Annotated in this window: 33 protein-coding genes, 1 tRNA gene and 1 pseudogene; 15 read left to right on the forward strand and 20 right to left on the reverse strand. The window is 41.2% G+C overall.

Annotated features, from left to right (window positions below; all coding sequences use genetic code 11):
• Positions 1 to 58: 58 nt before the first annotated feature.
• Positions 59 to 131, reverse strand: a tRNA-Glu gene (locus tag AC5590_RS21710).
• 332 nt (positions 132 to 463) lie between these two features.
• Here AC5590_RS21710 and AC5590_RS21715 point away from each other — a divergent pair.
• Entirely contained in the window at positions 464 to 2,386 is a 1,923-nt protein-coding gene (locus AC5590_RS21715; protein WP_169265499.1) for a cation:proton antiporter, read from the forward strand.
• Positions 2,387 to 2,392: 6 nt separating this feature from the next.
• On the opposite strand, the gene AC5590_RS21720 is transcribed toward AC5590_RS21715, so the two are convergent.
• Positions 2,393 to 3,049 (reverse strand): cytochrome b N-terminal domain-containing protein, encoded by a 657-nt coding sequence (locus AC5590_RS21720; RefSeq protein ID WP_169265500.1) that lies wholly within the window; start codon positions 3,047 to 3,049, stop codon positions 2,393 to 2,395.
• Positions 3,050 to 3,145: 96 nt separating this feature from the next.
• Complete coding sequence (locus AC5590_RS21725) at positions 3,146 to 3,841, reverse strand: esterase/lipase family protein (RefSeq protein ID WP_169265501.1); 696 nt, start codon at positions 3,839 to 3,841, stop codon at positions 3,146 to 3,148.
• Positions 3,842 to 4,160: 319 nt separating this feature from the next.
• On the opposite strand from AC5590_RS21725, the gene AC5590_RS21730 reads away from it, so the two are divergent.
• Positions 4,161 to 6,011 carry a hypothetical protein gene (locus AC5590_RS21730; RefSeq protein ID WP_169265502.1) on the forward strand — a complete coding sequence of 617 codons (1,851 nt, stop codon included), beginning with the start codon at positions 4,161 to 4,163 and terminating at the stop codon, positions 6,009 to 6,011.
• 93 nt (positions 6,012 to 6,104) lie between these two features.
• On the opposite strand, the gene petJ is transcribed toward AC5590_RS21730, so the two are convergent.
• From petJ to AC5590_RS21750, 4 genes are all read right to left on the reverse strand, one after another.
• On the reverse strand, positions 6,105 to 6,488 hold the full coding sequence (petJ, locus tag AC5590_RS21735) for a cytochrome c6 PetJ (RefSeq protein ID WP_211178472.1): 384 nt from the start codon (positions 6,486 to 6,488) through the stop codon (positions 6,105 to 6,107).
• Between the two features lie 362 nt (positions 6,489 to 6,850).
• On the reverse strand, positions 6,851 to 7,270 hold the full coding sequence (gene petE, locus AC5590_RS21740; protein WP_169265503.1) for a plastocyanin: 420 nt from the start codon (positions 7,268 to 7,270) through the stop codon (positions 6,851 to 6,853).
• Between the two features lie 629 nt (positions 7,271 to 7,899).
• On the reverse strand, positions 7,900 to 8,391 hold the full coding sequence (psbV, locus tag AC5590_RS21745; protein WP_169265504.1) for a photosystem II cytochrome c-550: 492 nt from the start codon (positions 8,389 to 8,391) through the stop codon (positions 7,900 to 7,902).
• A 460-nt stretch (positions 8,392 to 8,851) separates the two neighbouring features.
• Complete coding sequence (locus tag AC5590_RS21750) at positions 8,852 to 9,079, reverse strand: hypothetical protein (protein ID WP_169265505.1); 228 nt, start codon at positions 9,077 to 9,079, stop codon at positions 8,852 to 8,854.
• A gap of 437 nt (positions 9,080 to 9,516) precedes the next feature.
• On the opposite strand from AC5590_RS21750, the gene AC5590_RS21755 reads away from it, so the two are divergent.
• Positions 9,517 to 11,151 carry an iron uptake porin gene (locus AC5590_RS21755; protein ID WP_169265506.1) on the forward strand — a complete coding sequence of 545 codons (1,635 nt, stop codon included), beginning with the start codon at positions 9,517 to 9,519 and terminating at the stop codon, positions 11,149 to 11,151.
• A 327-nt stretch (positions 11,152 to 11,478) separates the two neighbouring features.
• Here AC5590_RS21755 and AC5590_RS21760 read toward each other — a convergent pair whose 3' ends face one another.
• The 3 genes from AC5590_RS21760 to AC5590_RS21770 all read right to left on the reverse strand — a co-directional run bounded on the left by AC5590_RS21760 (position 11,479) and on the right by AC5590_RS21770 (position 16,433).
• Complete coding sequence (locus AC5590_RS21760) at positions 11,479 to 13,215, reverse strand: NFACT RNA binding domain-containing protein (protein WP_169265507.1); 1,737 nt, start codon at positions 13,213 to 13,215, stop codon at positions 11,479 to 11,481.
• A gap of 137 nt (positions 13,216 to 13,352) precedes the next feature.
• A complete protein-coding gene (locus tag AC5590_RS21765) occupies positions 13,353 to 15,971 on the reverse strand; it encodes a two-partner secretion domain-containing protein (RefSeq protein ID WP_169265508.1) in 2,619 nt (872 codons plus the stop codon).
• A 282-nt stretch (positions 15,972 to 16,253) separates the two neighbouring features.
• On the reverse strand, positions 16,254 to 16,433 hold the full coding sequence (locus AC5590_RS21770; RefSeq protein WP_169265509.1) for a hypothetical protein: 180 nt from the start codon (positions 16,431 to 16,433) through the stop codon (positions 16,254 to 16,256).
• Between the two features lie 48 nt (positions 16,434 to 16,481).
• On the opposite strand from AC5590_RS21770, the gene AC5590_RS21775 reads away from it, so the two are divergent.
• Positions 16,482 to 17,594 (forward strand): RNA-guided endonuclease InsQ/TnpB family protein, encoded by a 1,113-nt coding sequence (locus tag AC5590_RS21775; RefSeq protein WP_169265510.1) that lies wholly within the window; start codon positions 16,482 to 16,484, stop codon positions 17,592 to 17,594.
• 60 nt (positions 17,595 to 17,654) lie between these two features.
• Here AC5590_RS21775 and AC5590_RS21780 read toward each other — a convergent pair whose 3' ends face one another.
• Together AC5590_RS21780 and AC5590_RS21785 are read right to left on the reverse strand one after the other, a co-directional pair.
• Positions 17,655 to 18,416: a choice-of-anchor W domain-containing protein gene (locus AC5590_RS21780; RefSeq protein WP_169265511.1), complete on the reverse strand. Its 762-nt coding sequence runs from the start codon at positions 18,414 to 18,416 to the stop codon at positions 17,655 to 17,657.
• 699 nt (positions 18,417 to 19,115) lie between these two features.
• Positions 19,116 to 20,423, reverse strand: coding sequence for a glycosyltransferase family 4 protein (locus tag AC5590_RS21785; protein WP_169265512.1), 1,308 nt, complete (start codon positions 20,421 to 20,423; stop codon positions 19,116 to 19,118).
• A 657-nt stretch (positions 20,424 to 21,080) separates the two neighbouring features.
• Here AC5590_RS21785 and AC5590_RS21790 point away from each other — a divergent pair.
• The gene (locus AC5590_RS21790) at positions 21,081 to 21,473 is read left to right on the forward strand and encodes a hypothetical protein (RefSeq protein ID WP_169265513.1); all 393 of its coding nucleotides are present in this window, start codon (positions 21,081 to 21,083) and stop codon (positions 21,471 to 21,473) included.
• A gap of 70 nt (positions 21,474 to 21,543) precedes the next feature.
• Here AC5590_RS21790 and AC5590_RS21795 read toward each other — a convergent pair whose 3' ends face one another.
• Entirely contained in the window at positions 21,544 to 22,047 is a 504-nt protein-coding gene (locus tag AC5590_RS21795; protein WP_169265514.1) for an RNA recognition motif domain-containing protein, read from the reverse strand.
• A gap of 1,753 nt (positions 22,048 to 23,800) precedes the next feature.
• On the opposite strand from AC5590_RS21795, the gene ureA reads away from it, so the two are divergent.
• Positions 23,801 to 24,106: an urease subunit gamma gene (ureA, locus tag AC5590_RS21800; RefSeq protein WP_169157792.1), complete on the forward strand. Its 306-nt coding sequence runs from the start codon at positions 23,801 to 23,803 to the stop codon at positions 24,104 to 24,106.
• 343 nt (positions 24,107 to 24,449) lie between these two features.
• Entirely contained in the window at positions 24,450 to 24,791 is a 342-nt protein-coding gene (locus tag AC5590_RS21805) for an urease subunit beta (RefSeq protein WP_169265529.1), read from the forward strand.
• A gap of 50 nt (positions 24,792 to 24,841) precedes the next feature.
• Here AC5590_RS21805 and AC5590_RS21810 read toward each other — a convergent pair whose 3' ends face one another.
• Positions 24,842 to 25,855: a WD40/YVTN/BNR-like repeat-containing protein gene (locus tag AC5590_RS21810; RefSeq protein WP_169265515.1), complete on the reverse strand. Its 1,014-nt coding sequence runs from the start codon at positions 25,853 to 25,855 to the stop codon at positions 24,842 to 24,844.
• Between the two features lie 266 nt (positions 25,856 to 26,121).
• Here AC5590_RS21810 and ureG point away from each other — a divergent pair, with 266 nt between their 5' ends.
• Genes ureG through AC5590_RS21830 form a run of 4 tightly spaced genes read left to right on the forward strand, consistent with a single transcriptional unit; the run spans position 26,122 to position 28,856 of the window.
• On the forward strand, positions 26,122 to 26,799 hold the full coding sequence (gene ureG, locus AC5590_RS21815; protein WP_169265516.1) for an urease accessory protein UreG: 678 nt from the start codon (positions 26,122 to 26,124) through the stop codon (positions 26,797 to 26,799).
• Complete coding sequence (locus AC5590_RS21820; RefSeq protein WP_169265517.1) at positions 26,786 to 27,634, forward strand: urease accessory protein UreD; 849 nt, start codon at positions 26,786 to 26,788, stop codon at positions 27,632 to 27,634. Before ureG ends, AC5590_RS21820 begins: the two co-directional genes overlap by 14 nt.
• Positions 27,631 to 28,155 (forward strand): urease accessory protein UreE, encoded by a 525-nt coding sequence (locus AC5590_RS21825; protein ID WP_169265518.1) that lies wholly within the window; start codon positions 27,631 to 27,633, stop codon positions 28,153 to 28,155. The genes AC5590_RS21820 and AC5590_RS21825 overlap by 4 nt, the downstream gene beginning before the upstream one ends.
• Entirely contained in the window at positions 28,152 to 28,856 is a 705-nt protein-coding gene (locus AC5590_RS21830; RefSeq protein ID WP_169265519.1) for an urease accessory protein UreF, read from the forward strand. Before AC5590_RS21825 ends, AC5590_RS21830 begins: the two co-directional genes overlap by 4 nt.
• A gap of 373 nt (positions 28,857 to 29,229) precedes the next feature.
• Here AC5590_RS21830 and AC5590_RS21835 read toward each other — a convergent pair whose 3' ends face one another.
• The 5 genes and pseudogenes from AC5590_RS21835 to AC5590_RS21855 all read right to left on the reverse strand — a co-directional run.
• A complete protein-coding gene (locus AC5590_RS21835; protein ID WP_169265520.1) occupies positions 29,230 to 31,275 on the reverse strand; it encodes a hypothetical protein in 2,046 nt (681 codons plus the stop codon).
• Between the two features lie 24 nt (positions 31,276 to 31,299).
• Entirely contained in the window at positions 31,300 to 34,926 is a 3,627-nt protein-coding gene (locus tag AC5590_RS21840; RefSeq protein ID WP_169265521.1) for a helicase-related protein, read from the reverse strand.
• 16 nt (positions 34,927 to 34,942) lie between these two features.
• Positions 34,943 to 37,498 (reverse strand): DISARM anti-phage system protein DrmE domain-containing protein, encoded by a 2,556-nt coding sequence (locus AC5590_RS21845; protein WP_211178473.1) that lies wholly within the window; start codon positions 37,496 to 37,498, stop codon positions 34,943 to 34,945.
• Positions 37,499 to 37,726: 228 nt separating this feature from the next.
• Positions 37,727 to 38,932 carry a DNA cytosine methyltransferase gene (locus AC5590_RS21850; protein WP_169265522.1) on the reverse strand — a complete coding sequence of 402 codons (1,206 nt, stop codon included), beginning with the start codon at positions 38,930 to 38,932 and terminating at the stop codon, positions 37,727 to 37,729.
• A gap of 341 nt (positions 38,933 to 39,273) precedes the next feature.
• Positions 39,274 to 39,569, reverse strand: a pseudogene (locus tag AC5590_RS21855) (peptide chain release factor 3); the annotation flags it as partial.
• 167 nt (positions 39,570 to 39,736) lie between these two features.
• On the opposite strand from AC5590_RS21855, the gene ureC reads away from it, so the two are divergent.
• The 3 genes from ureC (at position 39,737) to AC5590_RS21870 (ending at position 44,642) form a co-directional block, all read left to right on the forward strand.
• Positions 39,737 to 41,470 carry an urease subunit alpha gene (gene ureC, locus AC5590_RS21860; RefSeq protein WP_211178474.1) on the forward strand — a complete coding sequence of 578 codons (1,734 nt, stop codon included), beginning with the start codon at positions 39,737 to 39,739 and terminating at the stop codon, positions 41,468 to 41,470.
• 274 nt (positions 41,471 to 41,744) lie between these two features.
• Positions 41,745 to 41,918, forward strand: coding sequence for a hypothetical protein (locus AC5590_RS21865; RefSeq protein WP_169265524.1), 174 nt, complete (start codon positions 41,745 to 41,747; stop codon positions 41,916 to 41,918).
• A gap of 1,104 nt (positions 41,919 to 43,022) precedes the next feature.
• A complete protein-coding gene (locus AC5590_RS21870) occupies positions 43,023 to 44,642 on the forward strand; it encodes a GMC oxidoreductase (RefSeq protein ID WP_169265525.1) in 1,620 nt (539 codons plus the stop codon).
• 168 nt (positions 44,643 to 44,810) lie between these two features.
• On the opposite strand, the gene prfC is transcribed toward AC5590_RS21870, so the two are convergent.
• Positions 44,811 to 46,442 (reverse strand): peptide chain release factor 3, encoded by a 1,632-nt coding sequence (gene prfC / locus AC5590_RS21875; RefSeq protein WP_169265526.1) that lies wholly within the window; start codon positions 46,440 to 46,442, stop codon positions 44,811 to 44,813.
• 209 nt (positions 46,443 to 46,651) lie between these two features.
• On the opposite strand from prfC, the gene AC5590_RS21880 reads away from it, so the two are divergent.
• Positions 46,652 to 46,993, forward strand: a complete 342-nt coding sequence (locus tag AC5590_RS21880) for a DUF4870 domain-containing protein (RefSeq protein WP_169265527.1) — start codon at positions 46,652 to 46,654, stop codon at positions 46,991 to 46,993.
• Positions 46,994 to 47,171: the final 178 nt, after the last annotated feature.

Here is a 47,171-nt window from a genome sequence, read left to right on the forward strand (position 1 = left end):
AAATAAAGAGAGAGGTAGAAAATACTCGAGTATTTTCTACCTCTCTCTTTATTTACAATACCCCCAGGGGAATTCGAATCCCCGTCGCCTCCGTGAAAGGGAGGTGTCCTAGGCCTCTAGACGATGGGGGCGCTAGTTCAACACTTTCAATACTATAACTATTTTTTTTACTGATGTCAACAGCTTTTTGAAAAAAACTTTCTAGGAAAATGAGAAATAGGGACACTCTAACTGTTTTTCAGCAAAAATACTTAAGAAGAAGAAGAATGGATAACTCAGAGTATAGTCACAGGCAATCATCACTCCTGGTTCACAACAACATAAAAAATGTATACTTAGTAACTAAACATCAAACGATAAATCGATTTGGTGAGAAACTCTCGGTGTGATGTTGCACGCAGTAGAATTAAGATTTACTATTCTTTACAAAAGATTTTGAAATATCTCGGTCAAAATCTACAGCATGGAAGCATCTTTTGAAATCACCCTGCAAATCGTGATTGCCGTGTTTGCAGGTATTAGCGCTCAAGTACTGGCTGCATCCCTTCGGGTACCCAGTATCGTCTTTTTGCTGATGTTTGGCATCCTGCTTGGCTCTGATGGCTTTGGGCTGTTAGATCCTCATATGCTAGGCACTGGGCTAGAAGTTATCGTCGCTTTGGCAACAGCAATTATTCTGTTTGAAGGCGGACTAAGCCTTGATCTCGAAGAGTTAAGCAAAGTTTCCACTAGCCTGCAACTGCTTGTCACCTTGGGAACGATGATCACGCTGCTTGGGGGTAGTATGGCAGTGCACTGGCTGGGTGAATTCCCTTGGCCAATTGCTTTTCTCTACGCTTCCTTAGTTGTGGTTACAGGACCAACTGTTGTTAGTCCTTTGCTCAAACAAATTAATGTGGATCGGCAGGTTGCAACGCTTTTGGAAGGGGAAGGCGTTCTTATTGACCCAGTAGGAGCTATCCTCGCCGTTGTGGTGCTCAACACCATATTAAACGACCATACCGACTTTATGACGGCAATGAGCAGTCTCACGCTGCGCTTAGGTGTTGGTGGCGTGATTGGTGCAGCCGGTGGCTGGCTAATGTCCTTAATTTCCAAACGTGCCAATTTTCTGTCGTTTGAACTCAAAAACCTGGTTGTTCTGGCGGGATTATGGGGCTTATTTGCTTTATCGCAAATGATTCGCAGCGAGTCGGGATTAATGACAGTTGTCGTTGCAGGAGTTGTTTTTGGAGCTTCTTCAGTGCCAGAAGAACGATTGTTGCGGCGTTTCAAAGGTCAGCTGACTATTCTCAGCGTTTCGGTGTTGTTCATTTTGCTTGCTGCTGACTTATCAATTGCGAGTGTCTTTGCTTTGGGTTGGGGTGGTGTGTTCACGGTGCTAGTTTTGATGTTTATCGTTCGCCCGATAAATATCCTCTTTTGTACTTGGAACAGTGAATTTAACTGGCGACAGAAATTGTTTTTAAGTTGGGTTGCCCCACGCGGAATAGTTTCTGCCTCCGTTGCTTCTTTGTTTGCAATTTTACTGACGGAGCGCGGAATTAACGGTGGTGAAGCTATCAAAGCTTTGGTGTTTCTCACAATTATCATGACTGTGTTCTGTCAAGGGTTAACGGCTGCTTGGTTTGCCAAATGTCTGGAAATCACCTCAAAAGACGCGATAGGGGCGGTGATTGTCGGTTGTAACCCCTTGAGTTTATTAATTGCTCGGTTGTTCCAAGAATGGGGAGAACCAGTGGTGATGATTGACACTGACGCACAACGCAGTGAACAAGCCCAAGCACAAAATCTAAGAGTTATCTCCAGCAGTGCCTTGGATACTGGTGTATTGGAAGAAGCAGGACTTGGCTCAATGGGAACTTTCTTAGCAATGACTAGTAATGGTGAGGTTAATTTTGTCTTAGCACAACGTGCTGCAGAAGAGTTTAATCCGCCACGTGTCTTGGCTGTTTTCCCTCGCGATCCACAAGCAACAATCTCTACGAATGAGAATACGGTTAGTCAGGCTTTGATCCCAGATTTACCAATTAAAACCTGGAATGATTATGTGAATGACGGACAGGTGAAGTTGGGGACAACGACGCTTAATGAATCTAGTTTTGACTTTCAACAAGAGCATTTGATGGCATTAATTAGAGCTGGCGAGTTGATACCGCTATTGGTAGAACGAGAAGAACATCTTCAAGTTATGCCTGCAGCGCAAGAGTGGGAAGTTGGCGATCGCATTATCTACCTCTTACACGATCCCAGACCACAATTATTAAAACGCTTGTCGGGTGCTAGCCAATCTACTCGCCTCGCCCTTGAAAAATTACCGAAGGTTGAAGAAATACCGTTGGCAAAACTCTCTCAACTTTCTCGTAGCGATGCTCGCACACCTTAAAATTTATTATCCCTGAGCATTGGCTGGTTGCTGCTGTACTTTATCTGTCTGTGGGAGCGTTCCTTCTGAATACATTTTTTTCAATTGCAATTCTAGCCACAGCACACTCAATAAATGCACAACAGATAGAACTATGGCAGTAACCGAGATCAGATAACTATGTATTGTGTAAAGGTGCTGGACAGTGACGGTACTAATTGCTCCACCACCAGTCAAAATATCTCGCAGTATTGAACCAACCAAAGGAATAGCTTCTATGGTTCCCAGTTCGATGTTAAAACGCCAAAATCCTTCTTGGTCCCAAGAGAGGATCATCGCTGTCCAACCCAATCCAATCGCACTTAGGGTAAAGAAAATTCCACTGATCCAAGCAGTCAGCCAACTCTTGCGAAATTGTCTGCTGACAAACATGATCACAACTTGGATCAGAGCAATAACAACAACCGCGTTACCAGTTATCTGGTGCGCTTTGTGGAACAACCACCCGTATGGAACTTCTGTGTCAATAATTTTCAATGACTGGTAAGCTCGACCTGCTGCTGGTTCATAGTAAAAGGACAACAAAATTCCGGTGGTAGCACCAACCAGGGTTAAAGTGATGATGACTACCGATAATATTGTTGTGATTCGCCGCAGAACCACATCTGACTGTGTGTTGTGCATGGCTAAGCACTTCCTTAATTATCTTTACTTATATTACGAGTGTAACTAAGAATTATTAAGAATAGTTAGTTTTTGAAAAGAATTATTATTAATATTTTATACTAAGTATTGAACCCAATTTTTCAATGGTTCTGGTGAACCGTACCACAATCCAGAGCTTTTAGGAGAATGCCTGACTCCTTCTATAACAATGTTTTGGGCACCTTGAAGATGAGCCGCTTCAATGGGTATAATTCCGTCACCCCACGTGTTACCTTTGCCGCAAGTTAACTGATAGCTACTGTAAGCTAACCAACTACCCCTACGCCTTTGCCCAAAGATAGTTTTTCCAGCTACACAAACGTAGCGAATATTTTTGTAAAATGCTCCAGGATAGTTTTGATTAACAAAATCCAAATTCCAGCGTGTCCAGCGTTCTTGGCTGATATGAGGTGTACCCAATGTAATCAGAGTTGCAACTAGAGGGTGAGCTTGCCATACAGATGAAGTGACCTCACCACGTCCTGAGTAAGGTTTTTCTCCCAAGTAAATCCGAGAAAGCCAACCTCCAGCTGAGTGACCAATCAAGTTAATTTGAGAGGTATTGCATCGCTGTAACATCTGGTTGACCGTCGCATGGAGTTGCTGCAAAATAGGTGTCACAGATCTTCCGCCAAGAGTGGGTATCCAGTCACGCCGTCGCAGTGCTACAGTCACAGCAGGAAAACCCAATTCCTGCAAAGATTGTTCTAGTGAGCGGTAAGCGACTCCGCTTTCTAGATATCCCGGCAAAATAACTGTCGGTAAAGGCATTTTTGATATTGGATAAAGATTAGAGATGAAAAAGCATCATTTTGGAAGCAGAATGTTAGCGAGTGCAACTTTTGAATAAAATATCCGTCATTTTTGAAAAAATAACAAGTTAAAAAATTGGTGTTGTTCGGTGTTTTCAATTTCAAATAGAAAGCTATTATTTGAAGAGGGGCGCTTCCGTTCTACTACTATACTATATGTTACATGTTACCTCTAAAGATAAGACTGCTAAATAACTGCAACTAAGTCGAGTGAACGATAATAGCAAAGTAATAGATTGCTAGATAACTGCAACTGAGTCGAGTGAACGATAAAAGCTATGTCCTACGTCTCCGTCCTGAAAAATATACCCGAATTCTTAAGCCAGCCGACTGGGATAGCAGTCCTAGCATCTCTTGGCATTCACAGTGCTATCGCCTTTCTCCTGCCGATAGTGCCAATGAATTCTTCTAAACCTAAGCAAGAACCATCATTAAAAAGCAGTGTTGGACTTGTTGAATTAAGTCAATCCGAAAAAAACCGTCTACCACAACCAGGCGTACCACAACTCTCTTTACAACCGCCAGCACCCGCATTACTACCACAAGTTCCTTCGCCAAAGTTTGCCAATCAATCAATCCCATCATTACCGCCTCTACCACCATCAAGGTCTTCTACTCCTCTGATATTACCCCCCCTGCCTAGCAAAACGAATAATATAGCTATTGCTTCGTTACCGAAAAGTCAGTCTTTGCCAATTCTTTCCAAGAAAGATTTGCAACCTGATCCATCGTTAAGTGCGAAAGTCAAACCATTGCCTCGTTATGTAGAACCTGACCCATCGTTAAGTGCGAAAGTCAAACCATTGCCTCGTTATCCAGAAGAAAAGGTACAATTAGGAGAAGCTAAGCCACTGGCATCTTCTAGAACTCCTTACAATGTACCTCCAATACAGGCAGCTAACATAGCTCAGGAACAGGAACTCCTTAACACCTCTGCTCCTGTTTCCCCTGACCAGATGCCTCCCTCTGGTGATGTAAGCACTGTTACACAAACTACTCAGTCGGGGAGCGAAGTTTTACAGGGTGGGAATAATCAGCCGCTGGTAACCCCTGTTGTACAATCTCCACAAGTTGGAAATAACAACATCGCTTTAGCAGGGCAAAACCTCCCGCAATTGCAGCAAGGTTCAAATTTGCAAGCTCCTGAGTTACCCCCACTAGCAATTGCCAGGTCGTTGTCAACACCGTCAACACCTAAAACCTTTCCACAACGTTTGGCAGAAGCTAAACAGCAATATCCTAACTTAGAAACCAAACAGCCCATAGCTGAAACAGTTAATGGCAAAACAGCACAACAGGGCAACGTTGAAGGTGATTTGGTAGTCAATCGTGAAGGTCAAGTGGAGTCAATAGATTTCCGAAATAATACTGTTTCACCTGAGTTGAAAACATCTGCTAGGCAATATCTCAGAGAATATTTCCAAAAAAATCCTGTACAGGCAAATGGCAAGCCCAAGCTTTACCCATTTAACATTTCGTTCAAACCTAACAGCAATATTTCTAAAATTCCTGCATCAGAACTGTCAACCTCATCTCGAGTCAATCAAACACAACCAGCAACTAGCGCAGCACAACGCAGCTTAATTCAACGTTTGCGCTCAGTACCAGTCACCTTACTACCATCCAAAGAACCACAAAAAATCGAGATGACTCAGGGTTTGCGTCCCGACAGGGTTAATTTACAACCATCTAAACAACCGCAAAAAGTTAACCTGCCTCAGGGCTCTAGTTCATCATCAACGAACCAACAACTATCCCAAAACCAAACTCAGTCTGCACCGCAAGCAAATCTTGAACAACAAACTTCACGACGGCGACGGGTGGTTGTGATGCAGAATACGCCTGCACCACAAACTAATCAAGAAAAACAAACATCACAGCAACAGGTTGTTGTCAGACAGTCTGCATCTTCTTTACAAACTGATAAACAACAACAAACATCACAGCCATCACAGCAACGGGTTGTTATCAGACAAAGTACGTCGTCACCACAAGCTAATCTTAAACAAACTTCTGAGCAAGAAGTCACTAGCAATCAAGCTTCTGCTTCTGGTCAAAATAGTCAAAAATTACTACAACAGTTGCGTCAAATTAGAGATACAAGACAAGGCGGCAATCAGGAAAAATAAAAATAGTAATCACTCAACTAAAGTTCCTTATCTTGCTTCCTATTAATAAAAAACCCTCTAGTGTTCGAGAGGGTTTTTTTTTGTATTGTATTTTTAGCTATCTTGCCAGTTTTGTTCTGCTTTTTCGACAATGTAAGCAGCTACGTCTATAATGTCCTGTTCACTTAACTTACTCTTGAATGCGGGCATAGCATTCTTGCCATTTTGCACCTGGTAGATAATCGCTTGGATTGAGTCTGCATCATAATCCTCCAGGTACTTTGATAAAGCTTCCTTTTTCAAAGTTTTTTCGCTAATCAGGATGTTACCACCACCTATATGACAAGAAGAGCAGTTAGCTTTAAAGATTTTGGCACCGTAGGTTATTTCGGCTGCAAGTGCTGAATCAATAAATGTAAATTGGAACAAGGCGATCCTCCAACAGGGAGCGGCCCAAAGGCTGATCGCCAATAAAGCTATAAATAAAACTATTCTCAAGAGATTCTCCTTGCAACTAGCCTCCAGCGACTCAAAAACAGTCTCCAGTCACTATTGTAAGGCTGCCAGAAGTCTTAAAGGAACTACTCTTTGATACAGTTGCTAACTTCCAAGTGCCACTACGCCGTAATCTTGTAAATTGTTTGTGACTAACGAGGTAAGTTGTTTCTTTAGATACAAATTTTCTCAAAATTAGTGGTGACGAGTTTATCTCTCTTTGTTGCCATCAACTTTTGGACGAGGATAAAACTTGTCACCACTGATAACCCTTCATGTAAACATATCAACATTAGGGTCTGTGATCTAAAAGCGTAATTCGCTCTTTTTGCTGACGATGAAGTTTTTCTGTCAACAGCTTAAATCTAGCCTTCGACAGTGACTTTGCCAACCATACCTGCGCCACGGTGAGGTTCGCAGTAGAAAGTGTAGTCACCCGGAGCTGCGTCTGTTGGGATAGTTGTTGTTGTTTTTTGACCAGGACTCATGAGCAACTTCTTATGAGACAAATCTTTAGCAACTTCCTTACTCTTGGCAGGATTTTTGGCTGGATCAAACACAACATTATGAGGAGGAACTTTGTTGTTGAGCCATTCAATTGTGTCGCCTGGTTTAACCGTCAATTGCTTTGGCTGAAATACCAACATTCCTTTATCACTACCCAGTTTAACAGTATATGTTTCCGCTGAAGCACTGGGAGCAAAAACAACTAAGCTACTAACAACGAAAAAAGTTGTTAACAATGCTAGACCAAAGCGCCGTAAGCTTGACGCGATCATTTTCATAGCTTTCTCCTAACAGCAGGTTTTATCTTCCTTATCCATTTTAGATAAATTTAAGCCTAAATATGACAATCTGTCGTAGATGCAAAGTTTTTTTTAATATTGGCGAATCATACTATTCTCATCAGCAATGACAACTTGACTAAAAACACAAAGATGTATATCATTCATCAGTCTTAAGTACTAAGTTCCAAAAACTCTTTTTCTCCTCAATTCCAGTTCACTGACTCCAACTATTTTCCTAAGTGTTATAACTGTTAATAAACTTCATTAAAAATAGCTTGTAGTCGTTAGTCGGTAGTACAGCGCTCGTCGTCCCAAGTGGATCAAGTGGCGTGAGCCACGCTTGCTCTAACGCCTAATTCGTACGCTTGTACTGACGCAGAATTCAAAATATGTCCTGTGGACACGCTCTTGCAACTGAATCCAAAAAGCTTAGGTCATAAGCTTTTCAATGATTCTGTAGACGCGTAGCGATGAAAATGTGTGTGCTTTTTTTCTAGATGTACGAGTGACTAATTATTAGTCCCTAATTATAGAGTTTCTAAGGATTCAACAGCAGAGCCAGAGCCGGCACGAGGAAAACCTCGGTACAGCCCTGGCTCACTAATAACTAAATCAAGCTAGTCGTTTTAGTAATAAATTTTACCGCCTCCCCATCGTATAGGGTCAACCTTCGGTTGCACGAGAATATAACCAGCGATCGCCTCTAGGTCATCATCGGTCAGATTTCTCATTTCTGTGAAAATATCTGCGCTCTTGGTGCTGGGGTGTAATTCAGAAATTTCCTCTTCCCCGTCAAAGGTGGTAGGATTTTTCAGGTAGTCCACCAAACCTTCAACGTTGTTACGGTTTGGTGTAGCTAGGGCGAGTGTTTCAGGATCGAGTCCTATGTTTTGGTTTGTCTTGGTAATACCTCCAGGATGACACTGGGAGCAAGTGTTGTTAAATAAGCGTTTGCCTTCTTTGAGTTGTTTAAGGCTAACGACAGTAGTCTCGCCACCCTCATTTAATGTCACGGTGCGGGTCGTTTTATCTAGTTGCACTGCGGAGGCGCTACCGACAACGAATTGAAAGGTCAGCAAAATAGTAGCCGCAAAAATGCCAAACAATTTTCTAAACATTTTTCCCCTTAACGATTTTGATGCTCAACACAGCTAAAATGACAATGCTCAACCTCATTCGTGCTCATGGCTAATTGCTGAGTGTTAATATTCTTCGCTATTAGGCACGAGCTATAAGCAACTCAAGTCACTTCGGTTTCATAACTTGTGTTGCTAGTACCTTCTAAGTGTGGTTCAGACAGAATTTGGGAAATAATTGCCTTTGCATCCTAAGCTAGCCAAAGGGGTCTTAGGGTTTTTGTAGGCAATTAAAAGTTCGTCACACATAGACAACACCTTTTCCACAAGAACACTGTAGTCAGTGGCTATCTCGGCAATTGACAGATCCGCAAAAGCCATAACACTTCAGGTAGAGATAGAGCTGCTGTAATACCAATATCACAAAAGGCGACAGGGAAACTCATCAGTGGTAGGCTGACTCAGAAAGCTTGCCATGTCATCCTAGGTGTAAAAGTGTCAATTAGTGATGATGTTGATAGTGACCGAAGGCAGGACTGTAGATTGCTAAAAGGTTTTGGGGTGAAAGTGCGACTTGGTGCAACACCAGTGCAAACAGAGTTTGCATTGCCCCAAGCGATGCTCCCAAAGGGAACCGCTCAAAGGGCGATAAGCGCGCTTGCTTGACGCTACGCATATCACAATGGCGACTCACCATATGGATGTCATGGCAAACCTGTAACACTGTCAATTTTTGTATTCTATTGTACTAAAATTTTACATTTTCTTCTGCATCTGGTGTCAGTCCAGATCACTGTTTTGTCCTTACTGAAAACTGTCTGTTTTGCTGTGTTTAAGTTTTGTTTGCTCAAATATATAATAACGATTATCATTATTATTGTATACTTGTAATTACATGTTCTTCTTAAAAAGAAATTTTCTTAAGAGTAATACTGTATGTACTTAGGCTGAACAAAAGTATAGATTGATTCCGAATGACTTCTAATGGCTTGCTGTGCAGGAGTTTTACTTTCACATATATTATATGCAGATTTAATGATAAATTTTTAAATTTGTTGTTAAACAATTTGCTGATTACTGATAAATTAATGAAACTACTTTCTATAAAAAATGAATTTTAAGAAAGCAGAATGTGGCTAGTAATTGAGAATTGGTGTGAGGAAAAAAATGACAAACTTGTGGAAATCTTTGCTGGCTGGTCCAGCAGTTTTGGGGGCAATGTTAGCGATGAGTACCACTGCTGTTGCGGGGGAAACACCAGCTAATTTAGAAATCAAACAAGCTGAGAATACCACCCAAAACAAGACAACGGCACAAGTCACTTCGGTGTCTCAGCTATCAGATGTACAACCCACTGATTGGGCTTTTCAAGCACTGCAATCTTTAGTGGAGCGCTATGGCTGTATTGCTGGATACCCGAATGGAACTTATCGCGGAAATCGGGCGATGACGCGATATGAATTCGCAGCTGGGTTGAATGCTTGTCTCAACCGAGTCAACGAACTCATAGCCACCGCCACAGCAGATTTGGTAAATAAACAAGATTTAGCGACATTACAAAGACTACAAGAAGAATTTGCAGCAGAACTGGCGACACTGCGAGGTCGTGTGGATACTCTGGAAGCAAAAGCTGCTGAATTAGAGGCAAATCAATTTTCTACTACGACGAAGTTACAGGGACAAGTGGTTGCTGCAATCACTGATGTCTTGGGAGGCGATAGAGTTAACGATGTAGATGTCAAAAACAATCACACAACCTTAGGGGCGCGCGCGCGTGTGGAGTTTGTCACCAGCTTCACAGGCGAAGATACACTCTTTACTCGGATACAGACTAATAATATTCTCAACCCTAATATTGGAACACCAGAGGGCAGCCTGTTCTTTGCCGATGAAGACGGCACAACTGATGCTCTTATTGATGCACTGTGGTACAAATTCCCTCTTACCAAAAGTACACAGGTTATTGCAATTGCCAATGCGGGTGCAGCAGATGATCTCACCAATACAGTCAACATTTTTGATGGGGACGGCGCATTTGGTGCTTTGTCGAGCTTTGGCACACGAAACCCAATTTATTACCAAATGGATGGTGCGGGACTGGGAGTTACTCAGCAGTTTGGTGAGGCGTTATCACTCAGTTTGGGGTATTTAGGAAGTTCACCCAATGATCCATCTTCTGATAATGGATTGTTCAAAGGTCCATATGGTGCTCTTGCACAGCTCACTTTTAAACCCAGTGAGCGCTTTACTATTGGCTTAACCTACATCAACGCTTATAATCAGGAATTGGGCACTGGTAGCCAGCGGGCAAATCCTATATCTTTCTTTAAGTCAGAGTTAGCTGCTCCCCCTGATGTGCCTGGAGAACCTGAGCCAGTGAATGTGCCATTTTCCAGCGATTCCTACGGTATACAAGCATCCCTTGGTCTGAGTGAGAAATTTGTCTTGGGTGGTTGGGTTGGATACACCAACGCTCGTAACTTATCTACCGAAGGAGGAAGAATTGACCGTGGTGAGCTTGATATTTGGAACTGGGCTGTAACTTTAGGATTTCCCGATCTTGGTAAAAAAGGAAACTTAGCAGGTATCATCTTTGGTATGGAGCCGAAAGTCACAGGCTCTAGTATTAATGAAATTTCCAAAGACAGAGATACTTCATATCACCTAGAAGCGTTCTACCAATACAAGGTGACTGACAATATCACTATTACTCCAGGAGTCATTTGGCTGACAGCGCCAGATCATAACAGTAACAACGATGGTGTTGTGATTGGTGCACTTAGAACCACCTTCAGTTTTTGAAAAGCGCAAATTAAGCAGTACAAAAAGACCAGCCTACCACAGCTGGTCTATTTAAACATCTTAATTTGTGTTGTCTTCTCAAAACAGTTAACCCCAAGTCGCGCGTTCCCAAAACGCAACGGGATACTTTTCTTAACAATATTGTAACAGTCAGTACAAATTTTTTATGACATTTATCAAAAAAAGATATTTAGGAAGAAAATAAGTTTCCATCTTTAATAAAAATTCTAAATATGGTATGTAGGGGGAAAATTGTTTAAATTTTGAATTAAAAATCAAAATTTAAATAATTTTTTTTGTATTTTGAACAACAAATATAATCGCAACTCACGACTTAGGATTGAGCACTAACGACTGCGGTTGTCCCCAAATGATACGCTCCTGCTTGTAGATAGCAATTCCCGGTTTCGCTCCTTTGGGTTTATAAACATATTTTGGCTGAGTGTAAACAACTGGAACCTGTTCACTTTGACGACCACGACTGTAGTATGCTGTTAAGTTAGCAACATATTGCAAATCAGCTTCTTCTGGGACACGACCTGCTTCCAGACGTAGTAACACGTGGCTACCTGGAATCTCTTGAGCATGGAACCATAAATCGTAATCGTTTGCCACACGAAAGCTTAATTGGTCATTCTGGCGGTTATTCCGACCAATTAAAACTTCAAAACCACTGGGAGTGCGATAATGATAAAAGTTAATGCTAGCAGCTTCCGTTGGACTGCGACGGCGATATTCTGAGTCTTCAAAATACCGCTGTTGAATAAGTTCCTCACGGATTTCTTCAAGAGCTTGTAAATCTTCTGCTGTGTTGTAATTTTCTATCTGCGAAATACCTGCTTCCACTTGCTCCAAATACTCAATTTCAGCATTGACTTCTGCCAATAATGGTTCTACGGCAATACGAGCGCGTTTAAGTTTTTGATGCTGCTTGTAGAGATTTTGGGCATTTTGGACGGCATTTTTATCTGGCTGTAAAGCGATTTTTACTGGTTCGCTAGTTTCAAAATCCGGGATAACAATTTCTGTCATTCCCACTTGCCATTCATGGAGATGCGCCATCAACAAATCAGCATTTTGTCGATATTCATCTGCTTTTTCTGACTGCTGCAAGCGTTGCTTAAAAGTAGCAGCTTTCACTCGTAATTTCTCCAAAAGATTATTCAGTTTTTGACTCAATTGATGGCGCAGTTGGGAAAATATTTGTTGATTGAGCTGATCTGTGTAGTAACGGTTGAGTAACTCTTGAATATCTTTGGCACTTTTGTGGACACCCCAACCAACCACGGTGTAACCTTCTTGTGTCCAACCAGGTTCAAACTTCTCGCTTTCGACCTTTTGCAGCCATTCTTGCCAATGATCAAACAGCCGTTGCCAGTCATCAAGTTTGAGGGTCTGTGTCGAACTCTCTGGGTTGATTTCTGATACCATCAGCATTGATTGTATCAGTGAAGGAGAAACACCGCGATGGGTTTTGAGCAACTGACGCTTGATAGCTCCTGGTACTAAGCTAACTCGTTCTTGCCAACGTTCTTGAGATTCACTTAAGCTGGGTGTAGCAGCGGTGAGACTGGGTGGTGTTTCATAAGGCTGTCCTGTCAGAATTGGACGGACACTAGATTGTTGTTGTTTGACTTGATGGGCAACCGTGATAATGCTGTTATTGGCATCGGTGAGAATAACATTGCTGTACTTGCCCATGATTTCGACGTACAGGTGATACAGGGCGCTTTCCCCTGGACGACGGGCAAATTGCAAATCAACTACACGTTCCCAAGGAGCGATCGCCTCAAGCCCCACCAACGCCAAACCGCCCAACTGGTGCAGTAGTTGTTGGCTAAAAGTAAAAGTATCTGGTGTTCTTGGTGGTGGTTCACCGATGTGAAGGCGTGCTGCTTGCGGATGCCAAGAAATTTCCAGCCAACCCCGCTGCTTCAGGGTGCGGAGTGCTACGGCAATTGTGTAGCTGTTGCGTTGATAAACCTGCTCTACGCGCGATGGTAGCCAGTGAGCGCGGATGTCGCTACAAACAGCGGTAAGAGTTGTAAAGTCAAATGTTTGCACAACGGTTAGTCGCTGTTATTTAGGTATCGATTGTCAGTATAGCAATCTTAAATCATTCGTGAACAACAAGATACTTCTTAACAGGCAACAGTGAACAGTGAACAGTGAACAATTGATAACTGATAATTGTTAAAGTTTTATCTCGTTGCAGCACAACTACTAGTTGGTGCTGGTGAGGAGCGTTGTGGACCAGTTTTGGTAGGATCATAAGCTACCAGCACCACTTGACCTTTTTCGTTATATATCCAACCTTGAGCAGGTATTATCTTTTTGACAGTTGGCTGTTGAGATGGTTTCTTTTGTGTTGTACTTGTTGAACTTACCGTACTGGGAACAGGTTCAACTAAATCAACGCGCACATTGTCATTAGTGAGGATTTTATTGGGGTCAGATGGCAATCCGCCACGTCCTGTGATGGTGAAAGTACTGCCAAAACCTTTGATACAGGGATTTAGGGCTATCTGCTGTGCAGGGTCGAGCACAGTTTCTGATAACTCAAATAACCCACGGGTGGGTTCAATATCAGGTGTGTTGAATTGCACTGTGCCACTGAATTGTAGACCAGCTTCAGAAAAAGCGGTGATATCGCTGTCTGGAGAAAGAAATCTACTACCTTTAGTTGTAATGCTTACCTTGCCTCCATAACCTTGTTGGGCATTAGCTGTGATGTCGCTATTTTCCAGAGCAACTAAGTTGTCAGTTTTAATCTCAATGTTGCCTCCATTAGCCGTGCCTATAGCATTAGTGGCGATCTTGCTGTTGTGGCGCAAGATTAAGTCACCAGAATTCACGATAATGTCGCCTCGTCCCCCACTCGTGTTGGCGTTAAGCTGACTGTTATCAAGCTTAATGGTGTCAGCCACAATCTCCAAATTACCAGCATTACTATTACCAGTACTATTAACTTCCAATGCCGTTCCGTCAAGAACTAAGGTTTTTGCTCGCACTTTCAAGTCTCCAGCATTACCACTGCTGTCGGTGTTCGTGTTCACACCTGTTGCGTTAATCTTAAATAGATCTGCGACAGTAATGTTGATTTCTCCAGCCTTTCCTGTGCCACTTCCCTGTGTACTGCTAACGACTCTTGAGCGTTCCAGTAGAAAAGAATTTGCATTGATATTAATTTTTCCAGCGTCACCAGTGCCAGAAGTGCTTGTAGATATACCTGCTTTGTTCGGTAATTCCAAAGAACCTGCGACATTAATGTTGATTTCTCCAGCCTTACCTGTGCTATCTTTCTCCGTTTGGCTACTAACAATTCCATCTTCAAACCGAAAAGAACCTGCAGTAATATTGATTTTTCCAGCGTCACCTCTGCTATAAGTATTAGTACTTATAACTGTGCTGTTACTCGTAAGAGAGTTTGCGCTCGTTAAGTTGATTTCTCCGGCAAGACCTGTGTTTACAACTTCGCTAGAGACATACGACTCTTCAATCTGCAAAGAATTTGCATTAATGTTGATTTTGCCAGCATTACCCGTACCAGATGAGTCGGTTAGTATACCTGTATAGGCGATAGCTATCGGACCATTGACAGTAACGTTGATATCTCCAGCATTACCAGTGCTTTTTTCGGTCGTTAAGCTCACAAGGCCAGATCCGCCTTCAGTTCCCAAAGAATTTGCACGAATGTTGATGTCTCCAGCTTTACCCTTGTTATCTGTCTGAATGCTTAGACTGCCATTCTCAAACTTAATGTTGTTCGCATCCAGTTTTATTTGTCCGCCATTCCCGGAACCGAAGGTGTTACTGTAGACGCTGGAGCGATTGAAACCTATAGAGTCACCAACAATGCTAATTTCTCCTCCATTTTTCTGGCCAAGTGTATCAGCTAATAGAACTGATTCAGATTTTAAATTGATATTCTTACCTTTGATCGCAATAGAACCACTGCCATCTCCAGTGACATTAGCAAACGCTTGACCAGAAAACTCGATGTCTCGAAAACTGGGCGTGCCTTGATAAGCTAGTGAAAAACCTTCAGATTGTGCTGGGACGAGATTTACAATTTGATTGCTATCAAAACTGCCGATTTCAATACGTCCTCCTTTTGACCTGAGTACACCACCCTCAACAGAGACATTCCCTCCTACGAGTGCTAAGGTTTTTCCGGGTTCGACTTGCAATCCTGTAACGTTCGAGTCAAATTGGTTACGCTCACCTGGCTTAGCAAGATTATCATAGTTAACTCCGTGCCCTGATCCTCGTACCTGAATGTTTCCAGGATTATTCCGAAATCCCAACCCAATCGGAACATTTATCGTTAACAGTGGCGGTGCTTGGGGATTGGTGGCGCTAAACTCAAATCCATTGTCAAATAGGAAACTGTGCGCTGTAGTTCCTAAAAATGAACCACCAATATTCAAACTGGCATTTGGTCCAAAGATAATCCTTGCTGGATTGAGTAAGAACACGTTAGCTGCGCCATTTGCTTTTATCAAACCATCAATATTAGAAATAGAACCACCCGTGACTCGGTTGATAATGTTTTGTATATTGGCTGCATTGTTAAAGTTAGCCGAACCGCCTGTGGGAACAGAAAATTCTTTGAAGCTGTGAAAAAGGTTTCCTCCTCTTGTTGTACCATCATTGATGTTAAAGTTTTTGCCATCAGGAGTGGTAACTGTGGTGGATACAGTTCCATCAGGAGTCACTTGTTGCGCAACAGCGCTGGTGATAGGCGCAAGAGTTGCTATGGTTGCTACGCCTAAGGTGAGGAATTTGAGGGTATGATGCACCAGTTTGATTGTCAGCATTTTACAAGTTTTGGATGATGGGATTGGCTCTGGGGGGCACACCATTGCTGTAGCCCTACGATCTGGTTTGCAGTTATGCCAATGAAAAATAATCTCGAAGGAGTCAAATTGTAGCTCTTGAGTACCAATATCAGGTTTGTACGATACTAAAACTTGTTTGTAAGATTTTTTGACAAAACGTTGTAATGTTTACAGATTCAATTGTGTAGCTCTTGGAATACTTAAGCAGATTGGATTTGGAGCTTGTCCTAAGCCGCCAAGAACGTAGACAAGCCTACACTTCTATTGACAATCATCTACACCTTTAATTAGCTCATCGACAAATCCTCTAAGCCGTTCTTGCCAGTCAGGAACGGCTTTTAGCTTGTCCTTAACTCCTGGCAATACCTTAAAGCATACAGGGTCTTTATCGAACGGGCGATCACTGGTGAAACCTAGTTTATGTTTCTTTTTAAAAGTCATTGCTACTATTGATATACTAATACTAGCAGACCATGAAGAGTCGAAACAATGCTTTTATCCATCAAGACAAAGTTAAAACTAAGTAAAACTCAAGAAATAATAATGAGTAAACATGCTGGAATAGCTAGATTTACTTACAACTGGGGTTTGGCAACTTGGAATAGCTTGTTTAAAGATGGGTTAAAGCCTAACAAATACATTCTTAAAAAGTTCTTTAACAACCACGTAAAACCTGAGTTTGAGTGGATTAAAGAAAAAGGCATTTGTCAAAAAATAACTCAATATGCTTTTGATAACTTAGGTGACGCTTTCTCCAGATTCTTTACGGGCATTGGTAGCTATCCTAATTTCAAAAAGAAGGGTCATCACGATTCTTTTACTATTGATGCAAGTGGCAAACCTATTCCTGTTGGTGGTAAGTCAATAAAACTTCCCACTATTGGATGCGTTAAAACTTATGAAGGTTTACCATATACCACATGTAAATCAATCACAATATCGCGAACTGCTGACAGTTGGTTTATTGCTTTCACTTATCAGCAGGAACATGAACCAACCACCAAACAGCAGGGTGTTGTGGGAGTTGATTTAGATGTCAAGGAATTGGCTACACTGTCTACTGGTGTGGTTTTTCCTAATCCCAAACACTATAAAACTAACTTAGAAAAACTCGGAAGACTGTCTAGAAAATTTTCGAGAAAAGTTAAAGGATATAACAACAGACATAAAGCCAAAACTCAACTAGCTAAACATCATGCTAGGGTAGCCAATCTCAGGAAGAATACTCTTCACCAAATCACCCTTCGGGTTCGCCACTTTGCCATCGTGACGGAAGCCGCCAAGACGGCAAGTGGACTCACTACTTTCTTATGCAAAAACCACGCAAAAATAGTAGTAGAAGATCTAAATGTTTCCGGAATGCTAGCTAACCATAAATTAGCTCAAGTAATTGCTGATTGTGGTTTCCATGAGTTTAAACGCCAGTTGGAATATAAAGCTAAAAAGTTTGGTAGTGAAATAATCATTGCTGACCGTTGGTTCCCATCAAGTAAAACCTGTTCAAATTGTCGACATATTCAGGATATGCCGCTAAAAGAAAGAACTTACAACTGCAAAAGTTGTGGACATTCGATGACTTGTGTGTACAGCGTAGCTTATTAAGGGGAGGGGATTAAACTGTAGGGTAAATCAGCGTGAAATAAAAGTCTAAATTACTACGTCCTACACTTTTTTTCTTCTGCCATAAGCTATACCTGCCACTGTCGCTAAGAAGATGGCACCAACTGTTCCTGGTTCAGGTACACTCTTCGTGGTTGAGGAACTGCCAACTTTAATTTGATATGCTACTTGAGAACGCGCGGGTGTTATACCCGTCCAACCTATTAAGGCTTGACCAGTTAGGGTGAAAGGAGAAGATATATTGCTGAGTTGGATATAGTCTGTGTCTTGGCTGTTGTTGATAGATGAAGACGACAAACCGCCAAATACTTGGTTGTCAAAAGCCAGGTTAGTCAATGCGACATTACCATTATTGCTGGCAAAAGTGCGCAGGAAGATATCAGTCACCGGGCCACTAAACGCATTGCTAGTCAGTGTTTGACCACCGACAGTGTAATTGATTGTGCTTCCTGTATATTCCAAGGAGAAGTTTGCCCCTTGACGATTACCCCAGACGTACTCACCTGCAGCAACAGGGTTTCCACCGCTTAATTCTCCATTAGCATTAGGTCTTATTGGTGTATTTATTCCTAATTCACGTTCTGTTGTGTCTAAACTGTTGTTACCAATTCGTCCTTCGGTAACAAACGATTCAGAAAATTGCCCATTACGGAGTAGATTCTCAAAATCTGTATCAGTAAATCCTGTTCTATCAACGATTGTCAGGGCTTTGGCAGAGTTAGGTAACAAAAATAAACCCAACGTGGCTAGTCCTACTACAATCAGTGATTTGCTGTTATTGATAGATTTGCGTATAGAAAGCATGGTATCTCCTTAGTTTTATTCTTCAATTGACGAAATTTTTTGTGTAATTTTGACCAAACCCCGAGCCATAACTTTCAAACCTTGAACAGCGTGAAGAAAGAATTCCCAAGCTGAGATCTGAGTTCTTTGTTCGTCATTTCTATCTCCACACGTTAGGATATGGCTTCCTGAAATAGCGATAAAAAGAGTCGGACTTTACAGAAAATTTTACTGAACATGAAATTTTCACTTTTTCAAACTAGGGAAATACTCGGAAAACAATCTGATTATATAAGTTTTTTATATATATAAAAATACGCAAAGAAACCTGGTTTATACCAAAAATCGTCTGTTTCGCAACCAAAGACGAACGAAGAAACCGGGCTTGCCCTGAGCGTAGCCGAAGGGTTTCTGGCAGATGGTGCTTAAGTCGTAATATGAAGATTATGGAATAACTAGGAATGCATAAAAATGCATAAAAAATAAAAAGACTTCATAAAGAAGTCTGCGCCGAAACAATACAGTTATCAGTTATCAGTTCCTGTTGACTGTTCACTGTTTGAACGGAACCGTATTGTTATCCGAAACAAATATTGTGAAAAATTTTAAATGTACGATCGCAAGTTGTGTCTCGACGTAGAGATAATCGATATTCGTCGAAGTGTAAGAAATTAACAATAAAAAGTTTAGTTTTTAAAAATTAACTTCTTACATTTGATATTAACTCGCCAAGATTGCTTCTTTTTGTGTGTCTTCGGGGGAAATTTCCGGTTGTGTTATTTCAGGTTTATCCTCTAACAATTGAGTGTAAAGTTGAGCAAGATCAGATGCAACTCCTTCCCAACTGAACTTTGTTTCTACGCGTTTTCTGGCAGCTTCACCCAACTCGTCTCGCCATTGGGAACTGCTCAGAATTCGATCAATTGCAGTAGAGAAAGCAGCGACATCTTGTGGTGGTGCAAGTAAACCAGTTTCTTCAGAGATAACTGTAAACTGAAGTCCACCGACATCACTAGCTACAACTGGTGTTTTACTTGCCATTGCTTCAATAGCCACTAGTCCAAAAGGTTCATAGTGACTGGGAACAACACAAACATCAGCAGCGGCGTAGTAATATGGCAGCATTTCTTGCTCGACACGACCGGGGAAAGTCGTAAAGTCGTTCATCCCTAATTCGGCGACAATACTCTCAATCCGATCGCGCTCGATTCCATCGCTTTGACCTGGGCGGCTACCACCAGCAATCATTAACTGCAGCTTTGAAGAAGGTCCTCGCAATTGAGACTGTCCGACAGCACGCACTAGTGTTTCTATGCCTTTGCGTGGATCAAAACGCCCTACATACATGACAAGTTTCGCTTCTGGGTCGATTCCCAACTTAGCTCTTGCTGCTTGTCGATCTATACAACCAAACTGTGCGATATCTGTACCGCAGGGAATAATGTCGATGGTTCCTTCTGTGGAAACAAGCGATCGCATATGTTCTTTTTCCTGCGGACTTGTTGCAACGATTCGTTCGGCTGTCTCTAACACCTGTTTTTCTACTGCTAGCCTGGTTGCAGCAACCAAAGGAATCACATCAATCGTGTTGTACTTAACTGCTCCTAGGGAGTGGTATGTGTGAACCTGCTTGCTCCCTTGTTTTTCCTTCAACTGCATTCCTACCCAACTAGAAAGCCAGTAGTTTGTATGAACCAAAGAGTATACGAAGCCATTTTCTTGCTGGAATTGGAGAAATTTCTCTACAAATTCTGGCAAGTTTGCGAACAAATCGTCTCGCGGTACAAATTCAACAGCGCCGGCTTCTAAGCGAATGGTTCGACAGTTTGGGCTATGTTGAACTATTGTTTCTTGTTGCGCACTCACTTTGCGAGTAAACATATCTACTTGCCATCCAAGCTTGGCTAGTGCTTCTCCTACTTGGCGCACGTAAACGTTTTGTCCTCCAGCCTCTTCTTTCCCAATCTCAACAGCCGGATCACCGTGTACGGAAATTAGGGCGACGCGTTGTTCAGTTCTAGAGTTCATAGTTTGTTGGTGTCTTCTGGTTAAGAGGTACTAGGCAAATTGCGTATGCAACTAGACTTTTACCTCTCGCAAATTTTAATTAATCTTTATTATATTTTAAGATCACAAAACTTTTATACATCTGCTACTAGAGGTAATTTTTCATGCTTGTAAATATTTATACTTACTTGAATCATTGCTTGGCTATATTTGTATCTTATTTTCTTAATAAAAAAACATAACTTTTGTAATGATCCTGACATATATAGAGTTTTATCCATCTAGATCACCGTACTATTTCGTCGAAAAAATTCTCGGTCACAAGTATAAAAAAAGACTATTGCACATGAAAAAGTTACTTTCTATGATTGATAAAATCTACCTAATTGACTACGAAATTTCCAAGGACAACTTCCCAAGGTAAGAATCTTATTGAACAAATATGACTTATAAAAACCTGTTAATGATAATTGAAAGTTATTAATGATACTAATTTTTAGCGATGCGTCTCTCAATGTCTTATTTTTTACTTCGTAATTTAAGACAAAAAGTTAAAATCAACCATCTGTTAATTTCTAGCTAGGGATATCTCAACAAATGGTAAGTTAATTGACGACATAAGCAATCTGACAAAATGATTCGAGACTTCAGTCTCCGGCACACTCTGAAAGATACTATATGCAATTAGAATTTGTTCCTGTGGAAGAATTTTACTTTGTCCTAACTTTGGCGGTTCGGACTTTGGAAGAATTGGTAAAACCTGGTCTTGTCGAACAAGTGCGATCGCGACTGTTGGTAGAATGTGGGCAACCCTCTACTGTCGCTCCTGGTAAACAAAATACTTTCAACTATGTATTCCGTGTACAAGGTGTAGACAATAGCCCTGCATCTGGACTTGTCGTTTCCATTTCAGATTGGCAAGACAAGCTGCGTCTGAGTAGCGACTATGGGTGGACGCTAGATCCAGAACGCAAGCCTATTCGCACAAAAAGGTATAGCCAGCGATCAGATTTTGCCCAAGAGTTGCGATCGCACTTACAAGTATGGTTACAGCTTCCCATTAATACCTAAGGGATATTTAGATTAAAAATTAAAAATCAACAATCTTGACTTTTAATTTTTAATCTTTCCTGGTTGAAGTTTAACTCGTCGTTTGTGCAGCAAGCATTTGCTTGAGCTTTTCCAACTCATTAGCCCACCTGGGATCTGGACGAATCGCGTCGTCGCTAGTAGCGGTTGCTGGTGTGTTTTCCCGAACACCGCCACCACGACGAGACTTCTTGGAGCTTTTTTCTCTACGGTTGTTTTCTTTTGCTGGAGTAGGACTAGAGTTATTAGTTGTAGGATGAGTAATAACTTTAGTTGGTTGCTCCTCGTTATTTTCCTCTCCTTTGGTACGAGGTAATGCTTTTTCGAGTTTGATCGCAGTGTCTTTGAACAACTGACCGTTGTACTTTTCAATAATTTGGTCTGCTTGTTCGTCATTATTGACTGTAAGAAAACCAAAACCACGACACTTGCCAGTTTTTCGGTCTTTAATCAGTTTTGTGGTAACAGCATCGCCTTCTGCTGCAAAAACTGCCTGCAGCTCTTGACGATCTATTTCTTCTTTGGGCAAATTACCTATGTATAGGCGAATCGACATGAACTAAACCTCCACAAGTTGAGTGAAAACGACCAGGCAAAAAACAGTAGCTTGGCTGTGGCTTTATATAAATACTGTTGAGCAATTCTGCCATAAACCAATTTTTTTCTGCGAACTGTTAACCTATACAATACAGTTTTTTACCAGGATAAAGCTTGCTTAATACAAAAGCGCACAATTCTAACGACACCTTTATTCTAAGAATTTGGAATTTTACTGCGTACTGCTTATAACTCGAAAGTTCTTCAACCCTTCATTTTTCCAAAGAATCAAACACCATTCCCTACATTATCACGCTATTTTACACGCAGCCAGTTCATATTAGACATTTATAGCAATACCATAATTGCATAGTAGCATCAAATACACTTTTTCTACACTTTCATATCATAATAAACAAAAACCAGCCAGTTACTGGCTGATTAACTGCTGTGTTGGGGAGAAAAATGCTATGTATCGCAAGCTGCCGCACAGATAAGCAAGCTTGGAACCCACGGTATATCGGCTATTGCTGTTAATATAAAGAAATCTAACATTTTATTGAAAATTGTGCAACTTTTGTTTACAAATCGCCGTGCGAAGTTATTAAGTGTACAGTAAAAAGTCAAATCACTAGTAGATCTCTCCAAAAATCGATTTTTAGTGCAAGCGTTGTAAAGGTTTCATAGCCATTTTTGGAGAGGTCTAGTGACTAATGACTAACTTTTTAACAAAATGTATGCTCCAACCGCCTCCGTTGCAACGGCTTAAACAGTAGACCAAATGGAATGAGGACCGTAGATGCTTGTACCGCTATGAGTTTGCAGAGTTTGGATCTCGTGTCTTGCTCCAAAGGCTCTAAATTAGTAACTTTTATATCATTGTCAAAAAAATGTCAATCTCTTTAAAGTGTGATTTGCACACTGTTGTACTTCAGAATTTTAACTTTGAGTGAGAGTTTCGCATAAAGCGGTCGTCCTTGGGATGTTAGCGCTTTTTGCATAAGCTACAATTAACCCAATTTGCGCTTGTAAAGAAATGTTACTGTAACCAACTCTTTGGGTTAGTGGTTCTAGGATGGCGATAAGCCCGAGGCTTTAGTTTGTGCGTATCGCACTTTGGAAATCTTGTTGCTTAATTCCGGATAACCCTGCCTCCAACGATGCTTAAGGATCTAACTCGCTGTATATTTGACAAGTTCGGCGTAAGTCTCCCATTCTTTCGGGAATTCAAAGTATGCTCGCTTGTCCTGCGGACACGCTTTGCGACGAGGGCGAGTGGTGGGAGAAGCGCCAGGGGATGACTCGGTTTTTTCGTTTTTTCATTAATTTAACTTATTCCACGGAAAACAGTTTTTTCATCCGTTTGTTCAAAGTGAAAAGTAATACTAATGAACGGCACATGCGTGACTGTCGGGGAACCCGGACGCCCCAGATACCTAGGTCGGGAGACCCTCATCAAGTACTGGCTCAACGGACAGGTGCCTCAAGTCGGGAAACCCGCCCACGGCACTGTCCTCCCCAACGCAGTGCCTCCCAATGACTAATGGGACAGTTATCATCCTATCCCCCACTGGGGTAAAATTGGTTAATTAGACGAGTATATCTTAATTTCAGAAAGAATGTTTACTTCCGCTGAAAATTTTTTAAATACTATTTTTCTCAACGCTGAAACAAAAATTACTACTGCAAATAATACTCATAAAATTTTTGAAAAGAGAAGAGAATTGAGTAAAGTAAATACAAACTACAAATGTCATTAAAGGAAAACTTTTATGCAACTATCACCTCAAGAAAAAGATAAACTGCTCATTTTTACAGCGGCTCTAGTAGCAGAAAGACGTAAAGACAAGGGGTTAAAGCTAAATTACCCCGAAGCCGTCGCGTATATATCTGCTGCTATTTTAGAAGGCGCAAGAGAAGGAAAAACTGTGAGTCAATTAATGAGTGAGGGAGGAAAGTTATTGAAAAGGGATGATGTTATGGATGGAATACCAGAAATGATCCATGAAGTGCAAGTAGAAGCAACCTTTCCTGATGGAACAAAATTAGTAACAGTACATAATCCCATTCAAGACTAAAATCTCCCGAAAAGATGCAGAATTTTAGATTATGAGTTGAGAGTAAGGGCAACTATAAATGTATACAAGTAACAAAGTAGTGATTTATGAAGCTCCTAACTACAAGGGAAATCACAAGGAACTGGGAGAAGGGGAGTATAAGATTTACGATTTGGGAATTGGTGACAATAAGCTCAGTTCCTTAACAGTGCCAGCAGGCATGAAAGTCACGATATACGAAGACGAGGAATTTAGGGGTAGGAGTAAAATCTTTACTAGTAATGTCGATGACCTAAGAAATGTTCAAGTTGAAGGTAAAAACTTTAACAACGAGGCTTCCTCGATTAAAGTCGAAAAAATAGCAATGACTCCAGGACAGATAATAATTACTAAATCAGAACCAATCGAACTCAATGGTGGGCGAGAGATTACCAAAATTAGAGTTAGTAATCAAGGCGATCGCCCAATTCAAGTTGGTTCTCATTTCCACTTTTATGAAGTTAATGATGGCAGTCAAGACAAAAAAGGTCTACAATTTGAGCGCAGTAAAGCTTACGGTAAGCGCTTAAATATTCCAGCGGGGACAGCAATTAGATTTGAACCAGGAGATGAAAAAGAAGTTGAGTTAGTCCCATTCGGAGGTAGCCGTGAAATCTATGGTTTTAATGGATTAGTGAATGGATTTTTAGAGAAACAGAAAAAATGATTTTAAAACGAGTAAGGGCGCAAGCAAGAGCGCCCCTATTGTGCTGTAATTTATTTCTTAGAAGTCGCCATAAGATTCAGACAGCAGATTGAAGCCAAATCCGCTGCAACTTGCTTCCACGTAATCCCAGCATCATCCGAGAAAAAGACCTGACCGTCACTGGTTCCAAAAGCAGCCAGATTCCCTGACGTAGAAAGAGTTCCCGTGTTGATATTGTTATTGAACCACTCCGGCAGCCCTCGCTCACATTTCTCGAAGGCTCCTGGCTTGTCGAGTGGGTGTCGATAGATGGCTGCTTTGTGACCACTTGGACCAGTAGAAGCAGTCATCAAAATGGTTTCTTCACACACAGCTATGGCTCGTGCGTAAGCAGCATGTAGGTTTTCGTGTGAAAACCTCCAAGAATTCCCTCTATCTTTACTCACAGCCAGCCCCTGGGCTGTAGCCGCTAGCACAAGATCTCGATGAGATGGAACAGTCAGCACCTCATGGACATCTGCATGAAAGTCGATGGTAGGTTGCCATGACTTTCCCTGGTCATCGGAGCGCAAAATGCCTCCAACGTGCACATTCACGTAGAGTTCACCAGATTGACCTATAGCCATCGAACGAACATCTGGAGGACCACCCCACGGCGTATACCATTCATCTCGTCCCTCAGCCGTCTCAAAGCAATTGATGCGATTCGTGTTTCCGTCTGCAATGCGGATGAGATGAGCTTGTGATGTTCCGACTAGAACTGAGTCATTGTAAGGCAGGATGCAATTTAGCTTTAAATCATCAATTGAAGTTATTTGATGCCACTCGCCTTCTAGGTTACGATGCCATACCGAGTTGCGATCAACTATAACCCACAACCCATCTGGACTTGAGGCAAGAGCAGTGATGGAATGACCTTCAAGTTCAACATATTGCCTGGAATCGAGAAACAGCAAGCCATCAGATGTTCCTGCTATTATTACGGGTTTGTGTATCGTCGCAGAGGCATTGGCAAAATCTGTATCTGTTTGCTTGTGCGAAGTCGGCTCAACCTGCTCGACTATTTGCTGTAGAGTATTATCCATTGTTTGAACCTCCAAACCTCATCGGTGCTGCCACTATGAGCATCTGTTGCACTAAATGGCTCACTCCTTCAGCACCTACTTCTTAATCTACTGTAGTGAATTCGTTCAACCCTGAACTCAGTCCTAAGCATGAGGATAAGTGTCCATCATTTTAAGCAGGACTCTTATAGCTGCGTTTGTATGTAACGACTACTGTAGAATAGTGAAGATAGCTAGGGTCTGATTATACTAGCAGTCTCCAAGAGTTCAAGCAGGATAGATTAGCTATGCTAAAGTCAGCAGCTCGACTGGGGATTGGGGGACCAGTAGGAAGCGGAAAAACAGCTCTAATAGAGTCTATAGTCCCAACATTGATGAATCAGGGCATTGAAGTAGCAGTTGTCACTAATGACTTACTAACTACGGAAGATGCAGATCGACTCAAAAGTCGCGGATTTTTACCTCCAGAACGGATTGTCGGAGTAGAAACGGGTAGCTGTCCGCACACAGCAATTCGGGAAGATCCGAGTATGAATCTTTTAGCAGTAAAGGATTTTGAGTTACTCATTCCTGAATTAGACTTAATCTTGATTGAAAGTGGTGGTGATAATCTTGCCTCCACTTTTAGCTATGATTTGGTGGATTCGTATATTTTTGTGATTGATGTAGGTGCGGGAGATGATATCCCTCGCAAAAATGGTCCTGGCTTTGTACAAGCTGATTTAGCAGTGGTTAATAAAATTGATATTGCTCCTTATGTTGGTGCTGATTTGGAGTTAATCCGGAAAGAAGCCCCGGTATACCGTCGAGGTAAACCTATTGCATATACTAATTGCAAGACGGGAGAAGGATTAGACGAGGTAATCGATTTTATTCTGGAGACAGTTCTGTTTCGCAGTGCTTCTGTAATACATCAAAAAATTGAGGAACTGCACATGGACGCCGAAGTAGATGGACGCAGATGAGAAGCGCTATAACTTGGAGTTAGGGCTCAAGTGTAATCGCTTTGGTCAAACTATTCTCAGCCATCAATACACAGCTTATCCTTTGAGGGTATCTCCGGTATTTTATCTCGATGATGCTGATTTTCAGCGTGCTTATCTCTATGTTATGAGCACATCTCCAGGTTTACTGGCACAAGATGAGTTGAATGTATCTTTGCAACTCGCAGATCATACTAGCGTTTATCTTACGGAACAAGCTGCAACTAAAGTTCATTCGATGCCTATAGCAGGCTCAAAAGCGACAACCAATTATGAAATTGAAATTGGGGAAGGCGCAACGTTAGAATTTGTACCAGAACCGTTAATTTTCTTTACTGATGCGACTTTGGAGCAAAGTATAAATATCAAGATTCATCCAACTGGAAGATTATTTTTGAGTGAAATGATTTTACCTGGAAGGCTTGCTAGAGGAGAATTGTACCAATTTAATCACTATTTTAGTCGCTTGCAAGTGAGTTCTACTTGTGGAGAGCTATGGTTTACTGATGCGATGCGCTTAGAAGGAAAAGAAAATCTTTTTACTAAGACTAATCTATTTGCTTCTTCACCTATGATTGGTAATATAATTGTTGTTTTACCTGAGATAAATCTCGAATTTTTAAGTAAAAATGTAGAAAATTTCGAAGCAGCTAACTGCTCAGGTTTGACTGTCGCAAGCTCAATATTACCAAGAAACAAAGGTTTGCTGATTAGAGCTATGGCGAGTGGGACTCATGAACTCAAAAAGTTTTTAAAAAACGCTTTAAACTGCGTGCGTCGCTCTATTGATCAACCTCTTTTACCCAATGATTTATGACTGAATTAGCAGAAATTTACCTGGGCAATTCAAAAGAAAATGTCAGCTTATCTGAACGGATAGAAAAAGCTCGTTTTTCAGCACTTTGCTTGGAAGTTCATATCAGTCAAACTGATAGCCGTAAAGGTCGAATTCACGCTCACACTACCACTGGTGCGGCTGTAGGAATTGTGAAAAGTCGAGATTGGGCACTGCGGGAAGGAGATGTTTTAGAAACGGAAGAAGGTAAATTACTACTTGTTCATCTGCAAGAGCAAAAGGTCATGGTACTTAGTTTTACTAAGCCAGTTACTGAGCATCCGATTGAATTAATTCATCTCGGTCATGTCTTGGGTAATCACCATTGGCCTATTATTGTGCAAGATGGTAAACTCTACGTTCAATTAGCAGCAGATGTAGAAGTTATGGAATCAACTGTTCGGGATTTTCAGATTCCTGGCTTGCAGATTGACTTTGAACTGCGTTCGCCACAACAACATCTCGACTTTTCTCCACACAGTCATCACGATCACGGCTCATGAGTTTACCTGCATCCGTGTTCGCCCAACAACTCACCTTAATGCAGTTGTCTGATTCTTTCTTCCCCTCTGGCTCTTTTACTTTATCTCACGGCTTAGAATCCTTAGTCCAAGAAAATCAACTCCGTGGTTCAGAAGACTTGCAAACTTTTTTGCGGCTATTATTACGTAATAAGGTAGGAGTTACAGATACAGTAGCATTGATCCACGCCTACCGAGGAAGTGCGATCGCTGACTTGGAAGCAGTACGAACCGCAGATGCTCGATTATTTGCTCAAACCTTAGTTGAGAAAACGCGCGAAACCCAGCGCAAAAGCGGACGCGCCTTGCTCATGGTTGCCAGTTCAACTTGGCAAGATTCTCAATTAGACATTTTAAATCAAGATGCGGCTATTGGTAAAATTAATTGCTTACATCCAGTTGTCTTTGCTGTAGTTGGTAGAGCAGCTCTTTTGAGTGAACAGGATACAGTGCTGGGTTTTTTGCATAGCTTCGTCACTGGGTTGTTGGGTGCTGCTATCCGTTTGAGTGTTGTGGGACATCTGCAAGCACAACGAGTTTTGCTTCAGCTAGCACCAGAGATTGAGACAGCCTACCACACTGCTGCATCAATGAGTCTGGAGCAAATGTGGTCTTGTACTCCTACTATAGATATCGCCCAAATGCGGCATCAAAAACTCGCTCAGAGATTATTTGCTAGTTAATTGTTCTTACAGGGCTTAGGCAAAATAATCAAGAAATGAACAGCAAAGGACGCAAAGAGGAGGACACCTCCGTGCGGGGGTTCCCCCCGTTGAGGAGAGTGTCCGTCACGTTCGCGTAGCGTGCGCCTTAGCGCATAGTTAAGAGGGTTTAAAAGAGTTTTTGCGTAAGTCCTATAATCAACAAATCACAATCTAAAGGAGGAATTGAACAATAGTAGGGGTAATAACCTTGTGAAAACAGCATTATAGCCCAAGGTGAGAACGTGGGTAAACAACCCAAAATCTCATAACTGACCCTTGAATGAAGGTAAAAACCCTTCCCTTGAGGAGACAAGTGACTCCCTACCTGCCCACAGCGAGCTGATGAGTACTGCTAATCTACACTGCTATCCCACAAACCAATAAATTGATCACTCTCAACTAGGGAGGATAGACTATTCCAGAGAGTTCTTTCAACGCCCTCCATATTTGTGCTAATTTCACCACCGTAAAGTAATATACGGCTGAGAGCATTATTAAATAGGCGACAAACGACCTCTGGTAAATGCAAACATCCATTACAAGCTCCTCCCAAAGACTCTTCACAGTAGGGGTCAAACATACAGTCGCCTCTTTCTTGCAAAAGGCTTTGAAATGCTTGATCCAAACGCTGCTCAAAAAAGGTTTTCAGTCCGCCAAGAGAAAATTCTTGCAAGCGATTTACAAAAATTATTGTTTGGTTCAGACTAAAAAGTAAATGTTCAGAAAGAGCAGTTTCACCGAAGCTACTTTGGTCAGCGATCGCTTTAATTAAAAGATGATTAGCACTGTGTAGCGCCGAACTTACTAACCAGGGAATTAGAAAATCTGGAGGCAAAGTATCGTTAAATGCGGGACCACTACGGCTAGTAATCCGACTGTGGTGCTCTAATAGCCAGAGTGTTGGTTCGCTAATACTAGTTGGAGCGGGAGCTAAATTATTGGCATGGAGCCATCTAACAATCCGTTTGGCATCGAATTGGAACAAAAGGGCTTCAGTTTTAAGTTTGTAAACTGGCATGGGAATCCAATTTCCTTTTGGTTCCTCGCCTGCCAAATCAAAGTTCTTGCGGTCAAATGCCCACAATACAGAGGCTTCCGGTTGGTGAGATAAGCGAGTATATCCGTAGGCAAGATGCAAGACAGGCAAGTCTTTAATGACCATCACCTGATTTATGCCCAAGCTCTTACGCATTAAAGAACCTGCCGCTGACAAATTGGCATAGAATGGGGAGTTAATCCCAGCTAAATGTGTTACAGCCTCATCAAGGTTTTCAGCCTGTAAATCTAGCAACACAGCATAGTCACCGAGCTGTTCTCTAAGGGTACGAGCATTCTCCTGAGCAGCTGTTATATTTTCTCTGCGATCGCGTGTTTCTTTTTCTGTCTTAGCATCTCCTAATAGTTGTAGGGTATTGGGCGAAAGTTGCGTTAAAGCTTTTCTTAAGTCAGCAACAATTGGTCCACCAGCCTCGCTCTCTTTAACTTGTTTTCTGTTAGCTAGAATTTTTTTAATTTGTACCTCATCCAAGCCGCTCAATTGCAGGGTTTTCAGTAGTTGCTCTAATTCTTTTTGGTCTTCCTGACTGCCTTGACCAAGAACCCGAATAATTTCTGTTAATTCAGAAATATTTTTACACTGATGCTTAAAATAATCTAGATGTATAGCTAAAAGGATTTGAAGAGATTCAGAATAGCCAAGAAACTTCTCAACATTTGGAGTAGGATTAATTCGAGAAAGCGAATGAACTACCTGAAGCTTATTATCAGAAACGTTCGTCAAAGACATCATTTGGCTAGGCGGCTTACCTGTTTTTCCCTCTATAGAATTCACGACCTCAGAACGCTTCATGATAGAATTTTTAGGTAAAGGAAGGACTATTGTTTCTGCATGACTACAGCCGTCAACCTTACACCGCCATCGCTTTAGGTAGCCCCTTTCCAATACTAAATAATCTGTACCGTGATGCGGACAAATTCTGGGAGTTAACTGAATCATCGTGCCATCAGTATGAGCAAAAACAAAGGGTATTTCATTTAGGGTTGGATGATTACAACGATGGCAGGGTGCATCTGGGTCTCCTCTCCATTGCTTTATGTAACGAATAGCTCCGCAGTTGGCACACTCTCGAACTTCTAATCTTTTACCATTAACTGATTGGGTGATAACAAAAACACATTCTGCAGTGTAGTTTTCAAATGCCGTCATTTGAGCATCTTTATGCTCCCAACGATAAAGTTCTTGGCGCACAGCATCTTGTAATTTTCTGCTAAGTTCGTCTACTTTTCTGGCAAAATGTCTATAAACTTGAATAGTTCCGGCAGGAATTGTCGCAACACTTCCTGGTTCATATCGACGCAATACTTGACCTTTAGAACGGCTATATGCTGGCTGACTCATATATTTATTCCCCAATTTTAATAATTAGTACCCAGTAATCCGAATACCTGTATCGACATCCCGAAGAGATAATAGCAGACGGAAATCGTCAGCGATATCATCTTTTGTCAAACCATTGGTAACAAGATTACTTTCATTTGGATCTTGTACAATGCGTTCTATTTGAGACAAAAAAGCAGCAGCAACTAACTTCAAGGGTATATTAAAAACCTCTCCCTCTGGCAAAAGATCGGGGTTAATAGTATTAGGAATTTTACCGACAACAGTATTAATATCAATAGGCGAACCCCCTTTTCCGAGACCATGAATTAGCTCGCGCAATTTATCAAGTTTATCTATTCCTGCTAAGTCAATCACCTGATTTCCTCCTCGCGCCGCAGGACCATCAATATGAAGCAAGCGTCCAAGCAGTAAACCAAAAGCTGTTCGATAAAGAGCATTGTGAGCAAAGCGGTCAATGGGGACAGCTTCCACCATCTGATCTAAGTATTCGTGCGCTTTCACAAAATAGTCAAAAATAGCTCGTTCACGAGCGCGTTGCGGTCGAAATAATATGAATACTAAACCTGGAACAGTTCTGCCAGCACGACTTGATGCCTGAATGTATTCCGCTGTTGTACTGGGCCATCCGTAAAACAACATTAAATTAAGTCGGTCAATATCAACCCCGTGAGAAATCAAACTGGTTGCTACCACATCTCTTAGCCGTTCTGAGCTATTTGGATTCAAATCTTTTTGCCGTGTCTCCATCCGTTTTAAGACTTCTTTAACCACCTCAATCCCATCATCTCCAGAAAGAGTAATTGCTTCTGGAAGCATAGCATTGGCTTGGCTTTCTCCAAATTGATCTCGCAATTCAGCCTTTACTTGTTCATTAATGGAGCGTCGAATATCAGAACCATCATTTTTCGAGTTTACATAAGTACAGCAAAGGTCATGCTCATCTACTAATTTTAGAAATTCCTCATCAGTTAAAGAACTAAGTCCATACTCAACCTTATATTTTGCAGGATTGTTGCGAATAATTTCTAACTCAGTCCGTAGGGCTGAAATTAAAGCCATTGCTGCATCAAGGGGATTAGCCGCTGTAGGACGTAACCCCACAAAGCCTCTAGTTACATATCGGCTATGCTGGTTTGCATAGAAACTACGTCCCTCAGCAGGTCCTCGCACTGGAAATTGAGAAAGTTCTCGCCAGTAAAGATGTCTAGTTTGTTGCTCTGCCCCCTCAATGGTAGCAGTTGCAGCCAAAACCTTTGGACGTATTGCCCCCCGTTCTTCGTGAATAGAATCAATCAAAGCTTCGTAGTGACCATCAAAAGTTCCTAATTCTTCGCGTAGTAAGTGTAATTCGTCCTGAAAAATCAGAGGGATGCCAGGATCAACAGGTGCGCTGGAGAGATGTTTCAATTCTCGTCGAGTACATCCACCAACCGAATCCTGTTTGTGACAAGTGTTATTCGCTACAAAACCATGTACAGAACATATATCTGAGACACCACCAAACAAAGTGCGGCTAGCAGGACGAAATGTTATATTGGCAATTTTGTCAAGAGTTCCTACCAGTAGAGTTGGCAGTCGGCTGTAAATATCTTCATCAACAATGTAGAGTGGAATTTCCCGACCACAAGCATTTTGAGGTAAAGGTTTATTTAGAGAACCGCAACGATGCCGAAGTTCTTTTGTTTGTGGATCGATAAAAGTGTGAACTTCCTCTAATCCGCAGTAGGGGCAGCGCATTACCATGCGATACTGCTGGATTGAGCCGGGAACGTATTGTCCTACATCCGCCAAACTTAAGTATTTAGGAAGCTTTGTTATACCTGCATCTTGCATTTCCTTTTTAGCCTGTCCTATGTATTTTCCGAGTTCATCGGGAACAGACTTCAGAGAATTTGGACTGTTATCTCGACCGCCGTAATAACCTACTGTGAACTCAGCAGTATTGGCTAAATCGGGTTGCTGTTTTCTGACTTCATCTGCAACAACAAGAGTATCCAGAAAACGTTGCAATTGCTGGTAAGTGAGCAAGCGTAGGGGATAGCGCAACCAAGCGACTACGCCCCAATCCCGACTCCGCAGGCGGTCAAAAAATGCTTGAGTAAGGATGATTCCCATCACAGCTTCAGATTTACCACCGCCAGTTGGGAAATGAACCACGGCAGCATGGTCAATCTGTGCCAAGGGATTTTTGGTGAAATCTCCAGTCCATTTTCGTGCTGCTAGTGCTACAAGATTAGAAACAATGTAAACAATTTGAAAAGGTCGCCAGTTCTCATAAATTGCTTTTTTACGTTGCTTGCGCTTTTCATCAATCTCGACAAATGTCTGATTCATCAAATTAAAAGCCCGTCGAAGCATGGCATATTTTGGATTTGATAAAACCTGAATACCTAACTCAAAGCGCTGAATTTCTTGCTTAAAATTATCTAAATCGGCTTGAGCTTCAGCGTTATCCTGATTTCCCCCTGTTTGTGGATGTTTTTGATTAATTAATGCTTGCCAATTATCTCGATATTCTCCCATTTTTAGCAAAATGGATTGGAGTATTTGAAGGTCAGCATCTCCATCATTGATCGCCAAATATTTAAAAGGAGCTTTAATACCAGCAGTATAAAGTCTCTTTTGCCAATAAATGGGTAAAAACTCAGTCCAGATACGAACAAAGCCCTGATTCTCATCAAATTGTGGTGTACAGTTAATTCCTTGAGCAGGAACGGTTGAGTCCACTTGGTAAGATATTTTAAATCGAGATAGTTCTATCGGCTGCCACATTTCTTGTGGTAATTTAATTTCCAGGCAAGCTCCAAATAAACCTGTATCTCTGGGATCGCCAAAAATAGCTATCTGGTCACTCTTATTTCTCAAAAATAGACGTAGTCTCGTTTGTCCTCCTAAAGTTCGTTTTTGTGCTTCAACTGTAACCTTGAAATTAACAGGAGAAACTTGACCTAACGGAATATCACTGTCAGCAGTAGTCTTGTCATTTTTACCTTTATTTTTTTTGTTAGTAATTCGCTTACGTAGTTCAGCTTGTAATTCTTTATAATTTTTATCTTGATCTAAGATAAATTCGGATCCGGTTAAATCATCAATTATTGGATTAAGTCCTAGTAGCCAAGATTGTGAATCTGCTTGATGTATTTCAATTATCTTTATGAGTTGGTCTGTAATATCCTGATTGAGTTTAGTAAGAGTAGGAGAACCATCGCCGAATAAATCCTGAATGATAGAACTGATAGAAGCACTTATATCAAAGCGTTGCCACATTGGTCTTAATGACCGATCCGCAGCTTTACTTAAATCAAGTTTAGGCAGGAAAACACTAAAGCGAATTTTTAACTCTATAGGTAACTGCTTTTGCTCCCAATCTGTAGCTAAGTTAATTACTAAACCACAATTACTAGGACGGAAAGTATTCTGTTGTTGGCTACTTACTGATGAAACTGCTGGTAATGCTGAGAGATAACCAGTTGGCATCAAACGTCGAGGTTCAGTTGAGCCTGTAATAACACTCCGATGGTCAGATATTCCTGTTATGTGACCATGTATACGCCGATAAAAATTTTCAACAAATTGCAAATGTTGTTCTTGTCTTTGAGAATCAGATACATTCAAACCTGTATCACTGAGAATATCTTCTGGCTTCATAAATTACTCCTGCACCTTATCTAAAAAGTCGATTTATTGGATACTCAGGTTTTTGACGAATCATTTGAGGTTTAGACTTTACTTTTAACACCAACATGGCATCTCGCAATTCACCAACAGTTATAAAAACTTGCTCGTATTGAAAGACAATTTCGTCTGATTTCCTCTCCTTCCATCCCTCTTGAGCACAAGCAGATATAACTTGACCAAGTTGTCTACGCTTAATTCTCAGGTCATTAGCCTTTAGCCAAAATTCTTCAAACCCTGAACGAGCCAGAGGTGGTAAAAACCAAAAGAAATGCTCTTGTTCACGAGGTAAACTGAGGAGGTCATCACCATTTATCCAGTAATACTGGATCGTTTCTTCTCCAATAGGTATACCCGTTTCACGCAGAATTTCTCGGCATACAGTTCGCACATTTAACTTTTTAACCTGCTGCTTTACTAGCTCGCGCCATGCATCTAACTGTATGCGATAAAGATAGTTAACTTTGGTATCTTCCAATAAACCAGCCTTTTGAGCAAACAACTCATCACGGGTCATGCCATCAAATAAAATAACTTTTGTTTCAGCAGTTATTTCTCTGACAGCAACAACCTGAGCTTTTTTACCTGATAACACCAAAAAATCACTACCAGGTGCTACCCTGATTTTTAATCCACGTTCAAACTCAACTAGATAATGGGACTCCAAATTATTTGAAAGATAATTTTTTAAACCTGTGTCTAGAACACTTCCACTCAAGTTACTGAAACTTTCTTCTAGTTCAGATATATTAATATTCTTAGTTAACTTTGCCGTTCCTGTATTAACTACTTGAACTGATGTGTATTCCGAACTAAAACCATAACGTCCTACTTGTGTTTTTTCAGTTAATATCTGCCAAGTTTTACGGTGCAATTCTCTAGCATCAACTTCCAGATTGCTCCACCACCGCTCGGCACGTTCAGATAATACTGACCACATTAAAACATCTATATGCCGGAAGAAAGTAGTTTGGAGTATATCACGGTAACAAGCCTTTGGCTGACCAATAACTATAAGTTTTTTTCCACAAAATCCTCGAATTTCGCTGAGTGGTAAAATTTGAGGTATAGAATAACCGGAGTATTCTCCTAAAAACTTTTCTAAGGCATTAGCTCTTTCTGCATCTTCCACTGCAACGATAGTGTCTACATCAGATGCTTTAATAATTTCTATAAAGGGGTTAGAATTGAGTCTTTGTAGCCTGAGCGCAAGAGAGCTTAGAAGGTTATATAAAGTTAGTGCCTTGTCATCTTTGGATTTACTCACAGTATTTTGTAAATGCTTAAGCTTACTTTCAATAAACTTTCCCCATAGTAAATAAAAGGGTAACACTGGAGCAGAGAGATGTCGCCATATTTCCCATCCTGTTACTCCAACTATCCTCAATTGAGGTTGCTTTGCCAAATCGATTAGTAAAGCTGACGATTCTTGAAATAATTCTGAGATTTTTTCTTCATCTTCCGTATTAAAGTTAAAACTTTTAATAGTTACTTGCGCCTCTTTTAAAGACAGGCGTTTTCTTTCTAGCAGTAAATAACTCTCCTCAATAGGGTGAAGTGTTCCGCCGTTAGCAAAAAGACCCCTATCTGCTGGATAAGAACGTAGAGCGAAGAAGTCTACAGGCCAAAGTAAAATTCCCCAGGGGTGATTTTTTTCGCGGTATTCAATATCTCTCATTGCCCAAGGAGGAACAATACCCACCATAGGAATTTGTTTTTGTCTACAAAGGCTCGCTAACTTAAACGCTTCAGTTCCATAGCTAGATGGAGATGGGTAAGTTTGTCCTGATGGGTCATCAATTACAACTAGAGAGCAATATTGAGACTCCTTAAATAATTCAACAGCTTCTGAAAGCGATCGCACCATAACAACTCTTAGGCGTTGACTTTGGGATGATTCCTCAAATTTATAAGCAGGTAAACAAGCAATTTTCTCACTTAGAGCGCAATGAGTATCTTCTCTTTCTATGAGATTAAATGCCCTTGTTGTCCTTAAATTGGAGACTTTACCATTATCTTGAGGTCGAATCCAAATAACAAAATCTTTAGCTGATATTGCATGATGAGTATGAGAAATATCTCTTTCTTCTCTAAAAAGATGTGCATAATAGATAACTAAAAGTATACCTAGAGAAACTGGAGAAACAGGAAAACTAATAAATAATTGACGTTTTTTAGAAATACTTAGAGCAGATAAATAAGTTAAGTCTTTCTCTAGTGTATGTATTTGTATTGAGTTACTATTTCTCTTTAAGCATCCAAGTATTCGTTCAAACACTTGGTGTCTTACTTCTGAATTAAAACTCCCTCTGAAAATCTCTCCCCACGGTTCTTCTGTCAAACTCTGTCTAACTAAAGTTACACAGGCTTGAGCTTCATTTGGATCATCGTCTTTGGGTTGATCTGCTGTTTCTTGCTGTTGGTATCTATAACTGAAGTTTTCCTGAAAGGTTGTTGCCAAGGATGGTGTTACCGACGAAATACCTGTTACATCGAGACCAAAAGCTATATGAACAGCATCTGGTAGTGATGGCTCTGCTGGCATACACTCTATCCTGTTTATAGCTTACTAAATACAAGATATCCACCTTTTCTAGGTATTTACCAGAGGTACTTTAAAAATTCACTAATTAAATTAACTGATTGCAGTCATACAATTAAGAATTTACTTAATCTGGGCTGCTTCAGCCTTACTTTTCTTCGAGCGATTAAATTTACAAAATTTTCACAAAGTAGTTCTGCAACTGAATGTCAATTTTAGTAACCCAGTTGGTTAACAATCATCTAGCTGTCTAATCAATGATTCAGCAATCGCCTTCGTCAGTATAGGAGGTACAGCATTACCAATTGCTTGGACGACTGAACAGTACTCGTGTCCCAACCGAAAATCGTCTGTAAAGCCCATTAATCGAGCCAACTCACGAGGGGTAAGGGTTCTTTCATACTGATAATGGTAAGCAAAATCTGCATGACCTTGCACTGTAGGACTGTGACCTTCTGGAAGCAGCCGACGGTAAGCACTGTAGTGCTTGCGCCTCAGCTTACCACTGGTTGAATCACTAGGGATTTTATAAGTTAAGGGTTCAGGTAAATCTCTCCAGTTACCCCCAGGAATCACCGCTTTCAATCGCATTCTGGTCTCTGGTAATATACGTGGAACTGCATGACCATCAGTTTCCTGCAAATGCTGTCTTGCCCATTTTTGATAGGCACTTTGAGGAGGAGTTGAGTAAAAGCAATTATTGCCAGGAGTTTTAGTTTCCAATATTGGCAGATCTGATATTGCCTGCTCTACATTGACTAATTGCAGGTCATTTGGATCAACCAAACGCGCAAGCCAAGGTTCCTCAAGCTTTGGATAGTAAACTATTTTCCCGTTCTGCTCATCTCTTTGCCACCAAAAATGATAATGAGGAATATCCAATCCTTTTGGAATAATTGGAACCCGCCCCACATTACATCGAATACCCAATACAAACAATCTGGTTCGTCGAGAAGGATTTCCAAAATTTGCTGCTTCTACTACTGCATGGGCTACTCGATAGCTATTTCGTCCTTTCAATCTGCCCAGAAATCGCTGAAACACTCTAGAATTTTCTAGCTGAGGTACATTTTCGTAAATAAAGGCAAGCGGGTTTAACTCACGTATAATATCAGCAAACTTGATTGCTAGCCGATTATGTGGATCTGAATCTGTATCCTGACCATTACGAATTTGTGTGAAGCCTCGGCATGGACTACCACCAACAACTAAATCAACTCCACCATGAAATTGAATTTTTTCAAATAAAATTTTGATATTTGAAAGTTTAGAAAGGTCAAGATTTAATACTTGAGTATTGGGTAAGTTACGCTTGTAAAGAGCAAGTGCAGGCTCAGAATTATCTACTGCCCATAATGGTTCGATAACTCCTGTTCCCTTTAATCCCCAAGATAAACCACCCATTCCACAAAATAGGTCTAAGGCTTTCAGCGCCATCAAATTATCTCCTAAAAACTCAAATAATCTGTACAGTTCAAATCAATTATTGAGACCTACTTGGGTTATATTGTTTCTTTCTGAAGATGCGCTAAATCTTTAGCCTGCGGAGGCAGGCTTTGTTTGTATAGCCCCTTCACCCTGTGGAGAAATAGAGCGCAGCCTCATACAGAATTGGTATTAGTTATATTTCGAGAGCATAATCAACACATACTCGGTAACCTCCTTATCTCAAAAATATTTCCGCATTATTGCTAAACTCACTCGGCTAGGCAGTATCATAACTTACTACGGACACAAAACAATCATTCAACTTGGCAAACTGCTGTTTGCCGTCAATAATCAAATTTGCCTGTACAAACACGGATAAAGGCGACGTGATCGCGATATTTCGGGTCTATGTTTGCTTGAAATTTGAAGACAAATCCAGAAAACTCTGGATATATAGGAGTCACTTCACCAACTGTGGTACTATAAGGACCAGGTTTGAGCGTATACTCAAGAAAATATTTTAAGAATAACTCAACCCCGAAGTTGGTAATGGCACTACCAAAGAAAACGGGCGTCATTTTGCCTTGATGAACCAATTCCAAATCTATTCAGATCCGACTCCTTCTAGGAGTTCTAAATCGTTTTTGCCGTTGTGTTTGGCGCATATTTTGATATGATTTGTCACGAAAAACATGATTAAAGCGCTATAGCGCACGATGTTATATGGCGGTGCGCTATAGCAAAGCCTTAGCGCACCCTACGGTTTACTTTATACAAAGTGATTACTCTTGGGATACTACAAAGATATTAAACATGAGTTATTTTATGAACCGACGGGAATATACCAATACTTTTGGTCCTACGATTGGCGATCGCATCCGTCTTGCTGATACGGATTTGTTCATTGAAGTGGAACAAGACTACACAACCTATGGTGGTACGCTTTACGGGGAAGAGGTTAAATTCGGTGGTGGTAAGGTGATTCGGGATGGTATGGGACAATCCCCCATTTCAAATGCTGATGGTGCGGTAGATGTGGTGATCACCAACGCCTTGATTCTTGATTGGTCAGGCATTATTAAAGCAGATATTGGTATTAAAGACGGGAAGATTTTTAAAATTGGTAAAGCAGGCAATCCGTACACACAAGACAATATAGATATTATTATTGGTCCTGGCACGGAAGCGATCGCAGGAGAAGGTAAAATTCTGACTGCTGGGGCGATTGATACTCACATTCACTTTATCTGTCCTCAGCAAATCGAAACTGCGATCGCGTCTGGTACGACAACTTTAATTGGCGGTGGTACTGGTTCTGCTACGGGTACTCTCGCGACGACTTGTACCCCTGGTCCTTGGAATATTTACCGCATGCTACAAGCGGCTGATGCTTTCCCTGTCAACATTGGTTTCTTGGGCAAAGGTAATACTAGCAAACCTGAAGGGTTGATAGAGCAAGTTGCTGCGGGAGTCATGGGTTTAAAGCTGCACGAAGATTGGGGAACCACCGCGAATGCGATTGATACTTGTCTTTCGGTTGCAGATGAGTACGATGTACAAGTCGCAATTCACACTGACTCTCTGAATGAAGCAGGATTTGTGGAAAATACTATTGCTGCTTTTAAAAACCGTGTTATTCACACCTTCCATACGGAAGGTGCAGGTGGTGGTCACGCGCCTGATATTCTGAAAGTCTGTAGTCTAGCTAATGTTTTGCCTGCTTCTACTAATCCCACTCGTCCCTATACTATCAATACTTTTGACGAACATCTCGATATGTTGATGGTGTGTCATCACCTCGATAAAAACATTCGTGAAGATGTCAAATTTGCTGAATCGAGAATTCGTAAGGAAACAATTGCGGCTGAGGACATTTTGCATGATATGGGGATTATCAGTATTATGTCTTCTGATTCTCAAGCAATGGGAAGGGTAGGGGAAGTGATTACTCGCACCTGGCAAACTGCCCATAAGATGAAAGTACAGAAGGGATTATTACCTTCTCCTGGTCATCCTCACGAAACCCATGATAATTTTAGGGCAAAACGCTACATTGCCAAATACACCATCAACCCTGCGATCGCTCATGGCGTTGCAGATCATATAGGTTCTGTTGAAGAAGGGAAGCTAGCAGATTTGTGTTTGTGGAAGCCAGCATTTTTTGGCGTGAAACCAGAGACTGTGATCAAAGGAGGAATGATCGCTTACTCACAAATGGGCGATCCTAACGCTAGTATCTCCACTCCGGAACCAGTTCATATGCGTCCGATGTTTGGTCGCTTTGGCGGTGCAATGGCTGAAACTTCTATAACTTTCGTTTCCAACGAAGCCTTGAAACAGCGTATACCTGAAAAACTTGGTTTAAAAACTCGAACAGTCGCAGTTTCCAAAACACGTGAGTTGAAAAAAGCAGATTTGAAACTCAACGACGCTACTCCACAAATTGATGTTGATCCAGAAACTTTCCATGTCAGGGTAGATGGGAAGTTGTTAACTTGTGAACCTGCTACGTCATTACCTATGACACAACGTTATTTCTTGTTCTAATTATTAGAGCTTTTTGTTGATTCTAGTGTCAAGAACTAGGGATGTAAGGGGAGCCAGTGCTCGGAAGCGAGTTTCACAGGCTTAGACGCCCGCCAGAAGGTGAGGGGAGGGGGTCGCAGTCTTGGACGCCACCTGCCGTGGTTTCCCCCATGTTAGCGGAGCGAGCCGTAGGCTGCGACTGCTGAACGGGAAGGGCGGATGAGTATGGGGTTTAAATCCCCACCGTCTACAGGGGAGGCAGTACTGTAGGAGGATCTCCCTTAGGATAAGAGCGTTGTCTACAATCGGTTGGGGTCGCGCATCCCCAACAGAAGTGATTCTGACTCAGGAATTGCTGTTGGTGCAGCGGGGCGCAGCCCATTCTGACTTCTTTTTAATGACTTTATTGTCATGCGCAATTTACTTACTTTGCCATAGCATTGATTGGCAAATTAAGAAAGAAAAATAGCAAATCATGTAACTTTTCTTTGCAATGTATTTGAACGAAGCTAACTTGAAGAAGTAATCACGGCAATACCCTATAGCAATTCCAAAAAAAGTACTATGTAACACTAAAAGTGAAAGCTTTAAAATGTATATCCACAAATCAATAACGCTCATTTACATAATTAATAAAAAACAAGCAGACATTATTTTTTAACTAAAGTATATTTGACTGAAAAACGGAAAAAGAGGATAAGTAAGATAAGTGGGATAAGTAAGTATCTTATACCAACTATTGATTTCCCAGAAAATTCATGATATCTCTAAATAAAAACAGTGGTCGTACAACTTTTCAATTAAATATTTACCGGAGAATATAATCATAAAAAAAATCTTTTGATTATATTCTTTTTGGTATTTTCTGCCGACAATATTTAGTTAAGGAGTTGACAATAAATCTGAATAAATCTTTTGTAATCCTAGCAGTTGGTATGTTTTCTGTATCAACGCTTTCTTTGTTCATGAATTTCAATTTAGGTTCATCATGGAGTGCGTTCGATAATATTTCGCCCACTTAGAGGATGTTAGAAAAGTCGGCTACAGAGTCAAAAAAACTCTCAAGCTGTAAGCTGCAAATACGCAGTACAGTACCCAGACACTCACGAGTCAATCATACTGGAGCAATGTTTGAACGAATCTAGTGGGAGCCAAACAGCCACTTGAGAGGAGCAAACAGAGGCTATATGTTTCGGTTGTAAGTATCTGGGTAAATAGCGGCTTATGATAGCAATGCCTTTATGCAATGGGTGATAAATCTTGTCACTGGATTGTATAGGTGGTGCTGTGAGCGCAATGGTTCAAGCCTTTTGTCTTATTACCCAAACAGTGGGTAGTGGAGGGTACCAAAAGCTTGCTCAATCTGTGTCGGAGTTTGAACAAAGACTACAACCTATTACCGCCAAACAGTAGAAATATTTGTCTACATTGCCATGATGCGTATTGTGGTGAGGCGATTGGCATGACTTTTTTCCCTAATGACTTTTCAAACATCCTCTTAGAACTTGGCTGATAGACATTACAGATCATTGGCTTTTTCAATTTCGTAAACCAGGGTAAGCAAGAAATTAATATGAGATTTTCTGATCTGAGTCAGTTTGATGATGATTTTTTCATTGAAACAGATTTATGTATAGTGGGTAGCGGACCAGCTGGTCTATCTATTGCAAAAGAGTTTGCTGGGACGAAGATCAAAGTGTGGATTCTAGAAAGCGGCGGCTTTGAGAAAGAGAGTGATACGGAAGCTTTATGTAAAATCGAAAATGTAGGAGTTTCACGAAAAGACAATACTCGTAATCGGCTTTATGGTGGAACCTCACATACATGGACAGGTAGATGCGCCCCTTTTAATCCCACTGATTTTCAAAAACGATCTTGGATCCCCTACTCGGGATGGGATCTTAAATACGAGGAATTAGAACCATTATTAGAACGAGCAGGAAAAATTTTGGGACTTGGACCAAATTGTTATGATAATCGACTTTGGGAGTTGTTTAAAGTTTTGCCTGCTACACCTAATATGGACTCAAAATTTTTAGATACGACATTCTGGCAATTCAGTAAGAGTCTTAAAGAACGAGGAGAACCAATAAGGTTTGGACGCGATTTCTTCATTGACAATAGTCCAAATATTGAAGTTCTTTTGCATGCCAATGTAACCCATATTAATACAAATGAATTGGGGACTTGCTTTGAATCAGTTGAAGTGAGAACTTTAGAGGGTAAGCGTGCGTTTGTGAAAGCAAAAGCTTTAGTGCTATCCTGTGGCGGGATGGAAAATGCACGACTACTTTTAGCCTCCAACCGAATTATTCCTAATGGAATAGGGAATCAAAATGATGTGGTTGGTAGATTTTTAATGGATCATAGTTTGTGTGTCATAGGTTCTTTTGCTCATCAATCTGCCTACAGTGTACGAAATCGATTTGGACATTATTTAATAAAAGATAAACAACAAACTCATGTTTATCTACATGGACTATCACTAAGTCCAAAAATTCAGGAGCAAGAAAACCTATTGAGATGTGATGCTTATCTAGAAGAATACAATCCACTACCAAATGATTCTTGGTCAGCAATCAGGCGACTGAAAAGTACTCTACGAAAACGGGAGTGTATTAAGCAATCAACTCAAGATATATTCACCATATTGTCTAATTTTAGGGAGATAAGCTCAGGCTTTCACCGCCGTTACGTCAAGCGCCGTCCTCCACTCATCAAATTTGAACGTATTGAGCTTCACTGTATGCTAGAACAGTTACCTGATCCAGAAAGTCGTATTACTCTTTCTAGCAACCAAAAAGATAGATTGAATATGCCACTAGCCAAAGTCAATTGGAAAGTAAATTCGTTAGAACGACAAACTGCTCAAAGAATGAGTCAATTGATTACGCAAGAATTTCAAAGAATTGGCTTTCCTACACCGCATCTTTCTGGTTGGTTAGACAAGGAAGAAAATTGGACGCAAAACTTTGAGGATAAAGCTCATCACACTGGAACAACGCGGATGTCAGCTAACCCGAAAGAAGGTGTTGTGAATGTAAATTCTCAGGTTCATGAAGTAAATGGTCTGTTTGTTGCGGGAAGCTCTACATTTCCTACTTCAGGTACTGCTAATTCTACGTTAATGATTGTTGCATTAGCATTGCGTTTAGCAGATCATTTGAAATATAACTACTTTAAAGCCTCATAAAAAAAATGGTGTTGCGTTATGCATGAATCAAAAACACCATCAATTTGTTCGCTTAACTGCGAATTTTAGGTTTGAACTTCAGTCTTAACGGAATCGTATTAACCCAACTCCCGTGTTGAGCTTCGGTTCACACGGGAGTTGGGTTAGTGGTTAGTTAATCACTAACCACTAACTATTTGAATTTGTCGGTTGTCCAGAAACGACAGGCGCAATACTACTCAATTTCAATTCTGGATGGTCTTCCTGTAATTGGTTACAATTCCATTCATTGCGGAATAATAACACCGGACGCCCCATGCTGTCTTTTACTGTTGTTGTATTAAAGACACGTCCGATTTTATTCAAGGCTTCCCAGCCGCCCTCAACCCAACGCGCGACACTGTAAGGCAACAATTCCAGCAGAGTTTCCACTCCATACTCATTTTGCAACCGGAACTGTACCACTTCAAATTGCAACTGACCGACTGCAGCCAAAATTGGATCGCGTTTCGCTTCATCCACTGAGTACATAATTTGCACAGCCCCTTCTTCCCGCAATTCGGAAACACCTTTTTGAAACTGCTTAAATTTAGAAGGATTTGGGTTACGCAGAACTGCAAATAACTCAGGCGAGAAATAAGGAATTCCCTCATATTCCAGCTTTTGACCAGTATAAATGGTATCGCCGATCGCAAACACACCAGGATTGTTCAAACCAATCACATCACCAGCGTAAGCAACATCTATGGATTCCCGTTCTTGAGCAAATAATTTCTGTGGACGGGATAAGCGAATCGTTTTGCCAGTGCGCGCATGACTGACTGTCATATCTTTCTCAAACTTGCCTGTACAAACACGGATAAAGGCGACGCGATCGCGATGTTTCGGATCCATGTTTGCTTGAAGTTTGAAGACAAACCCAGAAAACTCTGGATATATAGGTGTAACTTCGCCAACCGTGCTATTATGAGGACCAGGTTTGAGGGCATACTCAAGAAAGTCTTTCAAGAATAACTCAACCCCGAAGTTGGTAATGGCACTACCAAAGAAAACGGGCGTCATTTTGCCTTGATGAACCAATTCCAAATCTAATTCGGGTCCCACTCCTTCTAGAAGTTCTATATCGTTTTTGAGTTGGTAGTAGAGATCTTGTTCTAAAAGTTCTTCTATTCTGGCATCGCCTAAGTCAACCACTGTATCGACAGCTTCGCGACTTCCGTGGGCGCTTCTTTCAAACAGGTGTATTTGTTGTTCTTTGCGATCGTACACACCTTTGAACCGATCGCCCATGCCAATGGGCCAATTCACAGCATAAGTTACCAGGCCCAATTCCTGCTCAATTTCGTCCAACAATTCCAAAGGTTCCCTTCCTGGACGATCCAACTTATTCACAAACGTGAAGATGGGTATACCGCGCAGCTTACACACTTCAAACAACTTCCGTGTCTGGGGTTCTAAACCTTTCGCCACGTCAATAAGCATCACAGCATTATCTGCCGCTGCCAAGGTACGATAGGTATCTTCACTAAAATCCTGGTGTCCAGGCGTATCTAACAAATTTATCTGACAGTCCTGATAGTCAAACTGCAATACTGTAGAGGTAATCGAAATACCTCTTTGCTGTTCCATTGCCATCCAGTCAGAGGTTGCTTTACGCTGTGCCCGTCTTGCCTTAACTGCGCCAGCTTCATGAATTGCTCCTCCGTACAGTAGTAGCTTTTCTGTCAGTGTCGTTTTCCCAGCATCTGGGTGAGAAATAATTGCAAAGTTGCGACGGCTATCAACTGCTTTGTGTAGTTCTGACTCAAGTTCAGTAGACATAATGCTATTTGATTACTTGTAACTTAACTTAACTTAACTTTTTCCAACTTTAGTAAGTCTTTTAATCTTAAGACAACAACGCCTATGTAGTAGACCTATCCAAAAATCGATTTTTAGTGCAAGCGCGGGGTATTGGTTTCATAGCCATTTTTGGATAGGTCTAGTGGTCGTTATATAATAACCAAGTCAAACTGAAGGAGAAAAAAACAGTGTACGATCCAGATAAGCGGAAGATTTTGTCAGCACTGAGTCATGGTGCAATTTTCTTGAGCGCTACTTTTGTGTCTGTCGGTCTACCCATAGCTATACTCTTTTTGTCTGAAGACCCAGTTGTCAGGGAAAATGCTAAAGAATCCATTAACTTTCATTTAAATGTATGGCTTTTTGGAGCGATTGTGACAGCATTGATATGGGTCAGCTTCGGTTTGCTGTTACCACTCGCAGGTCTATGGTTTCTCATCCATTGGGGACTAACAATTTGGGCGGTTTTTCATGTTCTTACCGATCCAGATCAACCCTTCCGCTATCCCTACATTGTCCGGGTTTTTTAGTTTTTTGTCATCCGCCACTCGTTAGTCATTGATAAGATTACTCGCCCTACTAGTACATGACGGCGCATTGAGCGCACCCATACCCTGCACCGAAGCCCTCCGGGTATCTCCTGCACCAGACGCTACGCGTATCTCCTACGGAGACGCTGCGCGAACGCCCTTGGCGTGCGCTTGCGCT

The sequence above is a fragment of the Brasilonema octagenarum UFV-OR1 genome, assembly GCF_963888615.1.
In the GTDB taxonomy this organism is placed as follows: Bacteria; Cyanobacteriota; Cyanobacteriia; order Cyanobacteriales; family Nostocaceae; genus Brasilonema; species Brasilonema sennae.

Bases quoted from the DNA above. Each gene is read 5' to 3' on its own strand.
- AC5590_RS21770 (WP_169265509.1), bottom strand. From the start codon at position 16,433: ATGACTTTTAAAAAGAAACATAAACTAGGTTTCACCAGTGATCGCCCG.
- ureA (WP_169157792.1), top strand. From the start codon at position 23,801: ATGCAACTATCACCTCAAGAAAAAGATAAACTGCTCATTTTTACAGCG.
- AC5590_RS21850 (WP_169265522.1), bottom strand. From the start codon at position 38,932: ATGGCGCTGAAAGCCTTAGACCTATTTTGTGGAATGGGTGGTTTATCT.
- AC5590_RS21820 (WP_169265517.1), top strand. From the start codon at position 26,786: ATGGACGCAGATGAGAAGCGCTATAACTTGGAGTTAGGGCTCAAGTGT.
- AC5590_RS21785 (WP_169265512.1), bottom strand. From the start codon at position 20,423: ATGAACTCTAGAACTGAACAACGCGTCGCCCTAATTTCCGTACACGGT.
- AC5590_RS21795 (WP_169265514.1), bottom strand. From the start codon at position 22,047: ATGTCGATTCGCCTATACATAGGTAATTTGCCCAAAGAAGAAATAGAT.
- psbV (WP_169265504.1), bottom strand. From the start codon at position 8,391: ATGTTTAGAAAATTGTTTGGCATTTTTGCGGCTACTATTTTGCTGACC.
- AC5590_RS21810 (WP_169265515.1), bottom strand. From the start codon at position 25,855: ATGGATAATACTCTACAGCAAATAGTCGAGCAGGTTGAGCCGACTTCG.
- AC5590_RS21715 (WP_169265499.1), top strand. From the start codon at position 464: ATGGAAGCATCTTTTGAAATCACCCTGCAAATCGTGATTGCCGTGTTT.
- ureC (WP_211178474.1), top strand. From the start codon at position 39,737: ATGAGTTATTTTATGAACCGACGGGAATATACCAATACTTTTGGTCCT.
- prfC (WP_169265526.1), bottom strand. From the start codon at position 46,442: ATGTCTACTGAACTTGAGTCAGAACTACACAAAGCAGTTGATAGCCGT.
- AC5590_RS21765 (WP_169265508.1), bottom strand. From the start codon at position 15,971: ATGCTGACAATCAAACTGGTGCATCATACCCTCAAATTCCTCACCTTA.
- petE (WP_169265503.1), bottom strand. From the start codon at position 7,270: ATGAAAATGATCGCGTCAAGCTTACGGCGCTTTGGTCTAGCATTGTTA.
- AC5590_RS21775 (WP_169265510.1), top strand. From the start codon at position 16,482: ATGCTTTTATCCATCAAGACAAAGTTAAAACTAAGTAAAACTCAAGAA.
- AC5590_RS21725 (WP_169265501.1), bottom strand. From the start codon at position 3,841: ATGCCTTTACCGACAGTTATTTTGCCGGGATATCTAGAAAGCGGAGTC.
- AC5590_RS21870 (WP_169265525.1), top strand. From the start codon at position 43,023: ATGAGATTTTCTGATCTGAGTCAGTTTGATGATGATTTTTTCATTGAA.
- AC5590_RS21845 (WP_211178473.1), bottom strand. From the start codon at position 37,498: ATGCCAGCAGAGCCATCACTACCAGATGCTGTTCATATAGCTTTTGGT.
- AC5590_RS21755 (WP_169265506.1), top strand. From the start codon at position 9,517: ATGACAAACTTGTGGAAATCTTTGCTGGCTGGTCCAGCAGTTTTGGGG.
- AC5590_RS21830 (WP_169265519.1), top strand. From the start codon at position 28,152: ATGAGTTTACCTGCATCCGTGTTCGCCCAACAACTCACCTTAATGCAG.
- AC5590_RS21825 (WP_169265518.1), top strand. From the start codon at position 27,631: ATGACTGAATTAGCAGAAATTTACCTGGGCAATTCAAAAGAAAATGTC.
- AC5590_RS21835 (WP_169265520.1), bottom strand. From the start codon at position 31,275: ATGAGTCAGCCAGCATATAGCCGTTCTAAAGGTCAAGTATTGCGTCGA.
- AC5590_RS21790 (WP_169265513.1), top strand. From the start codon at position 21,081: ATGCAATTAGAATTTGTTCCTGTGGAAGAATTTTACTTTGTCCTAACT.
- AC5590_RS21730 (WP_169265502.1), top strand. From the start codon at position 4,161: ATGTCCTACGTCTCCGTCCTGAAAAATATACCCGAATTCTTAAGCCAG.
- AC5590_RS21780 (WP_169265511.1), bottom strand. From the start codon at position 18,416: ATGCTTTCTATACGCAAATCTATCAATAACAGCAAATCACTGATTGTA.
- AC5590_RS21840 (WP_169265521.1), bottom strand. From the start codon at position 34,926: ATGAAGCCAGAAGATATTCTCAGTGATACAGGTTTGAATGTATCTGAT.
- ureG (WP_169265516.1), top strand. From the start codon at position 26,122: ATGCTAAAGTCAGCAGCTCGACTGGGGATTGGGGGACCAGTAGGAAGC.
- AC5590_RS21720 (WP_169265500.1), bottom strand. From the start codon at position 3,049: ATGCACAACACACAGTCAGATGTGGTTCTGCGGCGAATCACAACAATA.
- AC5590_RS21805 (WP_169265529.1), top strand. From the start codon at position 24,450: ATGACTCCAGGACAGATAATAATTACTAAATCAGAACCAATCGAACTC.